61 protein-coding genes, 2 tRNA genes and 1 pseudogene (1 of these 64 running past the window's edge) are annotated in these 54,812 nt (G+C 62.8%); 40 read left to right on the plus strand and 24 right to left on the minus strand.

What is annotated here, in order from left to right:
* The coding region (locus tag QRN52_RS10185; protein WP_284752616.1) for a polysaccharide deacetylase family protein at positions 1-1,073 on the minus strand (1,073 nt) is incomplete at its 3' end.
* 161 nt (positions 1,074-1,234) lie between these two features.
* Entirely contained in the window at positions 1,235-2,005 is a 771-nt protein-coding gene (locus QRN52_RS10190) for an MBL fold metallo-hydrolase (RefSeq protein WP_284752617.1), read from the minus strand.
* Positions 2,006-2,222: 217 nt separating this feature from the next.
* On the opposite strand from QRN52_RS10190, the gene QRN52_RS10195 reads away from it, so the two are divergent.
* A tRNA-Asn gene (locus tag QRN52_RS10195) sits at positions 2,223-2,295 on the plus strand.
* Positions 2,296-2,390: 95 nt separating this feature from the next.
* Here the strand turns inward: QRN52_RS10195 and QRN52_RS10200 are convergent.
* From QRN52_RS10200 to QRN52_RS10210, 3 genes are read right to left on the minus strand one after another with little or no spacing between them, the layout of a single operon-like run.
* On the minus strand, positions 2,391-2,798 hold the full coding sequence (locus QRN52_RS10200) for a hypothetical protein (RefSeq protein ID WP_234750734.1): 408 nt from the start codon (positions 2,796-2,798) through the stop codon (positions 2,391-2,393).
* 60 nt (positions 2,799-2,858) lie between these two features.
* Complete coding sequence (locus QRN52_RS10205) at positions 2,859-3,038, minus strand: YMGG-like glycine zipper-containing protein (protein WP_284752618.1); 180 nt, start codon at positions 3,036-3,038, stop codon at positions 2,859-2,861.
* Positions 3,039-3,096: 58 nt separating this feature from the next.
* On the minus strand, positions 3,097-4,326 hold the full coding sequence (locus QRN52_RS10210; RefSeq protein WP_284752699.1) for a multidrug effflux MFS transporter: 1,230 nt from the start codon (positions 4,324-4,326) through the stop codon (positions 3,097-3,099).
* Between the two features lie 177 nt (positions 4,327-4,503).
* On the opposite strand from QRN52_RS10210, the gene QRN52_RS10215 reads away from it, so the two are divergent.
* From QRN52_RS10215 to QRN52_RS10235, 5 genes are all read left to right on the plus strand, one after another.
* Positions 4,504-5,352: a phage holin family protein gene (locus QRN52_RS10215; protein ID WP_284752619.1), complete on the plus strand. Its 849-nt coding sequence runs from the start codon at positions 4,504-4,506 to the stop codon at positions 5,350-5,352.
* A gap of 50 nt (positions 5,353-5,402) precedes the next feature.
* On the plus strand, positions 5,403-6,026 hold the full coding sequence (locus QRN52_RS10220; protein ID WP_284752620.1) for a CDP-alcohol phosphatidyltransferase family protein: 624 nt from the start codon (positions 5,403-5,405) through the stop codon (positions 6,024-6,026).
* Positions 6,026-6,931, plus strand: a complete 906-nt coding sequence (locus QRN52_RS10225) for a DMT family transporter (RefSeq protein WP_284752621.1) — start codon at positions 6,026-6,028, stop codon at positions 6,929-6,931. Before QRN52_RS10220 ends, QRN52_RS10225 begins: the two co-directional genes overlap by 1 nt.
* 111 nt (positions 6,932-7,042) lie before the next feature.
* Positions 7,043-8,239 carry a glycosyltransferase gene (locus QRN52_RS10230; protein WP_284752622.1) on the plus strand — a complete coding sequence of 399 codons (1,197 nt, stop codon included), beginning with the start codon at positions 7,043-7,045 and terminating at the stop codon, positions 8,237-8,239.
* Positions 8,240-8,343: 104 nt separating this feature from the next.
* Positions 8,344-8,417: transfer RNA gene (locus tag QRN52_RS10235), tRNA-Ile, on the plus strand.
* Positions 8,418-8,711: 294 nt separating this feature from the next.
* Here the strand turns inward: QRN52_RS10235 and QRN52_RS10240 are convergent.
* Positions 8,712-9,914 carry a tyrosine-type recombinase/integrase gene (locus QRN52_RS10240; protein WP_284752623.1) on the minus strand — a complete coding sequence of 401 codons (1,203 nt, stop codon included), beginning with the start codon at positions 9,912-9,914 and terminating at the stop codon, positions 8,712-8,714.
* The gene (locus QRN52_RS10245; protein WP_284752624.1) at positions 9,907-10,395 is read right to left on the minus strand and encodes a helix-turn-helix transcriptional regulator; all 489 of its coding nucleotides are present in this window, start codon (positions 10,393-10,395) and stop codon (positions 9,907-9,909) included. The genes QRN52_RS10240 and QRN52_RS10245 overlap by 8 nt, the downstream gene beginning before the upstream one ends.
* A 149-nt stretch (positions 10,396-10,544) precedes the next feature.
* Between QRN52_RS10245 and QRN52_RS10250 the strand changes: the two genes are divergently transcribed.
* From QRN52_RS10250 to QRN52_RS10305, 12 genes are all read left to right on the plus strand, one after another.
* Entirely contained in the window at positions 10,545-10,760 is a 216-nt protein-coding gene (locus tag QRN52_RS10250; RefSeq protein WP_284752625.1) for a helix-turn-helix domain-containing protein, read from the plus strand.
* A gap of 357 nt (positions 10,761-11,117) precedes the next feature.
* Complete coding sequence (locus QRN52_RS10255; RefSeq protein ID WP_284752626.1) at positions 11,118-11,618, plus strand: hypothetical protein; 501 nt, start codon at positions 11,118-11,120, stop codon at positions 11,616-11,618.
* A gap of 173 nt (positions 11,619-11,791) precedes the next feature.
* A complete protein-coding gene (locus QRN52_RS10260) occupies positions 11,792-12,610 on the plus strand; it encodes a phage replication protein O (RefSeq protein WP_284752627.1) in 819 nt (272 codons plus the stop codon).
* Positions 12,607-12,963, plus strand: a complete 357-nt coding sequence (locus QRN52_RS10265; protein WP_284752628.1) for a hypothetical protein — start codon at positions 12,607-12,609, stop codon at positions 12,961-12,963. The genes QRN52_RS10260 and QRN52_RS10265 overlap by 4 nt, the downstream gene beginning before the upstream one ends.
* Positions 12,963-13,253 carry a hypothetical protein gene (locus QRN52_RS10270; protein WP_284752629.1) on the plus strand — a complete coding sequence of 97 codons (291 nt, stop codon included), beginning with the start codon at positions 12,963-12,965 and terminating at the stop codon, positions 13,251-13,253. The genes QRN52_RS10265 and QRN52_RS10270 overlap by 1 nt, the downstream gene beginning before the upstream one ends.
* A 4-nt stretch (positions 13,254-13,257) precedes the next feature.
* Positions 13,258-13,854, plus strand: coding sequence for a hypothetical protein (locus QRN52_RS10275; protein ID WP_284752630.1), 597 nt, complete (start codon positions 13,258-13,260; stop codon positions 13,852-13,854).
* Positions 13,855-13,925: 71 nt separating this feature from the next.
* Positions 13,926-14,294 (plus strand): hypothetical protein, encoded by a 369-nt coding sequence (locus QRN52_RS10280; protein ID WP_284752631.1) that lies wholly within the window; start codon positions 13,926-13,928, stop codon positions 14,292-14,294.
* Positions 14,295-14,583: 289 nt separating this feature from the next.
* A complete protein-coding gene (locus QRN52_RS10285) occupies positions 14,584-15,165 on the plus strand; it encodes a hypothetical protein (protein ID WP_284752632.1) in 582 nt (193 codons plus the stop codon).
* 32 nt (positions 15,166-15,197) lie between these two features.
* Positions 15,198-15,872, plus strand: a complete 675-nt coding sequence (locus QRN52_RS10290; RefSeq protein ID WP_284752633.1) for a hypothetical protein — start codon at positions 15,198-15,200, stop codon at positions 15,870-15,872.
* Positions 15,869-16,180, plus strand: a complete 312-nt coding sequence (locus QRN52_RS10295) for a hypothetical protein (protein WP_284752634.1) — start codon at positions 15,869-15,871, stop codon at positions 16,178-16,180. The genes QRN52_RS10290 and QRN52_RS10295 overlap by 4 nt, the downstream gene beginning before the upstream one ends.
* An 813-nt stretch (positions 16,181-16,993) precedes the next feature.
* Positions 16,994-17,413, plus strand: a complete 420-nt coding sequence (locus QRN52_RS10300; protein WP_284752635.1) for a helix-turn-helix domain-containing protein — start codon at positions 16,994-16,996, stop codon at positions 17,411-17,413.
* 43 nt (positions 17,414-17,456) lie between these two features.
* Positions 17,457-17,897, plus strand: coding sequence for a hypothetical protein (locus QRN52_RS10305; protein WP_284752636.1), 441 nt, complete (start codon positions 17,457-17,459; stop codon positions 17,895-17,897).
* Positions 17,898-18,070: 173 nt separating this feature from the next.
* Here the strand turns inward: QRN52_RS10305 and QRN52_RS10310 are convergent, their stop codons facing one another.
* Positions 18,071-18,379, minus strand: coding sequence for a hypothetical protein (locus tag QRN52_RS10310; protein WP_284752637.1), 309 nt, complete (start codon positions 18,377-18,379; stop codon positions 18,071-18,073).
* 173 nt (positions 18,380-18,552) lie between these two features.
* Complete coding sequence (locus tag QRN52_RS10315; protein ID WP_284752638.1) at positions 18,553-19,020, minus strand: hypothetical protein; 468 nt, start codon at positions 19,018-19,020, stop codon at positions 18,553-18,555.
* Positions 19,021-19,151: 131 nt separating this feature from the next.
* On the opposite strand from QRN52_RS10315, the gene QRN52_RS10320 reads away from it, so the two are divergent.
* Positions 19,152-19,526, plus strand: a complete 375-nt coding sequence (locus QRN52_RS10320; protein ID WP_284752639.1) for an HK97-gp10 family putative phage morphogenesis protein — start codon at positions 19,152-19,154, stop codon at positions 19,524-19,526.
* Positions 19,523-22,612 carry a phage tail tape measure protein gene (locus tag QRN52_RS10325; RefSeq protein ID WP_284752640.1) on the plus strand — a complete coding sequence of 1,030 codons (3,090 nt, stop codon included), beginning with the start codon at positions 19,523-19,525 and terminating at the stop codon, positions 22,610-22,612. The genes QRN52_RS10320 and QRN52_RS10325 overlap by 4 nt, the downstream gene beginning before the upstream one ends.
* Positions 22,613-22,615: 3 nt before the next feature.
* Here QRN52_RS10325 and QRN52_RS10330 read toward each other — a convergent pair whose 3' ends face one another.
* From QRN52_RS10330 to QRN52_RS10350, 5 genes are all read right to left on the minus strand, one after another.
* Positions 22,616-22,816: a helix-turn-helix domain-containing protein gene (locus QRN52_RS10330; RefSeq protein WP_284752641.1), complete on the minus strand. Its 201-nt coding sequence runs from the start codon at positions 22,814-22,816 to the stop codon at positions 22,616-22,618.
* A gap of 308 nt (positions 22,817-23,124) precedes the next feature.
* On the minus strand, positions 23,125-23,973 hold the full coding sequence (locus tag QRN52_RS10335) for an esterase/lipase family protein (protein ID WP_284752642.1): 849 nt from the start codon (positions 23,971-23,973) through the stop codon (positions 23,125-23,127).
* A gap of 302 nt (positions 23,974-24,275) precedes the next feature.
* Positions 24,276-25,106 (minus strand): nuclease-related domain-containing protein, encoded by an 831-nt coding sequence (locus QRN52_RS10340; RefSeq protein WP_284752643.1) that lies wholly within the window; start codon positions 25,104-25,106, stop codon positions 24,276-24,278.
* The gene (locus QRN52_RS10345) at positions 25,103-25,495 is read right to left on the minus strand and encodes a DUF7793 family protein (protein ID WP_284752644.1); all 393 of its coding nucleotides are present in this window, start codon (positions 25,493-25,495) and stop codon (positions 25,103-25,105) included. Before QRN52_RS10345 ends, QRN52_RS10340 begins: the two co-directional genes overlap by 4 nt.
* Before the next feature lie 182 nt (positions 25,496-25,677).
* Positions 25,678-26,550, minus strand: coding sequence for an SGNH/GDSL hydrolase family protein (locus QRN52_RS10350; RefSeq protein WP_284752645.1), 873 nt, complete (start codon positions 26,548-26,550; stop codon positions 25,678-25,680).
* Positions 26,551-26,647: 97 nt separating this feature from the next.
* On the opposite strand from QRN52_RS10350, the gene QRN52_RS10355 reads away from it, so the two are divergent.
* From QRN52_RS10355 to QRN52_RS10370, 4 genes are all read left to right on the plus strand, one after another.
* Complete coding sequence (locus tag QRN52_RS10355) at positions 26,648-27,565, plus strand: alpha/beta hydrolase (protein WP_284752646.1); 918 nt, start codon at positions 26,648-26,650, stop codon at positions 27,563-27,565.
* A gap of 91 nt (positions 27,566-27,656) precedes the next feature.
* Positions 27,657-28,223, plus strand: a complete 567-nt coding sequence (locus QRN52_RS10360) for an RNA polymerase sigma factor (protein ID WP_284752647.1) — start codon at positions 27,657-27,659, stop codon at positions 28,221-28,223.
* Complete coding sequence (locus tag QRN52_RS10365) at positions 28,220-29,056, plus strand: hypothetical protein (protein WP_284752648.1); 837 nt, start codon at positions 28,220-28,222, stop codon at positions 29,054-29,056. Before QRN52_RS10360 ends, QRN52_RS10365 begins: the two co-directional genes overlap by 4 nt.
* A 116-nt stretch (positions 29,057-29,172) precedes the next feature.
* The gene (locus QRN52_RS10370; protein WP_284752649.1) at positions 29,173-30,363 is read left to right on the plus strand and encodes an acyl-CoA dehydrogenase family protein; all 1,191 of its coding nucleotides are present in this window, start codon (positions 29,173-29,175) and stop codon (positions 30,361-30,363) included.
* Between the two features lie 138 nt (positions 30,364-30,501).
* On the opposite strand, the pseudogene QRN52_RS10375 reads toward QRN52_RS10370, so the two are convergent.
* Positions 30,502-30,909, minus strand: a pseudogene (locus QRN52_RS10375) (peptidoglycan DD-metalloendopeptidase family protein); the annotation flags it as partial.
* A gap of 435 nt (positions 30,910-31,344) precedes the next feature.
* On the opposite strand from QRN52_RS10375, the gene rpsB reads away from it, so the two are divergent.
* The 6 genes from rpsB to QRN52_RS10405 all read left to right on the plus strand — a co-directional run bounded on the left by rpsB (position 31,345) and on the right by QRN52_RS10405 (position 36,239).
* The gene (rpsB, locus tag QRN52_RS10380) at positions 31,345-32,208 is read left to right on the plus strand and encodes a 30S ribosomal protein S2 (RefSeq protein ID WP_284752650.1); all 864 of its coding nucleotides are present in this window, start codon (positions 31,345-31,347) and stop codon (positions 32,206-32,208) included.
* A gap of 121 nt (positions 32,209-32,329) precedes the next feature.
* A complete protein-coding gene (tsf, locus tag QRN52_RS10385; RefSeq protein ID WP_184735951.1) occupies positions 32,330-33,166 on the plus strand; it encodes a translation elongation factor Ts in 837 nt (278 codons plus the stop codon).
* Between the two features lie 146 nt (positions 33,167-33,312).
* Positions 33,313-34,050 carry a UMP kinase gene (pyrH, locus tag QRN52_RS10390; RefSeq protein ID WP_284752651.1) on the plus strand — a complete coding sequence of 246 codons (738 nt, stop codon included), beginning with the start codon at positions 33,313-33,315 and terminating at the stop codon, positions 34,048-34,050.
* Positions 34,051-34,152: 102 nt separating this feature from the next.
* Complete coding sequence (gene frr, locus QRN52_RS10395; RefSeq protein WP_078105729.1) at positions 34,153-34,710, plus strand: ribosome recycling factor; 558 nt, start codon at positions 34,153-34,155, stop codon at positions 34,708-34,710.
* Positions 34,710-35,633, plus strand: coding sequence for a phosphatidate cytidylyltransferase (locus QRN52_RS10400; RefSeq protein ID WP_284752652.1), 924 nt, complete (start codon positions 34,710-34,712; stop codon positions 35,631-35,633). The genes frr and QRN52_RS10400 overlap by 1 nt, the downstream gene beginning before the upstream one ends.
* Positions 35,634-35,654: 21 nt before the next feature.
* Complete coding sequence (locus tag QRN52_RS10405; protein WP_284752653.1) at positions 35,655-36,239, plus strand: DivIVA domain-containing protein; 585 nt, start codon at positions 35,655-35,657, stop codon at positions 36,237-36,239.
* Between the two features lie 47 nt (positions 36,240-36,286).
* On the opposite strand, the gene QRN52_RS10410 is transcribed toward QRN52_RS10405, so the two are convergent.
* The 5 genes from QRN52_RS10410 to QRN52_RS10430 are packed head-to-tail and all read right to left on the minus strand — an operon-like array spanning position 36,287 to position 40,276.
* Entirely contained in the window at positions 36,287-37,759 is a 1,473-nt protein-coding gene (locus QRN52_RS10410) for a sodium/solute symporter (protein ID WP_284752654.1), read from the minus strand.
* On the minus strand, positions 37,756-38,118 hold the full coding sequence (locus tag QRN52_RS10415) for a DUF485 domain-containing protein (protein WP_284752655.1): 363 nt from the start codon (positions 38,116-38,118) through the stop codon (positions 37,756-37,758). The genes QRN52_RS10410 and QRN52_RS10415 overlap by 4 nt, the downstream gene beginning before the upstream one ends.
* A complete protein-coding gene (locus QRN52_RS10420; RefSeq protein WP_284752656.1) occupies positions 38,115-38,834 on the minus strand; it encodes a LytR/AlgR family response regulator transcription factor in 720 nt (239 codons plus the stop codon). The genes QRN52_RS10415 and QRN52_RS10420 overlap by 4 nt, the downstream gene beginning before the upstream one ends.
* A 15-nt stretch (positions 38,835-38,849) precedes the next feature.
* Complete coding sequence (locus QRN52_RS10425) at positions 38,850-40,016, minus strand: histidine kinase (protein ID WP_284752657.1); 1,167 nt, start codon at positions 40,014-40,016, stop codon at positions 38,850-38,852.
* A gap of 56 nt (positions 40,017-40,072) precedes the next feature.
* The gene (locus tag QRN52_RS10430; RefSeq protein WP_284752704.1) at positions 40,073-40,276 is read right to left on the minus strand and encodes a hypothetical protein; all 204 of its coding nucleotides are present in this window, start codon (positions 40,274-40,276) and stop codon (positions 40,073-40,075) included.
* Here QRN52_RS10430 and QRN52_RS10435 point away from each other — a divergent pair.
* Positions 40,181-40,558 (plus strand): DUF485 domain-containing protein, encoded by a 378-nt coding sequence (locus QRN52_RS10435; protein ID WP_284752658.1) that lies wholly within the window; start codon positions 40,181-40,183, stop codon positions 40,556-40,558. The genes QRN52_RS10430 and QRN52_RS10435 overlap by 96 nt on opposite strands.
* Positions 40,555-42,171, plus strand: a complete 1,617-nt coding sequence (locus QRN52_RS10440) for a monocarboxylic acid transporter (RefSeq protein ID WP_284752659.1) — start codon at positions 40,555-40,557, stop codon at positions 42,169-42,171. The genes QRN52_RS10435 and QRN52_RS10440 overlap by 4 nt, the downstream gene beginning before the upstream one ends.
* Positions 42,172-42,316: 145 nt before the next feature.
* Here the strand turns inward: QRN52_RS10440 and QRN52_RS10445 are convergent, their stop codons facing one another.
* The 3 genes from QRN52_RS10445 to QRN52_RS10455 all read right to left on the minus strand — a co-directional run bounded on the left by QRN52_RS10445 (position 42,317) and on the right by QRN52_RS10455 (position 43,947).
* Complete coding sequence (locus tag QRN52_RS10445; protein ID WP_284752660.1) at positions 42,317-42,880, minus strand: hypothetical protein; 564 nt, start codon at positions 42,878-42,880, stop codon at positions 42,317-42,319.
* Between the two features lie 30 nt (positions 42,881-42,910).
* Complete coding sequence (locus tag QRN52_RS10450; RefSeq protein ID WP_059387837.1) at positions 42,911-43,324, minus strand: DUF4383 domain-containing protein; 414 nt, start codon at positions 43,322-43,324, stop codon at positions 42,911-42,913.
* Positions 43,325-43,461: 137 nt separating this feature from the next.
* Complete coding sequence (locus QRN52_RS10455) at positions 43,462-43,947, minus strand: Lrp/AsnC family transcriptional regulator (RefSeq protein WP_078105724.1); 486 nt, start codon at positions 43,945-43,947, stop codon at positions 43,462-43,464.
* 195 nt (positions 43,948-44,142) lie between these two features.
* Between QRN52_RS10455 and pdhA the strand changes: the two genes are divergently transcribed.
* The 3 genes from pdhA to QRN52_RS10470 are packed head-to-tail and all read left to right on the plus strand — an operon-like array spanning position 44,143 to position 47,734.
* Complete coding sequence (gene pdhA / locus QRN52_RS10460) at positions 44,143-45,309, plus strand: pyruvate dehydrogenase (acetyl-transferring) E1 component subunit alpha (RefSeq protein WP_390282705.1); 1,167 nt, start codon at positions 44,143-44,145, stop codon at positions 45,307-45,309.
* On the plus strand, positions 45,309-46,319 hold the full coding sequence (locus QRN52_RS10465; protein ID WP_236816599.1) for an alpha-ketoacid dehydrogenase subunit beta: 1,011 nt from the start codon (positions 45,309-45,311) through the stop codon (positions 46,317-46,319). Before pdhA ends, QRN52_RS10465 begins: the two co-directional genes overlap by 1 nt.
* A complete protein-coding gene (locus QRN52_RS10470; protein WP_284752661.1) occupies positions 46,316-47,734 on the plus strand; it encodes a dihydrolipoamide acetyltransferase family protein in 1,419 nt (472 codons plus the stop codon). The genes QRN52_RS10465 and QRN52_RS10470 overlap by 4 nt, the downstream gene beginning before the upstream one ends.
* 111 nt (positions 47,735-47,845) lie before the next feature.
* Here the strand turns inward: QRN52_RS10470 and QRN52_RS10475 are convergent, their stop codons facing one another.
* Entirely contained in the window at positions 47,846-48,499 is a 654-nt protein-coding gene (locus tag QRN52_RS10475; RefSeq protein ID WP_284752662.1) for an SACE_7040 family transcriptional regulator, read from the minus strand.
* A 151-nt stretch (positions 48,500-48,650) separates the two neighbouring features.
* Between QRN52_RS10475 and QRN52_RS10480 the strand changes: the two genes are divergently transcribed.
* The 5 genes in view from QRN52_RS10480 to QRN52_RS10500 are tightly spaced (at most 19 nt apart) and all read left to right on the plus strand, a layout consistent with a single transcriptional unit that may run on beyond the window.
* On the plus strand, positions 48,651-50,258 hold the full coding sequence (locus QRN52_RS10480) for a carboxyl transferase domain-containing protein (protein WP_284752663.1): 1,608 nt from the start codon (positions 48,651-48,653) through the stop codon (positions 50,256-50,258).
* Positions 50,259-50,262: 4 nt separating this feature from the next.
* Positions 50,263-52,380 carry an acetyl/propionyl/methylcrotonyl-CoA carboxylase subunit alpha gene (locus QRN52_RS10485; RefSeq protein WP_284752664.1) on the plus strand — a complete coding sequence of 706 codons (2,118 nt, stop codon included), beginning with the start codon at positions 50,263-50,265 and terminating at the stop codon, positions 52,378-52,380.
* A 2-nt stretch (positions 52,381-52,382) separates the two neighbouring features.
* On the plus strand, positions 52,383-53,546 hold the full coding sequence (locus tag QRN52_RS10490; RefSeq protein ID WP_284752665.1) for an acyl-CoA dehydrogenase family protein: 1,164 nt from the start codon (positions 52,383-52,385) through the stop codon (positions 53,544-53,546).
* A gap of 19 nt (positions 53,547-53,565) precedes the next feature.
* Positions 53,566-54,333 carry a CoA transferase subunit A gene (locus QRN52_RS10495; protein ID WP_284752666.1) on the plus strand — a complete coding sequence of 256 codons (768 nt, stop codon included), beginning with the start codon at positions 53,566-53,568 and terminating at the stop codon, positions 54,331-54,333.
* Between the two features lie 2 nt (positions 54,334-54,335).
* Positions 54,336-54,812: the 5' portion of a CoA transferase subunit B gene (locus QRN52_RS10500; RefSeq protein ID WP_284752667.1), read on the plus strand. It continues 276 nt past the right edge of the window; the window shows 477 of its 753 coding nt (coding positions 1-477); it begins with the start codon at positions 54,336-54,338; its stop codon lies beyond the right edge, outside the window.

Genomic DNA, 54,812 nt, shown 5'->3' on the forward strand with positions numbered 1-54,812 from the left:
GTGACGGTCGCCGTCGTCGAGGGCGGATTTCCGGTAACCGTCACCGGAGCCAGGGACGCGGCCCCCGCATGCGGGGTCACGGCGTAAGAAGTGATCGCCGAGCCGCCGTTGGCCGGAGCCGTCCACGACACCACCGCCGAGGCGTTGCCCGCCGTCGCGGCCACCCCGGCCGGAGCCGCAGGCGCCGTCACGGTTGATGCGTTGCCCAGCGCCTGGGCGACCGTTTGAACGGATGTGGTTCCGTTGGCTGTTCTCCCCGCCAGCCAAGTGACAAAGGTCTTGAAGAGATTGGGGTCGATGGTCAAAGTGGGATCTGTCCCGACGGCGATGTGGTGGAAGGTCAGCTGGACCCAGCCCCCTCCCGGTTCCGCGTTGGTAACCAGGTTCTCGAGGTTCTGCAGCGTCCAGGTGCTGTCGACTTCGTCCGGAGCCGCTGTGTTGTATGGATTGGCCGGGGGAAGGGTTTCGGCGAAGGGGCAGCCCGAGCAACTGGCCGGCGAACGGATGTCCCCCAAATTGCGCGCACTAGCAAAACCGCAATTCTTCACGATTTGCTCGACGGAAGAGTTTTCGGCGGCGAAGGGATATGCGAAATCTGTGGCGTTGAACCCCCAGCTTGCAAGCGTGGTCCGTCCGCCGCAAACCTCGTTGGTGGCGGCCGAGGTGGACAACGTGGTGAGGTCCGGGTGGGTGATGGTGTGGCCACCGATCTCGTTGCCGTCCGCAGCGATGGTGTTCAAGTTGGCTCGCGTGAGCCATGACGGATTATCGATCCAACTGGTCGTAATGAAGAAGGTGCCGTGCAATCCGAGCGATTTCAGCAACTGTTCGGCAGGGAGCTGATCGGCGTTGCCATCGTCGAAGGTCAGGCTGATGATTGTTTTCGGCACTGCAGCCCGCGCAGGGGTCCCCGAGTAGACAACGGTGTAGCCGAGCAACAACAGCACGGACGCGGCCGTGGCGAAGCGGAACCATGCGTTCCGGATGCCTGGTGTCCTCCCATGCCAAGCGGAGGGGTGCCCAGCGGAAGAGCGCCCCGGGTGCCGCCGGAACAGTATGGTCAGGAGCCGCATCGGCTTCCCCTTTTTCTGAACAGACCGGGTCGGAATCCCCAGGTCCGGAGCCTATTGGCTATGCAAGGCAAGGTTAAGAGTGGGTGGTACCCGTTTTGGACCGCGTCCCCGCTCTCTTCACTCGGGCTCCGATACGCGTATCCGGCCGGGAGGCTGCCGACTCAAGCGAAGGGGGAGTACGTGCCGTCAGAGACTAGCTCGATTGTCCCGTCGAGTGAGCTCAACGCCGGCCCATGGCCCGGCAGGATGATCTCTGCGCCCAACTGCTTGAGGACTTCTACGCTGGCCAAGATTTCCGCCGGGCGGTGATGGAAGACGGCGGGCAACAGCTGAAGCCCGCAGACCGGACTGACCGCGTGGCCAGTGATGAGCGCGTCCCCGGTGACCACGGCCTTGGCTGAACGGACGAAGAACGATGCATGGCCGCTGGTGTGCCCGCCGGTGGCAATGATCCGGGGAGATCCCGGGAGCGCGTCCAGAATGTCCTGGGTCATCGCAGCGACGCCCGGGACGGCGACGTCGGACAAGCCCCCGGATCGGATGGCGTGTATGGCCCACGCGCCGACCCTGGGGCGGAGGATGCGCAATCCAAGATCCTTGACGGTGACTTGTTCGAGGACCTCGCGGCGAATGTTTGGCAACTCCGCATGAGACGCAAATACCGGAATGCCCATTGCCGATATTCTCGCTGCATTGCCGATGTGATCCGAGTGACCATGCGTCAGGAGAACTCCGGCGGCATTTTCCATGGCCAGTCCCAGGAAATTGATGCTCGATTGGAGCAATGGCCAGTTACCGGGATAGCCCGTGTCAATGAGGGTGAATTCTTCGTCCCGCTTGAGGATCGTCCAGTTGACAGCGGGGCCTTGGACGAAAAAGACGTCCTCGGCAACTTCCTTCACGTTGTCCTCAGCAGACCAGTTCTTCGACATGCTTCCCCTGTCCACATGGGCCTAGGAGGCGCCCCGTATGGGCCTCGGAGGTGCCTCGTGCGCGCCTCGTGCGCGCCGGACCATCTTATCCTCGGTGAGGGCGCGGGCTCCGCAGTGCTGGCGATACCCGGGAGGGGTATTGTGCCGTCCCTCCCGCAGTGCCCGAGGCTCGATTTCACTTGAGGCAAAACCTTTGCTAAAGTCATAACCGCTTCATTCCTCCGTAGCTCAATTGGCAGAGCATTCGACTGTTAATCGAAGGGTTACTGGTTCAAGTCCAGTCGGAGGAGCGCAAAGGCCCCGCACCGGTTTTCCAGGTGCGGGGCCTTATTTTTTGCCTGATTTTGTTCCATCATTCGAACGGCAGAATCCCGCCGCCACGTCTTTAGACGAAATCCATCTCCACTTGCAGGAACCTTGCTGCTTCGGCCACGGCGGACTGGAAGGCGTCATCCTCGGTGGGCGGCGTCCTCGGTTCCCTCGGATGCCATTCGTGGGCGGCGGAATGGACTCGGGTGAATCCGCCACCCGGTGGTGCGTAGAAGATTCCGAAGCGTTGGACGGGCCATTCAGGAGAGGTCTCCGGAGCCACGAGCAGTGCCGCGCCATTTGTCGGATTGAACCATTGCGCAATCGGGCGGCGGCGGTCCTCCGTGAAGAGTCCGGCCGCATAGAGGGCCGCGGATTGCGGGCTTGTCACCGTGCATAGACGATCCCACCACAGCGGCAGGATGCCATCATCCCTGCGCTGCCATGGGGCTGGAATGGGTTGCAGTTCCTGCCAACGGGGCACACCTCAACTTTATCGCCGGGCCATGACCGGCAACAGGCCTCGAACCAAGGGGAGGCCTGCCTAGTCCCGTTTCCAGGGCCCGGGATTGATCCGGTAGAGGATTGCGGAACCGACGACGGCGCCCAGCAGGGCTCCGAATACAGGGTTTCCGGCCCCGCGGCCAAGGAAGAAGCCGACGACGGCGCCAAGCATCGCTCCGAGGAAAAGTCCCCTGCCGTTGCGGTGCGGTTTGCGCGTCATGGCTTGAGCCTACTTGCCGGCGCACAGGTCCGGGCCTCGAACATCAGTGGACTGTGCATCAGTGGATGGAGGGCACGGACCGCGGCCGCACGACGAGCCAGAGGGCGGCCACGGCGCCTGCGAGGCACACGGCCTGGACGGCACCCATGGGAACGGCAGAGCCGACGCCAAGCCAGCCAACCACGGGCGGGATGATTCCGGCCATCAGGAAGTTCGAGGCACCCAGCAGGGAAGCCGCGGTTCCGGCCTGCGCGCCATGGTTGGCCAGGGCAATCACCTGGACACAGGGGAACATGAACCCGGTGGCTAGGATGTAGAACCACAGCGGGACCATGACGCCCCACAGACCGAAGCCGAGCAGATCGAACACCACGATCAGCACCGCCATCAGGAACATCCAGACCGTGGCGAACGCCATGATCCACTGGGGTGCCACTCGCCTGATGACCCTGGAGCTGATTTGGACGCCGGCTACGATGCCCAGGGAGTTGACACCGAACAGCAGACCGTATTCCTGCGGGGAGAAGTTGTAGACCTGTTGGAACAGGAAAGTGGACGCGGAAAGGTAGGCAAACAGTCCGCCGAAGTTGAACCCGCCCACGAGCAGCATCCCGACGAAAATCCGGTCGGCGAAGACGGCCTTGTAGCGTTGGCCCGCCGTCGACGTCGTCTGCCGGCGGAGTTCGGCAGGATACGTTTCCCGGATGAGGAACACTGCGGCAATGATCACCAGGATTCCGTAGCTGGCCAGGAAGTAGAAGATCCCGGGCCATGGCATTATCAACAGCAGTTGTGAACCGATGATCGGAGCCAGAATAGGCGCGAGGCCGTTCACCAGCGACATGCGGGAGAACATCCGCACCATGGCGTAGCCCGCGAAGAGGTCCCGGACCATGGCCATTGCCACCACGCCACCGCCGGCTGCACCGACGCCCATCAGGACACGGAACAGGGCAAGGGTGCTGATGTCCGTGGACAGTGCGGCGCCGAGGGAGGACCCGATGTGCAGGGCCGTCGCCAGGATCAAGGGCATGCGGCGTCCGAATTTGTCGCTGAACGGCCCCACCACCAATTGGCCAATGGCGAAGCCAACTGTTGTGCCAGTCAGTGTGAGTTGGATCGCAGCCGCAGACACGTCGAAATGATGCTCCAGCGCGGGAAACGCCGGCAAATAGAGATCCACTGTAAATGGACCCAAGGCGGTCAATGCGCCAAGTAGCAGGATATAGAGGAGTTTTTCGCGTCGACTGAGGGAATCGCCCGGTACAGGGGGAGTGTTCACGATTATCAATCCTATGTGCGACAGATCATATTTATCGGCGATGGCGGAGGCGCGCCGCAGGACCGTCCGGAAGTTGAGGCTGAAGCTGAATGGTAGTTTTGTGGACAGGTGCGCGTGGGCGGTTGTATTCGTCTCCGTGCCGGAGCCGGGTACGAGCAAGAAGGAAGCAGTGAGGCGGAACCTATGAGTGGACGTCACAGCGGCCGGGCTGGCCAACGCCCGGGCATTTCGGCGTTGCCGAACACCCTGAAACTTGCGGCCAGGCTCGCGCCGCGGCAGCTCAATGACGAAATCAGCCTTGCCAAGCTTGAACTCAAGGGCAAAGGAAAACAGCTGGGTATCGCCGGTGCTTTCGTTGGCGTTGCGCTGATCTTTCTCTCTTTGCTCGTCATCGCCTTGGTTGTAGCGGCCATCTTGGGTTTGGCCACCGTCATGCCTCCGTGGCTGGCTGCGCTCGTGGTCGCGGCAGCGTTCCTATTGATCATCCTCATCGGAGCCCTCGTCGCCTTCCGCGCGTTCAAGGGGGCCATGCCGTTTGTACCTGAGAAGACCATCCGAGGCATCAAGCACGATCTCGGCATAGTCAAGGAAGGCACGTCCTTCGACGCCAGCATCCTTGACCCGTCGTCGGAAGCCTACAAAGCGGCGGAAGCAGCGAAAACGGCCGCCGCCGAGAAGGCCAAGGCCGAAAAGGCCGCCAAGGCAGAAGCACACAAGGCCGAGCAGCCCCCCGCCCCGAGCGAAGCTGAGCTGCTCCGCCGTCTGGAGCAGCGGCGCGAGCACCTCGCCGACGTTCGCGATCAGCTGGGCGTCGAGCTCGACGTCAAGACCCAGGGAAAGGTCCTGCGCGACGTTGCAGGGCAAAAGCTCGACGACGGACTCCGGCTTGCTGCCGACAAGCTCGCAGATTTCAGTGAGAAGGTTCCAGCCGGGCTGCCGGAGCGGCTCGCCGCGCGCTGGAAAGAGCTCTTTCTCTTCGCCGCTTCCGCCACGGTGGCCGCAGTAGGACTGCGGAAGCTGTTCAAGAAGTAATCGGGACGGCAAGCAGCAGCGCCAGCTGCGGACTACGGAAAGGGGGACAGGTGAAGTTCATCGGTGCAGGCGCACGCCCGGGCCAGCCACAGATTGACCACGATCTCATCTTCACCGTCCCCAATTTCCTGACTGTGTTGCGCTTCATGGGTGTCCCGCTGTTCGTGTGGCTGGTGCTGTGGCAAAGGGAATACGGTTTCGCTGTGCTCGTGCTAGCGGTCATGGGCGGCACAGACTGGGTGGACGGCTACGTCGCGCGGCGTTTCAACCAAACCTCCAAACTGGGCCGCATCCTCGATCCCGTCGCGGACCGTCTGGCCCTCATCACCGTCGCTGTGACTCTCGCCATCGCCGGGGTGGTGGATTGGTGGTACTTGGCCGCCCTGGTGGTGCCCGACGTCGTTCTTGCCACCGCTTCGCTGTTCTATTTCCATAGCCACCCCGACCTCCCGGTGAGCCGGATCGGCAAGATCCGGACGGCGTTCCTGCTCCTCGGCACGCCTCTTCTGGTCCTCTCGAAGCTTTCGATTCCCTACACCAACGTCTACTTCGTGATCGCCTGGGTCTGCCTGGGCTTGGGTCTGGCAGGGCACTGGGTGGCGGCCTACAACTACTTCTGGGCAATCCTCCGCAAGGGCAAAGAACTCAAAGCCCACGACGGCGGCCGCAGCTGATGGCCTGGTTCGCAGTCCTTCTTGCGGTGCTTGGCGCTTTCTGCCTCGCCATTGGCGCCCAGCGCCAGGGCAGCGCGGTCAAGGCCGATACCGGTGGCCTCGCCCTCAGTTCGCAGGGTTTCCTGAGGCTTCTCCGAAATCCGCGGTGGGTGCTCGGCCTGCTGTTGCTTGCCTTGGGCATGTGCATGAACGCCATTGCCTTGGTGTCGGCACCCCTGACGGTGGTGCAGCCCATCGGGGCCATCGCCTTGGTCATCACCACGGTGGTCAACGCCAAGGACCAGGGACTCAGTATCAACCGCGGCACGGTGGTGGCGATCTCGGCTTGCGTGACCGGATCGGCGATGTTCGTCCTACTGGCCGTCAACGCCACCCAGGAGAACCATCACGTCAGCGGCGAGGACGAAATTACCATCGTTCTCCTGCTGGCACTCGCCGTCGGGCTTTTTGGAACGTTGGCGGTCATGTTCCGGCACCGCATGAGCGCCTTTGTGTACATCCTGGGTGCCGGCGTGTTGTTCGGCTTCGTAGCGGTCCTGACACGCATCATCGGCCGGCACCTGCTGGACCCCAATGGGCACTTCCTGCTCAATGTGCAGTGGTATACCGTGGTTGCCATTGCCGCTGCCGGCGGTCTCGGTTCTTGGTTCGTGCAGAGTGCCTATTCGGGCGGGCCGCCGGACCTGGTGATCGCTGGGTTGACTGTGATCGACCCCATTGTCGGAATTGCCATCGGGATCGCAATTTTGGGTGAGCTTCGTCCCGATGTGCACGCCGTGCTGGCAATCGCCATGGCTGTGGCCGCTTCCCTTGCTATCGTGGGGGTTATTGCCCTGAGCCGGCACCATCCCGAGGTCACCAAGCGAAAACGTGACGCGAAGGCGGCAGCAAGCCGGAAGGCCTAGGGCAAAAGTTCGACAACCGTGCCCCGCACACCCGCGGCAGGCAACCGGCGAAGACACCGCAGGGCCAGGCGTTTTGCGATGTTCGCACCGTGACCATCAGGAGTTCTCCACGTGACCGTTCCCGAAACCAACAAACCCCTCACCATCCTGATCGCGGCGGAGACCTACCGCCCGAACGTCAACGGTGCTGCTCAGTTCGGGTACCGGCTTGCCAAAGGCATGAAGGCGCGGGGGCACAACGTCCACGTGCTGGCCTGCCGGGCGGACAACGGCAAGAGCTTCACCGAATTCGGGGATGAAGGCACCGTGCATCGCTTGAAGTCCCACGGCGTCTTTACACACGAGTACTTTCGCATTTGCTACCCCTGGGAAATCAAGAACGACATTCGGCTGCTCTTCGACAAGGTGCAGCCCGACGTCGTTCACATCCAAAGCCATTACATGATCGGCGAGCACGTTCTCTACGAGGCCAAGAAGCGTGGCATCCGGATCATAGCCACCAACCACTTCATGCCTGAAAACCTGAACCCGTTCTTGCCGTTCCCGCAGTGGTTCAAGGACATCATCGGGCGGGTCTCGTGGAAGGACATGGGCAAGGTCATGGGCCTGGCCGACGTCGTAACCACTCCCACGCCGCTTGCCGCGAAAGCCATGCATCAGCACGCTTTCCTTCGCAAGGTCCTGCCTCTGTCCAACGGTATTGACGCGGCCGCTTATGAACTGGGGCCGGGCGAAGAGATCGAGCCGCATGCCAACCCCACCGTCCTCTTTGTCGGCCGCCTTGCCGAAGAAAAGCATGTAGACGTCCTGATCGACGCCGTCTCCAAGACACCCGCCGAACTCAACGTGCATCTTGAAATCGTCGGCGGCGGCGAGGTCCGTGCCTCACTGGAGGCCCAAGCCAAGCGCCTGGGCCTGGGGGAGCGGGTCAGGTTCCTGGGCCTCGCGAGCGATGAGGACCTGAGGAAGGCGTACATTCGCGCTGACCTGTTCTGCATGCCCGGAACCGCCGAACTGCAGTCCCTCGTGACGCTCGAGGCGATGTCGGCGTCGACACCGGTTCTGCTCGCCAACGCGATGGCCCTGCCGCACCTCGTGCGCGAAGGCGAGAACGGGCATCTGTTCACGCCTGGGGACAGCAGCGAGCTGGCAGCCCGGATCACCGAGCTCTTCCGCCTGCCGGCGGACGAACTCGAAGCCATGGGCAAGGCGAGCCGCGCCATGGTGGAGCCGCACAGCATCCAAGGCACGCTGCAGACGTTCGAGGACCTCTACCGCGGGGCGAGCTATGAGGACAAGGTCATCTAGTCACCTGGACACGGCGTAGACCCCCGGTTGGCGTTGGTACCCGAATTGTTTTGCTAGAGTGTTTTGGCCGGGAGGACGCCGACAAAGCGGCCCCGGGCCGACTCGGGGCTATAGCTCAGCTGGTTAGAGCGCGGGACTCATAATCCTAAGGTCCTCGGTTCAAGTCCGAGTAGCCCTACCCGAAAAGAGCCCCTGAGCTGCTGAAACGCAAGTCAGGGGCTCTCTCGCTTTGAGGTTCGAATGCAATCATCCACCGTTTACCCACCGGAATCGCTAGGGAGCGCGGTGTTCGCCGCTACCTTCTTGAGTTTTTTCGGCTTGGCTGGCGCCCTGCATTTAGATTTCGACGTCTTGAAGGATGTCACCTCGTAGAGTCTTCCCACCCCTTGATGTCCCCCAACACGGCCGCGAGGGCCGTAGCCGCCGTCGGAAGAACCTTGCCGATCATCTCCCAATCGAGTTGTAAATCCACCTAGTCTGCTTTCTCTACGGTCAGTTCACCGAACACTTCCAGAAACACAGTATTGTCGGGGGCCTGATGCGTTTTTTGGACGTAATGCTTCCTCGTCACGTTCTCGCTCGAGTGCCCGAGCTGCGCCGAAGCAACGGCCATTCCTGATGACGCCTCCAATAAGGTCCCGACCGTCTTTCGGAAGGTGTGGGGAGTGACCCATTGGAAACCGAGCTCGTCACGCGCTGAGCGCCATTGCTTTCGGAAATTATTCGGGTCCCTAAGCGAACCGACCGCCGACGGGAACACGACGTCCCACGGGTTGGCCTCCAGCTGCCCGATTTGCCGTCTCAAGAGCATTTCAATGGCGAAGGCGGGTAGGAAGTACCTTTGGCGGGAATGGGCGCTCTTAGGGTGGTCCTGGATGGTTAGTCCCTGCTTCGGAATGTAGACGATTGTCCCGTTGACTGTGACGGTCGGCTTAGCGGACTTCAGGTCGATGTCCTTCCAACGGACTGCAAGGGCTTCGCCTATCCGGGCGCCGGTGGCGAGCATAATGTCGACGACGTCGAGCATGTCTACGGTGGGGTAGCGACCAGCCTGTTTCTTGTTGGCCTCCCATTGCCTGAGTCCTGCGCGCAGCGCCCCAACCTCGGCCACGGTCAGGGCGCGGACTTCCTTGTGATTCGTTGGGATGGTTGCCACGTCTCGAAGGGGGTTTCCATCCAGGGCGCCGTGGCGAGCGGCGAGACCTAGCATTCCGGACAGGACAGTTTTGCATAGCTTTGCCGTAGCGTTTCCGTGCTTGGTGCGAATGGTCTTGAGGAAGCGGTCCAGGGTGGAGACCGTCGCTTCCCGAATCCTGAGGCCGCCGACGCCGGGGCAGACGTAGTTGTCCAGGATGTCCCTGTACCTGCGGCGTGTGTTGAGGGCCCGGTCAGCGTCCTCAAATTCAGTCCACCAAATCAGAGCGAGCTTGGTGATCCGAGTATCCGAGGTGATGTCCTCGCCCGCGGGCATCGCCCTGTCCGTGAGGGCAGCGATTAGGAGCCGTTCAGCCTTGCCGCCCTTGTCTTTTTTTGACGTGGCCGAGGCCCTGGCCTCCACTTTCCTGGTAACTCCGTCGAAGTCCCGGAAGCGGGCCATGGCTCTCCAAACGCCGGGAGTGACTTCGTCCCGGCTGATCTTCCCCCAGGTTCCGATCTGAAGCGGCGGCCTAGGCATCGGGGGCGTCCTCTACGTCGTCGTCGGTGTCCTTGAGCTCCAGCAGGTAGGTTGCATGTCCCGTGATGTCCTCCAGTTTCTTCAAATCCTCCCTAAGGGTCGCCGTAAGGGCCGGCAGTCCTGTGAGTGTCAGCCGAAGCTTGGAGTAGACCCTGCGGAGCCGCTCATCGTCGACGCCGCTCGCGTCTAGCTTGGCTGCGAAGTCTGGCGCGAAGGTGAATGCGTCGCTAATGCGGATGGATGAGGAGTCTTGAGGTTCAAAGAGGTACTGCACGCGGCAGCCGAGGACGTTCGCGAGAACGAGGAGTTCGGCGGCGATGAATTGGCGCTTTCCCCGCTCGGCGGCTGACACGGTCTGCGGTACCCATTTGCTGCCGAGAAGCCCTCCAACCTCTTCGCCAAGTTCCACCTGGGACATTCCGCGTTGTTCCCGGAGTCGTTTCACGTTTTCGCCCACGACCTGCTCGATTGTCTTTGCCACGGTTCTCCTAGGGATCGATTAGTCAATCTGTAGCTTTACTAAGTATCGAGCAAAAGATGAGGCTTGACAAGCAGCGAAAAAGCCGGGAAGCTAAAGCCACAAGTTGATTTACCAGCGCAAACAAGCTGGACAGTTATCTAGGAGGCGTCGTGAACTCAGCGAAAGTACAGGCAGACCGCCCGACCGAATGGCTTTCTCCGGCTCAGTTGGCTGACGAGCTGCAGATCCCGCTGGCCACCATCTACATCTGGAGGTCCCGCCACAAGGGACCCCGCGGCCACAAGATCGGCACACACGTAAGGTACTCCCGCGCAGACGTCGCAGCATGGCTGGAGACCCTCGCGGATCCCAAGGATGCGGCATGACTCGCCCCTTGCCGTTCGAAAACTTGTCTTGGCGGGAGGAAGCCGAAGCCGCACTTGCCGCGGAGGCCGCAAGTGGCCGTTTGTTCGACGCCTACGACCTTCAAGAACGCCACGGACTGACAAGCCCGTCAGGGCCGAATGAATGGGGACCTCTCTTTTCGCACGCCGCTGCACGGGGGCTCATCACGTCAGTTGGATTCCATCAGTCCCGCAGACCGAGCCGGTCAGGAGGCATCTGCCGGATCTGGCAGGGCACCGGGCCAACCCAAAAGAAAAGCGGTTCGGGAGACATCCGCCAAGACACAGCCCGAACCGCCAACAACAACCCATCCCAAAACTAGAGCTAGGACAGCCGTCATGCATCACCATACCCACACCCCGTCCAATGCTGCTACCGAATCCCGAAATCAGGCGCCAGATTCCCTGCGCTACTTCGGAATTGCGACGGTCTGCAGCGACCATGCAAACCACGACCATGCCCTTCCTGAGCATGTCGAGTGGCTTACGGACGTTGTCTCACTGACAACCAATCGTAGTGTCCGGGTCACTCAGGAAGAGGCAGGCTTGGTCCGCTGGTTCGGTGTCCTGAACTACCACATGGACAACGAGCGGATTCATATCAGCGCCGCTGAAGATGCAACTGACGAGGAGTTGGACTGCCTCGTGCAGACAGCCCTCACTCCCTGGGATGACTTCCGACCGGAGCGCTGGCCGGCCCACCCATGCGTACCTGGGCGGAAGCGGATCGCCGTGTGCCGCTACATTGACGATGCCTACGTGGACGAGACCATCGCGGCCATGACCGTCCAAGGATTGTCCCTCGAGCTTCATGACTGTGCCACAGAGCGCACCGCGTGATCCGTTCCCACCGAATCCCTTGTGGATGGACAGGATTTAGCCGATCCACCATCTAAAACCTTGAACGGAGGCACCGAGCATTGGGTGCACAAAACGTCAGCAAAGCGTTCACGTTGTGGCGTTCACTGACTGACCAGCCGTTTCGGGCGCTCACCTACATGGCTCTCGTCAGCATGGATAGCGACGACCCTCCCACTTACTGGGGCGGCAGGGAAGCCTTGGCCCACGCCCTGGGGCACACCTTGCCCCCTGCAGACGCACCGGACCCGGTGGCCGCAGAGCAATCCCGGGAAAAGGCATACAGGGCCGTAAAGAGGGCTCTGAAGTCCCTTCATCAGGCAGGTGCTGTCAAGACCGTCACGCCTGCGTCATTTCGACGGCACGCCGTCTACGAAATCATGCTCCAAACGGGCGCGGAGGGCTCCGCTAAGGGTACCGAAAAAGCGACCCCTAAAGGTACTGCTGAAAGGCCCCCTAAAGGTACCGATGAATCGCCCATAGGGTACGAAAAAAGCGATCAAAGGGTACGGGTCAGAGGCCCCCATAGGAGTACTAGGAACAAGGAGGAACAATCCTTAGACGACTCAACCGTCAGGCCGAGAGAGCTCATCGACCAGACCGCTCTGACCCGACCGGAGATCACGGAGCTCTGCGACAAACTCGCAGACCTCATTCAAGGAAATGGATCCAAGCGCCCAGCCATCACGAAGGCTTGGCTCACTAGTGCACGGCTTCTCATCGAGAACGACAAACGAGAACTCCGAGAAGCGCACCATGTCATCGAATGGTGTCAGCAAGACTCCTTCTGGAAATCCAACATCCTCTCCATGCCCAAGCTCAGGGAAAAGTACGACCAACTCAGGCTCAAAGCCGGAACAGCCAACCATGCGGCCACACAGGGACCGTGGGATCCGAACTTCCATACCCTGTCGCACGTCCCGCCCCAATACGCCTGGGCCAACCAGCCCAAGAACCAGGAGTCCACACAATGAACGCCCAACATGCCGAACCCACCTACTTCACCGTCATCGGCACAGACAACGCCCCCGCACAAGCAACCGACCCCCACTACGAATACGCAGGGCACCTCGCGGCCGACATCACCGCCGCATCCAAAGACGTCGAACAAACAAAAGCCATCATCTGGAACCGGGTGAAAGCCATGGCCGACCACGGGATCGACGCGCCCAACATCATCGGCACACTCTCAGCAGCCCTCGCAATCTTCGCCATCGAAATATTCAACCCAGCCGTCGACATCCTGGAAGAACTCAACCCCCGCTTCGACTACCGCAAAGCCGTCAGCCGGGCCACCACCCCGGACCGCACGAAGGAGACCAACTGATGCCCAGGCCCACGCTGCGTCAATTCCTCGCGTCCCGCGTCAACAAAGGCCCCGGCGTGATCACCCACACCGAACTGCGCGAAGTCCTCGCCGCCAACCCGGACCCGAGCCTGTACGACGCGCTGGAGCACCTCGCGGGATGGCTTGACGCAGCATCGAGCCCAGACGAACCCCTGAGCGCCGTAACAGGCAAAGTCTCCGCCTCTGTCCTCGCCCGGCGCATCCGCGAGATTCTGGTCGGACACCCGGAGCGCCATGCGCAGCCCATGGAAGACTGGCGGAAGGGCTGACCTCATGGACGACTCGAGGCGATGCCGCGCCACTTCAAAACAGTCCGGAAACCGATGCAGGAAGCCGGCCATCATTGGCGGCACGGTATGCAAGATCCACGGTGGCGGAAGCCTCGCGGTAAAGGCTGCGGCGGCCCGCAGGGCTCAGGAAGACGAGGCTCGACGTCAGCTGGCTACGTTGGGCCAGCCGGAGGCCATTGACCCGGCTGAGGCGCTTCTGCAGCTGATCGGGTGGAAATACGGGGAGGTGAAATGGCTGCGCGCTCGTGTGCAGGATCTCCCTGATGGCGATCTGACCTGGGGTTTGGCGCAGACAGATGTCGGGCTCGGGCCTGAGGGGCCGATCGATAAGGTCACAGAGAAGTCGTCACCGTCAGTGTGGTGGGTTCTCTTACGGGAAGCTGAGGACCAACTGGCCGACTACGCCGCGAGGGCGTTACGGGCCGGCGTGGATGAGCGAAAGGTGCGCATGGCTGAGCATCAAGGCCTCATGGTTCACGCAGTGATGATGGCGGTCTTCAATCGTCTGGCGTTGACCCCTGAGCAGTGGGTGATGGCGAGAGCCGCGGCCCCGGAAGAGTTGAGGAGGCTCGCGGGTTGAGCGGGTACAGCCCGCGCCGGCCAATGTTGGGCGCATTCATCAATGGCCCCAGTGCGCAAATCTTGACGGCGATGCTCAAACGTGAGGAGGTGGTCCGGCGCTCGCAGGGTCTGCCCCCGGATCTGAGAAGCAAGCTCCTGGATGATTGGGACGCCATGGCGGAAGCTGCCAGGGTTTACCGCGAGCGGTGCGAGGAGCACCGCGGCGAATGGCCGGCGGAGCGTCCGGCCGTGAGTGATCCTGGGCCGGATGGTGTCCACGCGGTGCTCTGGCCCGTGAGGATGGTGGCTATGGTGATTGGCCGGACTGAGAGCCGAGTCCGGCAGATGCTTCGCTGGGGTGATCTCGAAGGTGTCAAGGTTGATGGCCGGTGGATGGTCAGTGAGGACAGCGTGGGTGACTACGGGATGAAGCAGCTTCTCGCCCGTCAAGCGGCCTGATAAGAGGCCATTCGCGGGCCGCGAGCCGCAGGAATCGCTAGATCGTAAGGAATGGGACGTCCTAAACAGGGCGTCCCATTCTTGCATCCACCGATTACCCACCCACTATCGGCGGTGTTTCCGCTTACGGAAACGCGGAAACGATATAGGGACGGGAAGGCTGAGACTGTTCACGGATGGTTCCTCACGGAATCCCCAGCCGGGAATCGGTGTCCGGCCCCGCCCGTGGAAGGCGGCGCCGGACACCACCCGTCGGCATACGTTCTTGACAGCCCAAGGAGCACCTGCAATGACCACCAACGATGATGTCCTGGCCGCCCTACGCGGTGAGCGCCCGACTGAGCGAGCAGCGCGTGAAAGCGTTCACCGGGCGTTCACAGGTGAACTTGTCGGCGACCTTGAGCGCCACACAAATGAATCGGTGGCACGGGCATTCGGCCGCGAACCTGAGCGTCAGGTGACCGAGAACGAATTGCCCGTCCAGACGCGAGACTTCAGCGCCGTCGCGGTTTGGGCGGCAAGGGAAGCGGCCGCCACCGCGACCCGCGCACTGAGCCAGGCCATCATGCGGGCGGACGGAAGCAAAGGTATCTACGCCGCTGAGGCGGAGGCTCAGGCAATCGCGGAAGAATCGTACGCCCTGGCGGCCAGGCGCAGCCCCTATGAGGACGTCCGGCAGGAGTCTGTGGCACGGACCCTGACGAAGCTTGCAGACACCTGTGAACGCCGTGCGCAGAAGAGTGCCAGACCACCCGTCAGGGCAGCCCGCATAGTGGCCCCTCGACAGCACCAGGAGTCACTCAGTCAGCTCGAGCGCGTAGAGACGAAATCCGGCGTCGACGGCGCACCCATCATTTCCTACCGCAAGTAGCGCCCCCAACTTCCCCAAGGAGCAAGCAGAACATGGCAATCTTCAGCAAGAGCGTAGAAGCAGCGCATACCGCGGTGTCCAAAGCCGAGGACCTTCTCTCGGAATGGGAACGCAAGGCCACCAATGCGCGTGCAGAGGCCGAACGGCTGGACAGCGAGTCGGGCGCCGCTATCCTCGCCGACGAGTCAGCTGCCGAGAGCATCACGCTCAAAATTCACTCCTGGGAGCGCAAGGCCCGAGCCTTCGATCAGGCGGCGGAAGAAGCACGCCGGAAGCTCGCAGCGGCTCGTCGTGATGCCCTTGAAGCCGAAGCGCGGGAAGAGGACAAGGAAGGCTCCGCCGGCCGCAGGAAGGCAGAAGCGCACAGCGCCAAGGTTGCCGCTCTGGTTCACCAGCTCGAGGTGCTCGACGAATGCGATTGGGGCCGTTCCCCGGCAAAAGACCCAATTACCGGGGAGCTGGTTGGTTCACAGCGAGGACTCGGTTACCGACTGACCGTGGAAGCTGAAAGGCACGAAATACGTGCTGCATCCATCCGGTACTTCCTCGCCACCGGCCGGATCCCAGACAGCTACTTCGAGATCAATGAAGTACTGGGCACCACGTTCAATGCCATCGCCCGGATCCTCAACGAGGGCGACAACATCCCAGCTTCCCTGTACGTGGCCCGCGACGCCGGACTAACCGGCACGGCGGAGCAGGCATGAGTGTTCCAAAGCTGGACGAAGTGCTCCACGACGCGGCTCTGAAATTGGAGGAGGACGTCGACCAGAATGCTGATCTGAGCGAGAGCGGTAAAGCGTTCCTCTCGGGCATCGCCGGAGCCTGGAAGCTGTCCTCTGGGACAGAAAGCGGTGGGTTTCCGGTGGATGGCGCTACATCGGGAACAAACTCCCGAACCGGTACCCCTGAAAATCAAGGGTCCACCGGCCATCGGCCTGAGAACTTTGGCTTAGCAGACAGGAAACCGTTCCCGGGCAATATCAAGGAGGACGGCTACAAAGACCGGGCGTAAACGTCACCGGGCGCCGGTCGTCTCCGGTGCGAGAACACAAGTCGGTACCCGGAACCATGGCACAGGGGTGTTGTCCTTTCCGCCCCGGCCAACGCTCAGAGAAGCAATGCCCGCCGTTGTATGGTCTCCACGGCGGGCATTGCTTTGCGAATCGTGGTTCCCATTTTGGGGTCAAGCTTGATCCGTTGCCACGTATTTGCAACTATTAGCGAACTCAGCTTGGGGTGATAGTGCTCCAAGACTGGGCCAAAGTTGCCACAATATGGGGGAAGAGTTGTTCTCAGCAGCACAGCCGATCGGATGCCGTTGTACTTGCAATATCGGATCGGAGCGTGACTCTGATGACGTCAACTGCTGGGATCTCTCTCAACACGATTTGGCCCAGGAGATGGAAGCGTTCCACGGTAACCACCTCGATCCCCAACTGTCCGAAACGGAACACCGCGACGCCTTCGCCAGACTGAAAAGCCTGATCATAAAGGCCAGGCAAGGTCGGCTTGAGTTTTCGGGAGCGTCGCCGGATGCCAAGGTCATGGAGCGCGCTCAGTTTGTGATCGAACTCCGGCCAATGCCAGAAAGAACCATGAGGTTCGGGCAGCCACACCTCCCTGCGCGTTTGGTTAGGCTCTACTGCGCAGAGCCACGGATCGTAGAGAACACGATTCTCGGGCTACACTTGGGAACGAAACCCAATGCAGGAGACTTGCTTCGCGAGCAAAACGCATCTATTGATACTGCCGCCCAAAGGGCACATGATTGGGAAATGTCGCAGTACACGCAACAAACGAGCCGAGAAACTGGGGGGAATGACGTATGAGCCGCACAGCAAATCCTGTCCATGACTGGCAATCGGATGATGACGCCGCCCAGTCGCTTGCGGATGTCAATCTGGGTGCCCAGGAACATTTATGGGAAGCGCTGTCAGCGGCTCGCGTGGATTCAGGCCTCACCCATGAGCAAGTCGCTACCCGTCTCGGCGTAACTGCTGAGTTGGCGAAGGCAATTGGCGAGGGTCGAATTGATGTGACCCTTGGTGACCTTCGCGAGTTCGCCTTTGCGGTAGACGCCGTCGTCGCATACAAGGTCAGCCCGCGTTATTCAACCACCTTCGACGCCTTCCGGCGTTCTCTGGGAGAACTCCCTTGGTACAGCCCCACCCACAGCGGGCACGGGCACGATGAAGAGAATGTCCTCCACCGGGCCGAAATGCTTACCGGTGGACATGGACACTGAGGTCGAGGTTTCCACAGAGGTCCAAGGTCGAATAATCAGTCCCATGTCGTATGAAGTCTTCATCGACAGGATGGAACTGGTCCGTCACTATGGCGATGTCGACAAGGAAAAGCTTGCCTGGGACGTCTACCTTTATTCGTTCCCTCCCAAGTCGACGAAGCTAGCTGACGCCGCTCCAAACTTTATGCTCGTCGGGCACCTTTTTCGAGCGAATGCCCAGGGTCACGGCCAAGTTCGCGCCAACGCACTTATCAGAGCATTCGATCTTGATGGCAATCCCATGGCCCCGGAGTTCGTGCGCGATCAGATCGCTTACGGTTACGTTGAAGCAACGTATGACACCTGTAGACGCTCCCTACAGGCGCAAGCTGCTGTTATGGACGTGGACCTAGAACTTCCGAAACTGTCCCCGTCTACAAAGATTCAGCTTGACGACCCGTCGAACACTCGACCTAAACAAAAGAAGCGCCCGGGGACCAAGTAGCGTCATTTAGCGGTGCGTGCCCAGCAGAAACTACAGGCCGGGCAGAATCCGGCCCGTGACGTTGGCCATGGTGACCCAGATTCCCTTGCTTGTGGCTCGCCAGAGAGCAGTCCGCAGAAAGTCCGCAAGAGGTCAGCTTTGGGCTTTCGTATTAACGCACCCGCGGGTCGAAGTCATGTAGAGGGCCAGATCTTCTCAAAGATGAGGGTCTTCACGTCTCCGCTTGCAGTGTTATTTGTTTCGTTGGCCAACCGATAGCCCCGCGCCTTAGCACCCAAGACTACGGTCTCGTACCTGGGTGACTCCTGGTTGATCTTGAACACAACGTCGTCGCCGACGAATGCTTTGTCCAGAATGGCCGGCGCGTTGGCTTCGGCCCTTTTCTGACTTCGATCCCCGGCGATGAAGAGCGCGAATCCCAGCCAGCCCGCTAGACAAAACATCAGGACGAAAAAGACCACGATTGTAATAAGTATCCCCATGGGGGAAGCATATGCGGCTTGCCTGAATTTGAGAATCAAAGGGTTCGGAGGATCCAAATGGGTGGGTAAACGGTGGATGCAGTGGACCTGCTGGAACCAACAGTGGCAGATCGCCTGCAATCGGGCGTCAAGTGTCGGATGCGACCTGAGAATGGATGGTTAGCAACCCCGACTTAGTGGGGAACCTGTTCGGGCACTACATAATTCGACCCCATGGCGTGAACGCGCCACTCGCCGAATTCCGGGCGCCACGCCAACGTGACGATTCCGGCTGCTTGCACGATCTGCTCGTCAAGGACCTGATAGCTGTCAGTGACACCGGACAAGACCTTGAAGTAGGCGACGTCATCCGCGCCGACGGCTCGCTGCGCCATCGAGCCGTAACCGGCATCAGGTATCGACGCCAGAAAATTGGCTGCGTCGCTGAAGTCTCCCCATGCCGCGACGGATTCTGGGGTCACGATGCGACGCAGGGCAACCTGAAAATGGCGGTACTGCCCCAACGCGTTGCAGAACATCTGGCCAACAGCGACTGGGTCTTGAAGCGAGGGCTCGGGTAGGGCGGCCGCCGCTTCTTCGTCCGACGCCATGCGGCGCCAGTATTCGGGTGAGCGGTCATCGGGACGCAAATTATGTGTCATTCGGACAGCGTACTTGGCACCTGGGACCAGGACGATCCCTTTCCGCTAACGGAAACGCGGAAACCCAAACCTGCAGCCGCCCCATAGTCTTCCGTCAAAACCTTGGAACGTTTTTCGTCCAAGGGAGAGCTATGACCAGCTTCGAGATAGACAGCAGCGAATTCAACCTGCTGGCCGACAGACTAGAGCGCGCCGCTGAGGGTGCAGCGTTCCTCATCCGAGGTGCGGTCAGGAAAACCACCCTTGACATTGCGAAAGACGCAAAAGCGTTGGTCCCGGTGGATACGGGTTTCCTTCGGAACAGCATCCAAACATCTTCCGCCGGATCCAACGCAAACCTCGCGCAGGGCATCGTCCAGGCGCGGGCGAGCTATTCGAAATACGTGGAGTTCGGGACAAGTCGCACGGCGCCGCGGGCGTTCATGGGACCCGCCGCCGACCGTAACGAGGCCGCGCTTCAACAGGCGCTGGGACAGATCGCTGGGACGTTGGGGGGCGCCCTGTGAGCGACAAGTTCTTGACGGTTCGGATCCGGGCGGAAATCGCTGATTTCAGGGCCCAGATGGCCGAAGTGTCGAAGCTGACCCGTGATGCAGGTAAAGCGGCCGAGGAGACGTCGGCGAAGTCCACGACGGCCATGGGCCAGATGGTCCAGTCGGCCAGCCGTCACGAGAAAGCTTGGGATCAGTCCGGGAAGGCACTCCTGGGGTTCGGTGCGGCTGTCTCTATCGGTGTCGGGCTGGCCCTCAAGTCCTATGCCGAATTCGACAAGGCAATGTCCGAGGTTCAGGCAGCAACACACGCCAGTTCCGGAGACATGGAGCTCCTGCGTGGCGCTGCCATCAAAGCTGGAGCGGATACCGCCTACTCAGCCAAAGAGGCCGCGGACGCGATCACCGAGCTGTCCAAGGCTGGTGTGTCCACGAAGGACATTCTCAGCGGTGGCCTCGACGGTGCTCTGTCTCTTGCCGCGGCTGGGTCCCTTCAGGTCGCAGACGCTGCTGAGCTGGCCGCCACCGCCATGGTGCAGTTCAAGCTCAAGGGTGACCAGATCCCGCACCTCGCGGATCTCCTGTCCGCCGGGGCGGGCAAGGCTCAGGGCTCCGTGGAGGACCTTGGCATGGCCCTCAAGCAGGGCGGCCTGGTTGCTGCCTCGACAGGGCTGTCCATCGAGGAAACCACGGGCGGTCTGGCTGCCTTCGCCTCAGCCGGTCTGATCGGCTCGGACGCTGGCACCTCCTTCAAGACCATGCTGATGTCCCTCACGCCGAACTCGGCAGCGGCGGCATCGGAAATGCACAAGCTTGGCATCTCCGCGTACGACCAGCAGGGCAAGTTTATTGGTCTGTCCAAGTTCGCCGGGGTCCTTCAGGACTCCATGAAGGGCCTCACCGACGAGCAGCGCGCGGCGTCGATGAAGATCATCTTCGGATCCGACGCCGTGCGTGCAGCGAACGTCCTGTACGAGCAGGGCGCCAAGGGCATCTCCGACTGGACCGACAAGGTCAACGATGCCGGCTACGCAGCCGCCACCGCAGCGATCAAGCAGGACAACCTTTCCGGCGATATCGAAAAGGTCGGCGGTTCGCTCGATTCCGTGTTCCTTAAATCAGGTTCCGGAGCGAACGAAGTCCTCCGCTCCCTCGCCCAGTCCGCGAACAATCTCCTCGACATGGTCGGCGAGATCCCCGGCCCGCTGCTGCAGACAGGTCTCGGACTGGCGGCCGTCACCGGCGCTGGCGCGCTGCTGGGTGGGACGTTCCTGACGACCTTCCCCAAGATCATCGAAACGAAGAAGGCCTTCGACGAACTTGCCAGCTCATCCCCTGGACTGGCTAGCGGGCTCGGCAAGGTCGGCAAAGCTGCAGGTATCGCGGCCGTCGGGCTCGCCGCGCTTCAGGTTGCCGGCGTGCTGTTCAATGAGAAGCACACCAAGTCAGCAGAAGACTATGCGCAGGCTATTCTTGCCGTCAGCAAAGCCTCGAGCGGCGCCAGGTCAAGTGAGCTCGACAAGGTATTCCAAGGCTGGGACACCTTTGCTGGGAACGGTCCCCAAATCAAGGATCTTTCCGGCGCCGTGAAGGAAATAGTCAACCCGCACATCCCTGCCGGCGTCCAGGACACACTGGACACCCTGTTCTCTTGGACTGGAAGCGCAAAGAACGACCTCGGCCAGGTTCGGGACCGACTCGCGGGTCTCGGTGACGCTATGGGCGACTTGGTCAGGAACGGCGGGGCCCAGACGGCGGCCAAGTCATTCGCTGCCCTGTCCTCTGAGTTCGAGAAACAAGGCAAGTCCGCTCAGGACGCGCTGGACACCCTGCCCGGATACAAGGCGGCGCTTCTTGGCCAAGCGAACGCTGCCGGCGTGACTCTCGACAAGTACCAGCTGATGGACCTTGCTCTGGGTGTGATCCCGCCGGCATTGAAGGACGCCGCCAAGGCAACCGAGATGTACACGGACTCAACCGGCAAGTCACTTCCGGTCACGGACGAAATGAAGAAGAAGCTGGCGGATGTCGGCCTGAACGCTGACGGTACGACAGAGTCTCTCTCCAAGCTCCTTGATGCGATGTTCGCGACCGGCCTGGCTACCATGTCAGCCCGGGACGCAGAGTCCAAATATCAGGAGAACCTTGACGGTTTGGATAAGAAGATCAAGGACGTCATGGCTACCCAGAAGGCTGGGAACATGGTCCTCGATCAAACGACTGGAAGCTTCGACCTCACCACGGTCTCCGGACGTGCAGCGAACTCTGTTTTCAGCGACCTACAGCAGAGCGCAATCAACACGACGAAGGCCATGGCCAACGCCGGTGCGACACAGCCCGAACTTCAAGCCAAACTCGGGGACACCTACAACTCGCTCTACAACGCGGCCCGCGGCTTCGGTATGTCCGAAACGAAGGCTGACGATCTCGCACGCTCAGCGTTGTCCATTCCGAAGAACGTGGACATCAACACGGCGATCAGCAATTACGCGGACACCTTGGCGAAGGCCAACGGTCTGAAGCAAGCCGTGGACAGCATCCCAACGTTCAAGCAGCTCAGCATCAACGTGCAGTACACGGAGTCTGGGACGGCGATCCGGGACCGCGCCTCGGATGCTGGCTGGGCTGGGACGTCGGTCCAGATCCGCAACGGTGGTGGCCTCGTTGGTTTCGCCGGCGGCGGGAAAGTTCCCGGGATCCCGCCTCGTGACCCGCGCGTCGACAACGTGCGGGCACGTACCCAGAACGGTTCCGCGTATGCGATCCGGTCGGGTGAGTGGATCATCAACGAGCCCCAGTCCAAACGGAACGACAAGTGGTTGCGGGCCATCAACAACGGACTGAACCTGGACACCGTGTTCAGTGCGCACGAGGCGCCGTCGAAGTCCATGGCCGGCAACTATGGCCAGTTCGCTGCCGTGTCCGGGCCGTTCCCTGCTTCCGGTGGGTGGGGGTCCAGCCGTTCCGAGGTGAACCACACGATGAGCATCGGCCAGGTGATTGTGAAGGACGTGGACGAGATGGCGAACAAGTTGGAAACCAAGCGCCGTGACGCCCTCACTTTGGCGCGTCTGCGGCAGGCCGAGGTCAAGTCCAGATGAGCCCTAGCTTGGGGGCTGTTGTTCCAGCCATTCGTCCAGGTCGTTGACCCGGTAGAGGAGTTTCCCGGCGATGATCCGGGCCTTGGGTCCCTTGCCTCGGTCGCGGAGGTCCCGCAGCGTCTGCGGTGACATGCGTAGGGCGGCTGCGGCTTCATCGAGCAGCAGGGGAGGGTTGGGGATCGGGATGTGTGGGAATTCTTTCATGGGCCACAGTCTGCCCGGTTCGCCCAAGTCCTGCAGCCTCGCAGTACTAGACTCAATTCGCCCACCGCTTACCCACCGGAAACACTGAAAGACGGTGATTAACCGCGAGAGGATGCCAGCTGCATTTGGACGCCTCTGGCCCCGGAATCTAGGCATTGTCGACTATTCGCGAAAGTTGCTGAAAAAGGCCAACTCATAATCCTAAGGTCCTCGGTTCAAGTCCGAGTAGCCCTACCCGAAAAGAGCCCCTGAGCTGCGGAAACGCAGATCAGGGGCTCTTTTACGTATTGCCGACGCACTCCGGGTTGCTAGACGCACTCCGGGCGATACGTCGGATCTGCGGGGCCGCTCTGGAGAAGCGCGTTGGAGACAAGGGACCACACGTTTGGATCGTTGGGAGATTGATCGTGTTCGAAGGTGTCGAGGGGGCAGTAGTCCTGAAGCACGAGGTTGGACACTTGCTTCACCGGCCCAACAAGAGCCTGGCTCGCATAAGGGGTAACGACCTCGTCGTATCGGGTCGAAATCACGGTGTAGGACGGGCCGGGTACGGCGTCGCCGATCGAGTTGAGCTCGGCCATGAACGCCGACCCGGCATACTGGTCCGTGCAGGCCTGGCACAGGGTGCTCGTTGCGGTCGTGTCGAGAATCATCCCCGCGGGAGACGGCGCGATGAGGCCTTGTGTGCCGTGGTTCGACGGAGCAATGCCAACGAGGTGGTGCACGTACTTGGCGCCACCGAGGAAGCCGATGTAGTAGCGCGGCATCATCCCGCCTTGGCTGTGCCCGACGAGGTCGACCTGCTTCGCGCCCGTCGCGCCGAGAACTGATTTCACGAACGTCGCAAGCTCAGCTGCGGAGTTGCGGATTGCCCCGCTGGCGGGGACGCCATTGACCACGCCGTAGTTGAGCGAAAAGACGCAGTACCCCTGGTCCTTGAGCACCGGTGAAAGCAGCGCCCAGTTCTTGAACATCGTCTCGAACGTTCCCGGGACGAGGACCACCGGGTACGGATGTACGCTCGACGGCTTGCACGTCCAATCGTTTGCTCCGGGCGGGTCCGGCGAGATCGAGTCGGCCTGAGCCGCGGGTGCGGCAAAGAGTCCAATCGTGAGCGCTGCAGCGGCGAGCACGGCGGTGAGTCGGAATCGGCGCATGGCCTTGCCTTTCTCTTGGCCGCGAACCCCTATGTCCGCGGCATCCCTAGTTACCTTGCGGTAACTTACCGGTGGGTTGCAATAGCGTGCGGAGATCTTGAGAAAACGTGCACCTGCCCGTCGGGCCAGGAGAGGGCCGAATGCGACACCAGTCACAAGAGTGGCCACAGGTCTCATAGGACCAAGGCTAAATTCACTCGGGAGTCCAAAGCACGCACATCCTTCCAGCGATAGGCAGCCTGCCGAGAACAGCGCGCGTTACAAGGCCGCCTTCGTCATCGGGCGATTGGGGCAGATTGAAATCAGAAGAATCGCGTGAGATTGGCCAGGACAACCAGGGCGAGGATAGACAGGGCAAGCATCCATCCCGCCCGCCGGAGCCGCGCCCGGTCAACGAGAGTACGAAGCGCGGCGAATTCATGCTGGAGAGATGCAGCGTCAGCACCGGCCGGCGGGTTCCGGTGCCAGGTCCCCGCCCGGACGGCCGCCGCTGCAACCAGGGCTTTCTGCGTTGGCGTGATTACGGTCGGGCGGCCGTTGAGCCAGCGCAGGAGCTGCCGGTCCGTGACCACCGCGACGCCGGAGGGACGTTCCCTGACCGTCATGCTCTTGGGGGCAACGATGACGACAACGCCGGTGACATCCACGGCCTGGTTCGCTCCGCTTGTCAGAAGCTTCGCCGCGCGGGCGGCTTCATAGCCGGCGTTGTGGAGGTGGCGCTGCTTCTTGCCGGCGACCATCAGTGTCCGCCCGGCCACCCAGACGGACTGACCCGTGTGGTTCTTGGTATTGAGGGTGAAGACCCCTGACGGACCTATCAAAACGTGATCGATATCCGATGTGCCGGCGCCGACCGGGACGGCGTGCAGGACCGTCCATTCCGGTCCTAGACGTTCAAGGATCCTCCCAACCGCTATTTCGCCGAGGGCGCCCTTGTACCAGGGGTGGTTGTCCGGGGTCAGCGGGTCAGCACCGAAAATACGGCCGAGAAAGGACCGCGAGGACGCACCTGTCCTGTCGGCGAGCAACTTCTCGATGACCGACTGTCCCGGGATCCGGTCACTCAGCCCGCCACGCTCCAGATTGCCACCGGGCCGTAGCGGAAAGTCCTGTGATGCAGGTTCAGATCTCACGAGGTTCCCTCTATCCCTTGTCCCGTCGGAACGAAGTGCCCGCCGGACTGGTCCAGCCATGCCATCGCCTCGTTCCTGGACGTGAAAAAGCGGCTCGGACACGGCGGCTTGTGGACGCCGAGGAAAAGGCTGGCAATGACCCGATCCACCGGGCTGGACCCAAGCAACGCAATCCGCGAGGCGGCGCAAGTGGAGAAGATGGAGCGGGCATCACGGCTGAGACCCTCCGTCATTGAGATGTCGACCAGCAACGGATACTGGGACCCCCGGCAGGTTTCCTCGACGGCCGCCATTGCCGCATGCGCATGGGAGGCCTCGATGGTCCCCTTCGGTTTCCAGATCATGTGGACGACACCATCGGTCCGCAGTTCCAGCTCGAGCATCCGCATGACTCCCGTGTCATGCCTTGCTGGTCCGGCGTCGGACATCTTCCTCAACTTCTCCCGTGTCGGTGGCCCCATCCCACTGGAGCGGCCCGAATCGTCGTCCCCAGACAATGCTCACAGGTAGGACGGCCAAGAGTAGCGTTCCCGGGGAAATCCTTGGGAAATCCTGTGGGGAGAGACTGCAATCAGCTTGGTGGATCGTTTCCCAGGAAGGTCCCTGGTGGCATCCAGGCGCCAAAGACCGGGCCCGGATCGGGCCGCTTTGCGTGCCGCCCGTCGTCGGAGATTCCTTGTTTGAGACGGTGCAGGACCCATGGGAACAAGTGCTCGCGTGCCCAGATAATGTCATCGGTCCTTGCTTCGCGCCAGGTGCGCCCGGGTAGGTCTTTCGGTGTCATCGGTTCCAAGGTGTGGGAGACGTTGAGGGTATCGAGCACCATGATGGCGATGGTGTGCTGGCCCAGGGGGGAGAAGTGCAGGCGGTCCGGATCCCACATTCGTGGATGGGTAAGTTGGCGCAGGGCCCAGAGGTCGGCGATTATCGCGTCGTGGCGCGCGGCGATGGTCCGCAGGTTCTCGTTGAAGATGGCTACCTTGGCGCGGGTGCGGCGCAGCACGGGCGTAGCACCCCAGTCCGGGCCGGCGAACAAAACAATCGTTGCGCCGGTCGAGGCAAGAAGTTGCACGCCGGCGTCCATCCGGACGGCGAGTTTGTCGGGATCGCTTCTGCGGAAGATCAGGTCATTGCCCCCGGCATTGAGAGTGATCAGATCCGGTTGCAGCGCTAGCGCGGGGCCCACCTGCTCGTCCAGTATTTGATGGAGCAACCGTCCACGGACCGCCAGATTCGCGTAAGCGAAATCTTCGTGTCCGGTGCTCAGTTCTTCCGCGACCCGGTCCGCCCACCCCCGCAGGCCTCCCGGGCTGCGCGGCTCCGGATCTCCCACCCCTTCGGTGAACGAATCACCTAAGGCCACATAACGGCTCCACGGGTGCAGGCGAGCCCCGGAACCAACGGAGCTACCCTGCGCCGGACTTTCGGCGCTGGGAGCGTTCATCCCTCCATACTGCTCCTACCGGGCCGAACCCGCCACGGCAGGCTGCGGTCAATAGCTACTGAACTCACGAGCCGGATGCGCATCCTAGAGTTATCCTGTGAACGTCGAATTGCCCTCGCTGATCGATCCTGACCTGTGGACATTCGTCGATGAGTCCCGCGCCTTCTACGCCCGCAGGCCGTCTGGCCGTGGTCCGGGCAGCCGGGAAGAGCTGCTCGCATTCCGAGCGGCCATGGCAGCACCCGCAGAGTGTGATCCACGGCCAATCGCAGAGCTGGCTAGCGCACTTGGCCGAAGCGTTCCGGTGCGGATCCACCTGCCGGTCGGCAAGCCGGTGGCGGGCGTGTTCCTGGAAATCCACGGCGGCGGCTTCTACATGGGCTCGGCCGCCGGAAGCGACCTTCGCAACAGGCGGCTCGCGGACGCGCTCGGCATTGCAGTGGTCAGCGTGGATTACCGGCTCGCTCCCGAGCACCCGTGGCCGTCCGCCCCCGACGACTGCGAGACAGCGGCGCTGTGGCTGGTGGAGCACGCCGAAGGCCGTTTTGGCACAGCGAAACTCGCTATCGGTGGCTTCTCTGCCGGTGCGACGCTGGCGATGGCTACGCTTGTCCGGTTGCGCGACCGCGGGGTCACCGCGTTTAGCGGCGGCGTGCTGCAGTTCGGCACCTATGACCTCTCCGCGACGACGCCGGCCGGACGCCTCATCGCCGACGAGTATTTTCTTGACGCCTATGCCGGGAACACGCCGGATCGCACACACCCCGACCTCTCACCACTCTTCGCCGAGCTCGCCGGCCTGCCGCCGATCATGATCGTGATCGGCAGCGAGGACATCCTCCTGGAAGACAATCTCGCCATGGCCGGACGGATTTCGGACGCCGGTGTCGGGGTCGATCTGCGTATCTATCCCGCCTCCCCTCACGGCTTCACCGGACACGGGACGGGGATGGGCCGGGCCGCCGTCGGCCACATCGACGCGTGGCTCCGAGCCCGGCTTGGCCCCGAAGCCTGAATGGCTTGACCGGGATGGCCACGAGGGTCGGTTCCCGGCATCAGTTCCCTGGGCGCGACACACTTGGTCGGGTGGCAGACAGGTATAGAGCATGAGGCAACCTTCCAAAGCTCCTGACCGGGAGCGCACCTTCAGATTGTTGTATGAGTTGGTCCACCCGGAGCTCATGAGATTTGTTCAGCGCCGCGCCCACCCGGACCACGCCGAAGACGTCGTCGCCGACGCATTCCTTGTCGTGTGGCGACGCCTCGATGAGTTGCCGAGCCGCCATGACGACGCGAGAGCATGGATCTTCGGCATCACGCGCAACATTCTTCTAAACACCCACCGGGGCGAACGGCGTCGCCTGGCGCTTGGTGTCCGTCTCGCAGATGCCGCGGCTCTCGCCTACCTGGACGAGGACGCAGACCCGATCGTGAATCGCATTGACCTGGGCAAAGCATGGTGCGCGCTTTCCGAGACCCATCAGGAGGCACTGGGCCTTGTTGTCTTCGAAGACCTCAACGCACCACAGGCAGCTGCTGTACTCGGCATCTCACCGGTTGCCTTCCGTCTTCGACTGAGCCGTGCCCGCCGAGCGCTTCGCCTCCTTCTCGAACACCTACCCCGGCACTCCCGTATACCTGCGGCTTCGTTCGAAAGGACAACCACGCCATGACCCGCAATCAAGAGATCGACACTTTACTTCGATCATTGGACGTCGCGGACCACAAGGCCCCCGTCGACAATGAACGGGCCCGTGCCGATCTTCTCCGCATCTTGTCCACCGACCCGGTGCAGGCGCCATCCCCGGGCCCGTCGACGAAAACCGCTGCCGGCAAGGGTCGTCGTCTTGGAGGTACCGGATGGACGGCCCGCAGGGTCGCCGTGGTGGGAGGAATGGTGGCGGTAGTCACCGCAGGCCTGGTTGTCCTGCCGTCCTTGTCAGGCGGGGACCCGGCGTTTGCCAGCTGGACCCCCGCTCCTGCCGGCATGACTGAGACTGAACGTAACAGTGCAGCCGCCGAGTGCCGTGCGTCCAAGAAGAATGTGGGGGGTGGAATGTACGCGGACGACGTCGACTCGGCTGCGGTGGCGATTGCCGAGCGGCGCGGCGTGTGGACCACGGTGGTGCTCACGGGTGAGGACGGGTTCTCGGCCCTGTGTATTACTGATGACGCCGTCAGTCTTTTCGGTAAGGGAATGATCGGCTCGGTAGGAAAGTCAACCGCTCACCCGGTTCCGGGCCCTCGCGGGTTAACGGCCACGGCTCTGGGGACGGGAACGATGAGCGCAGGCGACATTTCCATCGCGGCCGGCGACGCGGGCTCTGACATTCTCGCAGTCGTCTACAGGAGCCGGACCCGTGGGGACGTGACAGCGACCGTGTCCCGGGGACACTTCGCTCTGTGGTTGCCAGGAGACGAACTGCGGAACGCGTCGAGCGACGGCGTCGAGGTCGAAGTGAGCTATGAGGACGGCACCACGGGAACGAGTCGTCTAACCCTTTGAAACAACAAGACACAGGGGGCTGCCTTGCGCACAAGGAGCCCGGGATGCCTGGTTGCTTGTCTGGAGGTCCGCGGTTACTGTAAGTTACTCATCAGTAACTTATGCGAAGGAGCGCCATGTCCAAGGCAGCAATCGATCTTGAGAATCTCCCATACGCCGACGGTGACTTCTACGGCTTTGAGCAATTGCTCACGGGCAAGGAGCAAGACCGGCTGGCTGAGATCCGGGCCTTCCTTTCCCGTGAGGTCAAGCCGATTGCCGTCGATTGCTGGAACCGCGGGGAATTCCCCATGGACCTGATTCCCAAACTGGCTGAGATTGACCTGGTCAGTCCGGTAAGCCGGCAAGGCTATTCCAACGTGTTCGCCGGCCTTGTCCACGCAGAGGCAACCCGCGCCGATGCCTCAATTGCCACGTTCATGGGCGTTCACGACGGCTTGTTCACCGGTTCCATCGAGGCGTTGGCATCCCAAGAGCAACAGGATGCCTGGCTGCCGGACATTTACTCCCTCAAGAAAATCGGCGCCTTTGGACTTACGGAACCATTGGGCGGCTCGGACGTCGCAGGCGGCACCAGGACCACGGCGCGCCGCGAAGGCGGCAACTGGATCCTCAACGGGGCCAAGCGCTGGATCGGCAATGCCACCTTCTCGGACTGGGTTGCGATCTTCGCCCGCGACCTCGGCGACGACCAGGTCAAGGGCTTCCTGGTGGACACAAGCCTCCCTGGATTCAAGGCAAGCAAGATCGAAAACAAGATCTCGCTGCGGACCGTCCAGAATGCCGACATCACCCTCGAAAACGTGGTGGTCCCGGACTTCTTCAAACTGGCCAATGCCAACAGCTTCAGGGATACCAACAAGGTCCTCAAAGTCACGCGGCTTTCGGTTGCGTGGCAGGCTGTAGGCCAGCAGCTCGCAGCGTTTGACGTCGCCCGCCGCTATGCGGTTGAACGGATGCAGTTCGGGAGGCCCCTGGCATCGTTCCAGTTGGTGCAGCAGCAACTCGTGCAGATCCTGGGCAACACCGTCAGCTCCATGGGCATGATGGTGCGTCTCGCGCAGCTTGAGGACGCGGGGGTGGCCAAGGACGAGCAATCCGCGCTGGCGAAAGCATTCACCACGGCCCGCATGCGAGAAAGCGTTGCCCTGGGCCGCGGCATCCTGGGCGGCAACGGCATTGTCACGGACTACGAGATGGCCAAGATCTTCGCCGACGCCGAGGCCATCTACTCCTACGAAGGCACCCACGAAATCAACACCCTTGTCACCGGGCGGGCCATCACGGGGATTTCCGCCATCGTCTAGCGCCAGCACATCGTCTAGGGGCAACACATCGTCCAGGGGCAGCAATACGGATGGCCGGAGATCCGTGACGAAGGCAAGCGGGTTGACATACTCATCCCCGTGCCGGACTCCCCAGTGAAGGCACGGTGATCCCGCGCAGTGGCCGACCCTCACTGCGCCGACGGCTTGTCCTTTGTTCACCGTGGCCCCCTCTGCGAGGTCGCTGTCCACTGGCTCAAAGCTGCTCCGCAGTCCGCCCCCGTGGTCGATGGTGATCACCGGCCGGTCCACCACGACGCCTACGAAGCTCACGGTGCCGTCGGCGGGCGCGGCGACCGTGACGCCGTCGTCGGCTGCTTGCAGATCCACGCCGCGGTGCCCACTCAGCCACGGCTTGTCCGGAGGGGCGAAACCGCGCAGGACGGCGGGCTTGGGGGAGAGCGGCCACGCCCAGTCCGGGCGGATGCCGGGCGGGTTGGGTGCGCCCGGAGGCGGCGATGCCACGGCAGGCGGCGCGCCCAGGGCAACGAGCAATAGAACGTTGGCCAGGAGATGTGCGGTTCTCATGGAACCAGCCTTCGTTGGCGCTGCAGATCCCGAAAGCCTCCAGTGCGGCTATGTGGAAAACGATGCGGGAAACCTGCCGAAGGCGAGAGGCTGAACCCGGGGCTTAAGCGGTCATGAGGTCGAAGGCGCTGTAGTACACTTGGTGGAGCAGTTTGCTGTGCCCTCAGGCTTGTTCAGAAGCGCTTCTCATTCAGTTGCGCGGGGGCTCCAGGCTGACTACGCGTATCCAACCCTCCAATTGCGAATCCTCGTGGATTCAGTGCTGCGGAGGATTGTGCCTCTTGCGGTCCGGCGAGTCATTGGCCGGATGAGAAGTGCAATGGATGCCAGGAGCCAAGGCCCGTTCGGGTCCGGCTAATTAACCGTCAACTATTGGCAGGGTAAGAGCGGCCCGTGTGGCTCTCTCATGAATGACCTGCCGGAAGGAGCGTCGGCATGCCCGTCGTAACTATGCGCCAGCTGCTTGACAGCGGCGTCCACTTTGGACACCAGACCCGTCGTTGGAACCCGAAGATGAAGCGATTTATCTTCACGGAGCGCAACGGCATCTACATCATTGACCTTCAGCAGTCGCTGTCCTACATCGACCGCGCTTTCGAGTTCGTCAAGGCCACTGTCGCCCACGGCGGCACCGTCCTGTTCGTCGGCACCAAGAAGCAGGCTCAGGAAGCAATCGCTGAGCAGGCTACCCGTGTTGGCCAGCCGTACGTCAACCAGCGTTGGTTGGGCGGTATGCTCACCAACTTCCAGACCGTCGCCAAGCGCATCCAGCGCATGAAGGAACTCGAAGAGATCAACTTCGAGGACGTCGCAGGCTCGGGCTACACCAAGAAGGAGCTCCTGCTCCTCAAGCGTGAACTCACCAAGCTGGAAACCAACCTCGGTGGTATCCGCAACCTGACCAAGGCTCCTTCCGTTCTGTGGGTTGTTGACACGAAGAAGGAACACCTGGCTGTTGACGAAGCCAAGAAGCTGAACATCCCGGTTGTTGCCATCCTGGACACCAACTGCGACCCCGACGAAGTTGACTTCCCGATCCCGGGTAACGACGACGCCATCCGCTCCGTAAACCTGCTGACCCGCGTGGTTGCCGACGCCGTTGCTGAGGGCCTCATCGCCCGTAACCAGCGCGCAACCGGTGCTGCAGAGGCCCCGGAAGAGCCGCTGGCTGAGTGGGAGCGCGAGCTCCTCGAGGGTAGCAAGGCCGAAGCTGCTGAAGCTCCGGCTGCAGAAGCTGTCGAAGCCCCGGCCGCCGAGGCCACGGAAGCTGCTGCCGGCGAAGCCGAAGCAGACAAGTAAATCCGGACCTTTCCTGCGCCGGATTTCGGCGCGGGGAGCTACTGACAGGATGGCGGCCCACTCGGTGGGCTGCCGTCCTGTCAGTCCGTAAACACATAAATTTCTAGACAGAGGGGTTCACATGGCGAACTACACTGCTGCTGACATCAAGGCCCTGCGCGAGCGCACCGGCGCCGGCATGATGGACGTCAAGAAGGCTCTTGACGAGGCCAACGGCGACGCCGAGAAGGCCATCGAGATCATCCGCATCAAGGGCCTCAAGGGCGCTACCAAGCGCGAAGGCCGCTCCACCGCCGAGGGCCTGGTTGCAGCCAAGGTCACCGACGGCGTGGGCGTAATGATCGAGGTCAACTGCGAGACCGACTTCGTCGCCAAGGCTGACAAGTTCATCCAGCTGGCAGACAAGGTCCTGGCCGTCGCCGTCGAGTCCGGCGCTGCCGACCTCGAGACCCTGCTGGCCATCGACGTCGACGGCAAGCCCCTTTCCGAGGTTGTCGTCGAAGAAGGTGCCGTTCTCGGCGAAAAGGTTGTTGTCCGCCGCATCGCCCGCATTGAAGGCGGCACGGTTGACGCTTACCTGCACAAGACCTCCAAGGACCTCCCGGCCCAGGTCGGCGTCCTGTTCGCCGTTGAGGGCGAGGGCGACGCCGCTGCTACCGCAGCCCACGACGTTGCCGTCCACGTTGCAGCCATGGCCCCGAACTACCTGAGCCGCGAAGACGTCCCGGCCGAACTGGTCGAGTCCGAGCGCCGCATCGCCGAAGAGACCGCCAAGGCCGAAGGCAAGCCGGAAGCCGCTCTCACCAAGATCGTCGAAGGCCGCGTCACGGGCTTCTACAAGGGCGAAGTTCTCCTTGACCAGGCATTCGCCAAGGACTCCAAGAAGACCGTTGCACAGGTTCTCGAAGAGGCCGGCGTCAAGGCAACCGCAGTTGCCCGTTTCCGCGTCGGAAACTAGTTAGACATACAAAAGGGGTGGTCACTTCGGTGGCCGCCCCTTTTGCATGCAACGGCAGGCCCGCAACGAGCGCATCTACAGCCGGCAGCTTTCTGCCCGGCCCCCAGCAAGATAATCTAGCCAGAGTCCATAAACGGGAAGGCACCATGGAAACCGAGAACACTGCAATCCATCCGGAGAAGACCCGTCGTCGTGTGCTGCTGAAGCTGTCCGGCGAGGTCATCGGCGGCGGAAAGCTTGGTGTGGACCCGGAAACCGTCCGCGCCATCGCCAAGCAGATCGCCGCTGCGGTTTCCGAGGTCGAGGTGGCAATCGTCGTCGGCGGCGGTAACTTCTTCCGCGGCGCCGAACTGTCCCAGAGCGGCATGGACCGCTCCCGCGCCGACTACATGGGAATGCTCGGCACTGTCATGAACTGCCTGGCCCTGCAGGACTTCCTGGAGCAAGCGGGCGTCGAGACCCGCGTCCAGAGCGCCATCACCATGGGACAGGTAGCCGAGGCCTACATTCCGCGCCGTGCCATCCGCCACATGGAAAAGGGCCGCGTTGTCATCTTCGGCGCAGGCGCAGGCCTTCCGTACTTCTCCACCGACACCGTGGCCGCCCAGCGCGCACTCGAAGTGCATGCCGACGTCGTGCTCATGGCAAAGAGCGGTGTGGACGGCGTCTACACCGCGGACCCCAAGAAGGATCCCACGGCTGAGAAGCTCGAAAAGCTCAGCTACGACGAAGCCCTGCGCCGTGACATCCGCGTCATGGACCAGACCGCCATGACCATGTGCAAGGACAACGATTTGTCCATGGTTGTCTTCGGCATGGAAGGCGAAGGGAACGTCACCCGGGCCATCCTCGGCGAAAAGCTGGGCACCCTGGTCACCCCCTAGCAAGGGCTAGGATATTTCTAGGACTCTTCCGCCCGCAGGGGCGGAAATTTATTGTGCATTGCGGCCCGTGGACCGGGGCGCGACTATTTCTGAGGAGAAACCGTGATCGAAGAAACCTTGCTCGAAGCCGGGGAAAAGATGGACAAGGCGGTCGAGGTAGCCAAGGAGGATTTCGCGTCGATCCGTACCGGTCGCGCGAACCCCGGACTCTACAACAAGGTGATCGTGGAATACTACGGCACCCCCACACCGCTGCAGCAGCTGGCTTCCTTCGCTATTCCGGACGCCAGGACCATCCTCATCACGCCCTTTGACAAGACCTCAATGCGCGACATCGAAAGGGCCCTGAGCGACTCCGAGGTTGGCGCCAATCCGTCCAACGACGGCAACGTCATCCGGATCACCATCCCGGAGCTCACCCAGGAACGCCGCAAGGAATACGTCAAGATCGTCAAGGGCAAGGGTGAGGACGCAAAGGTTTCCATCCGAAGCATCCGACGCAAGGCCAAGGACGCCCTGGACAAGCTCGTCAAGGACGGCGAAGCCGGCGAAGACGAGGGTGCCCGTGGCGAAAAGGAACTCGACGCCATCACCAAGGCACACGTCGACGGTATCGACGAGCTCCTCAAGCGCAAGGAAGCCGAGCTGCTCGAGGTCTGATGAGCGAGGCTGAGCCGGCGCCCGCGCAGGGGATTCCCACACGCGCCAGACGCCAACGCGGCAACCCGACGCCCAACGCAGGCCGGAATCTTCCGGCCGCCATCGGCGTCGGGCTCGCCATGCTCTTCGCCGTCCTCGGCGGCCTGCTGTTCCTGCCGTTGGGGTTCGTTCTCCTGACCACCGCGTTTGCGGTCCTCGGCGTGTGGGAAATTTTCCGTGCTCTCGAAGGCCAGGGCACCAGGATGCCGATCATTCCCGTGCTGACCGGTACCGTGGCGATGCCGCTCGCGGCCTACTTCGGTGGCACCGAAAGCCTGCTCTTCGCGATGGTGCTCAGCAGCACGGCCGTCCTGCTTTGGCGCTCCCTTGAAAGCGCTGCCGGAGCTCCGCGCAGCGTCTTTTCCGGAATTTTCACGCTTGCCTGGGTGCCTTTCCTGATCAGCTTTGCCATCCTGCCCCTCCATGCAGGCGGGGGAGCGACGACGGCGGGTCCCTGGCCCGCCGGGCAGGTTCCGGCGGGTGCCTGGCAGATCGCCGTCATGCTGTTGCTGGTAGTGTCCAACGATACTTTCGGGTACCTCGTGGGGGCACTCTTCGGGAAGCATCCGATGGCTCCCAAAATCAGCCCCAAAAAGACCTGGGAAGGGTTCGCTGGCTCGGTGGCAGGTGCCATGGTCATCGGGATCCTCGCCAGCATTTTCGTGCTGGATAGGCCGTGGTGGGTCGGCGTGGTGCTCGCCGTGGGCATGGTGGCCGCGGCTACCGCAGGTGACCTCGCGGAATCCATGGTGAAGCGGGAACTCGGCGTGAAAGACATGAGCAGCATCCTGCCCGGACACGGCGGGGTCATGGACCGCCTCGACTCGATCGTCTTCGCGGCGCCGGCAGCATTTATTCTTTACGCGCTGTTGAGCGGCGCCTGACAACCACCCAGAAGGAAAGCAGTGGCAGTGGACATTCGTCGCCAGATCCCCGCAGCATTTGAGCGCGTGGCGCACAGCAGGTACGGCTACAACGCAAAGCAAGTCGACCAGTTCTTCCAGCGCGCCCGGTTGTCGTTTGAAAACAGGGCCGAGGCAGCCGAGAAAATCGGCAGCACCGATGTCCGCGCGGTTTCGTTTGATCCTGTCAAGGGCGGCTACGACGCCAACGCTGTGGACGCAGCATTGGACCGCCTCGAAGATGCCTTCGCCCGACGTGAACGTGACGAGCTGATAGCGGCCGAAGGCGAGGAAGCCTGGTTGCTGAAGATCGGCAAACTCTCCGGGGTGTTGCGCGGCCGTTTGCACCGGCCCGATGGCGAACGTTTCCGGCGGCCCGACAAGAAGCGTGCGCGCAGCTACAACATCGCCGAGGTCGATGCCTTGTGCGTCTCCCTGATCGGTTACCTGGAAAACGACAAACCGCTGAGCGTCGACAACGTCCGCCGAGCGGCTTTCTCCGAGGCCCGCGGGCGCGACGGCTACGAAGAGGCGCAGGTTGATGCCTTCCTCGACCGGGTCGTCGAACTCATGGCGGCGATCGACTAGCAGAACCGACAAGGTCCGGGCGCCGGCTCCGCCGCGCTCCGCGGACCTCAGCGGAGCTGGCGTTCCGTGGCCACCGGCCGTTCCGGGACGTGAAGCCTGGTCATCAGGCGGGTCACGGTCCCGGGGACCCGGTGTTTCGTTGCCCGTGAGACGAGCACCATCACGGCAAACGCGGCCGGCACGGTCCAAGCCGCGGGCTGGGCAAGCCATCCGGGCGCAGCGGAACCGATGATAGTGCCCGATACCAGCGCACCGCCGCAAAGGACGGCTCCCGTCAGCATGCCTGCAATCGCGCCTGTGTCGCTCAGGCCACGCCACCAGATGCCCAAAAGCAGGACGGGACAAATGGTGGACGCCGTGAAAGCGAACACCAGCCCTACGCTGCCGGCCAAGGCCATCGAATCCGTGGTGAACGCAAAAACCAGGGGGACGACGGCGGCAAGGAGGGCGGCCACCCGGAATCCGCGCACGCTCCCGCCAAGAAGGTCCTGGCTGATGACGCCGGCCAGCGAAACCACCAATCCCGAGGTTGTCGAGAGGAACGCCGCAAACGCACCCGCAACCACCAATGCCGACAGGAGATCGCCGGGCACCCCACCCAGCAGCTTTCCAGGCAACAGCAGGACCAAGGCGTCGGGCCGTCCGTTGCTTGCGAGCTCAGGCGCGAAGACCCGCCCGAGCAGGCCGAACGCCGTCGGGAACAAATAGAAGACCGACAGCAGGCCCAACACGATGAGGGTGGTTCGGCGCGCCGATTGGCCGTCCGGGTTGGTGTAAAAGCGGACAAGGACGTGGGGGAGTCCCAGCGTTCCGAAAAGGAGCGCCACCAAGAGCGAGACAGTCTGGTAGAGCCCTGCCGCCTGAAGGCCCGTGGGATTGCTGGACGCCTCCGCCAGGACCGCTGAGCCGCCGCCCGTCTGGTTCAGCAGCAGGAACACCACAGGCACCGCCAAAGCCGTCAGCTTGAGCCAGTATTGGAAAGCCTGGACGAAGGTGATGGAACGCATGCCACCAGCCACTACCGTCATGCAGACCACCGCCACGACGGCGATGGAGCCCACCCACGAAGGCAATCCCGTGCTGATCCGGATGGTGAGCCCGGCGCCCTGCAACTGCGGCACGATATAGAGCCACCCGACGGCAACCACCACAAGGCTCGTGACGCGGCGGACGGCTTTCGACTCGAGCCTGGCCTCCGTGAAATCCGGGATCGTGTAGGCACCCGACCGGCGCAAGGGGGCGGCCACGAAGAGCAAGAGCATCAGGTAGCCGGCCGTGTAGCCCACGGGGAACCAGAGAGCGTCCGTTCCCGTCAGCAGGATCAGCCCCGCGACCCCCAGGAAGCTCGCGGCCGACAAGTATTCGCCGCCGATCGCCGAGGCATTCCACCATGGCCGGACAGTGCGCGATGCCACGTAAAAGTCGCCAGTGGTACGCGAAATGCGCAGGCCGTAGAAGCCGATTCCCGCCGTCGCGAGCGCCACGCCCAGAAATGCGGCGAGCCCGACGGCGGGATTCACTTCTCCTCCACAAGATCGCGGTAGCGGGCTTCGTTCCTTGCCGCGGAGCGGTTGTACAGCCATGCGCTCAGGCCGATCACCGGATAGAGCGCCACTCCGAGGATGATCCAATTTACGGGGATGCCGAGAATCCGCATCTGCGCGAGCTGAGGGACCAGTGCCACCATGGAGCCATAGGCGGCCAGCACGAGCAGGAACCCGGAAGCCACCACCACAGCTAGGCGCAATTGCGAACGGATGAGTGACCGGACGAAGACCTGCCCGACGTCGGAGTCCTCGGCAGCTTCCCGCGAATGGTACGGACGTTTGGGGGCTACCCTGGCAATTGATTGCGGGGCCGTGACCCTGACCCGGGTCATCCTTGTGGCCGGATCCGGGTGGCCTCGAGCTTGTCCCGCACGGACGGAAGGTGCCTGCGGCTGATCGGCAGTTCGGCTCCGGCCACAGTGACGCTGGGGCGTGCGGCGGCCAGTTTCATGTGCCCCACATGGTTCAGTGACATCAAATAGGAACGGTGGATGCGGATGAATCCGGCGTCCGCCCACTGCTGTTCGAGATCGCTCAGGGGTACCCGGATCAGGTAGCTCGCCTCCGCGGTGTGCAGCCGGGCGTAGTCGCCCTGGGCCTGGACGTAGCTGACATCGTCCCTCCGGATCATCCGGGTTGTTCCGCCTTGGTCAACCGTGATCATCTCGGGCACCTTGCTGCCGTCCTTCATGAGCTCGCTGATGCGGCTGATGGACCGCGCCAGGCGCTCGGCACGCACCGGCTTGAGCAGGTAGTCGACGGCGGCCAGTTCGAACGCCTCGAGCGCACAGTCTTCGTCGGCGGTGACGAAGACGACGGCGGGAGGGCGGGGGCTGCGCGCGATGGCGCGGGCGATGTCCAGACCGGAAAGCGCGGGCATGTGGATGTCCAGGAAGACCGCGTCCACAGATTCCGTTTCGAGGGCGCTGAGGGCTTCGGCACCCGAGGCTGCGCGGTGGATGGCACCGATGCGCTCGTCCCGGCCCAGCAGGAAGGCGAGCTCTTCAACGGCGGGGAGCTCGTCGTCGGCGACGAGTACGTTGATCATGGTTATAGATTAGCCTCAGGCATCATGGCTCGGCTGGGACTTCGGGACGCGGATAGTGATCAAGGTGCCCTCTCCCGGCGCGGTCTCGATGACGAGGCCGTGTTCGTCTCCGTAGACCTGCCGAAGGCGGGCATCGACGTTTCGCAGTCCAACATGGTCGCCGTCTGCGTGCCCCGCCAGGACCGAGCGCAGGTGTTCCGGATCAATGCCTACGCCGTCGTCTTCGATGGTGACCTCCGCGAAGGCCCCGGAGTCGTTTGCGCAGATGGTGATGTGGCCCGGTCCTTCCTTCGCTTCAAGCCCATGGCGCACGGCGTTTTCCACGAGCGGTTGCAGGCTCAGGAAGGGAATCACCGTGCTCAGGACTTCGGGCGCGATCCTGAGGCTCACTTGTACGCGGTCTCCGAAGCGTGCCTTCTCCAACAGCAGGTAGCGGTCGATGCTCCGGAGTTCCTCCGCCAAGGTGGTGAAATCCCCGTGGCGGCGGAAGGAGTACCGGGTGAAATCCGCGAACTCGACCACCAACTCCCTGGCCCTGGCGGGATCGGTGTTGATGAACGAGGCAATGGCGTTGAGCGAGTTGTAGATGAAATGGGGGCTGATCTGTGCACGCAGGGCCCGGACTTCGGCCTCCATGAGCAAGGTGCGGGAAGCGTCGAGTTCGGCCAATTCCACTTGCACAGCCACCCAGTCGGCCAGCTCGCTTGTCGCCCGGACCAGCCCGGCGCCGGCTTGCGGGGCGAAGGCCGCGACCGCCCCCACCACGCGGTTTCCGGCCCTGATCGGCGCCACGACGGCGTTCAGTGCGTGCGACGCCGGGACAACCACGGTCCGTCCGTCGGCGAGAACTCCCGAGGCGAGCTCCATCAGGGCGGCTTTGAGTTCTTCCGCCGCGCCATCCCACGCGAGAACGGACTCGGTGTCCGTAATGGCGAGGGCGTCGCAGCCAAGCAGGGAACGCAATTGCTTGCTCGCCTTGCCCGCTCCCGCCGCGTGGAGCCCGGTGCGCAGGTACTGTCCCGCGCGCGACGCCGCATGCAGGGTTTGGTACGTGGCCCTCTCGGCGTCGGTTCCCAGCTCGCGGAAGGAACGGATCACCTTGAGGCCCACCCCGACCACGACCGCCACAGCGAGCACGATGACCGCAATGGCGGCGGCGGTGACGAGAGGGGAATCCGGCATGGAGCAAGACTAGCGAACCCGCCGTTCGGCGCAGCAACGTGTCCGCTGGGCGACGCCTATGCCGGTGAATCTGGAAGTGGTGCAGTTGCCCGGCGGATAGTGATTCCAGTCACATCGGCCAGGAGTGTGTGGTCGATGGAGACACCCACAACCAGGAGGAAGCCATGGGTAACGAGGCCCAGACACCGGACGCAGCGGCGTCCGCTGATTTCCAGGAAGTCCAGCAAACGGGGCAGTTTCAGGAGCTCCGCAAGCGCCACCGTAGTTTTGTTTTTCCAATGGCCATTGCATTCCTGCTTTGGTACTTCGCCTACGTCCTGCTGGCTGACTACGCGGTGGGCTTCATGTCCACCAAGCTGTGGGGCAACATCAATGTCGGCCTGGTCCTGGGCCTGCTGCAATTCGTCTCAACTTTCGGAATTACGGCTTGGTACGTTCACTACTCAAACCGGAAGCTGGACCCGATCGCCGCGGAAATCCGGAATGAGATCGAGGGCCACGAGTTCGACAAGGGCAGCACAGTGAGAGGGGCAGCAAAATGAGCGCCATGGTCCCGATGGTCAACGTTGCCGCTCTAAAGGACACCACTCTGTTGAACATGGGCATCTTCGCCCTGTTCGTCTTGGTCACCATGGTGATCGTTTTCCGGGCCAGCCGGAACAACAAAACGGCTGCCGACTACTATGCCGCCGGGCGCTCGTTCACCGGTTCGCAGAACGGCACCGCCATCGCCGGAGACTACCTCTCCGCCGCCTCCTTCCTCGGAATCACTGGAGCAATCGCCGTCAACGGCTACGACGGCTTCCTCTACTCCATCGGGTTCCTCGTGGCGTGGCTTGTGGCGTTGCTGCTTGTCGCCGAACTGCTGCGCAACACGGGCAAGTTCACCATGGCCGATGTGCTTTCGTTCCGGCTGCGCCAGCGCCCGGTGCGGATCGCCGCGGCCCTCTCCACCCTGGCCGTCTGCTTTTTCTACCTGCTGGCGCAGATGGCCGGCGCCGGAAGCCTCATCTCCTTGCTGCTGGGCATCAGCGACTGGGGCGGACAAGCCCTGGTGATCGTCGTCGTCGGCGCCCTCATGATCATGTACGTGCTGATCGGCGGAATGAAGGGCACCACCTGGGTCCAGATCATCAAGGCCGTGCTGCTCATCTGCGGTGCGGCCGTCATGACGCTGTGGGTGCTGTCCATCTACGGCTTCAACCTGTCCAACCTGTTGGGTGCTGCGGCGGATACCGCAAAGAACCCCAACGTGCTCAATCCCGGCCTGCAGTACGGCAAGTCCGACACTTCCAAGCTCGACTTCCTGTCCCTTGGGATGGCGCTCGTCCTCGGCACGGCCGCACTGCCACACGTGCTGATGCGCTTCTACACGGTGCCCACGGCCAAAGAAGCCCGCAAATCGGTGGTCTGGTCCATCTGGCTGATCGGGTTGTTCTACTTGTTTACCCTGGTCCTCGGCTACGGCGCGGCAGCACTCGTCGGAGCCGACACCATCAAGTCGGCCCCCGGCGGTGTGAACTCCGCTGCACCGCTCCTCGCGTTCCACTTGGGCGGGCCGTTGCTGCTGGGCTTCATCTCGGCCGTAGCGTTCGCCACCATCCTCGCGGTGGTGGCCGGCTTGACCATCACGGCAGCGGCGTCGTTCGCCCACGATATCTATGCGAACGTTATTTCGAAGGGCAACGCCGACGCCGGGACCGAGGTCAAGGTGGCCCGGCGGACTGTGGTGGTCATCGGGATCCTTGCGATCCTCGGCGGTATTTTCGCCAATGGCCAGAACGTAGCCTTCCTCGTGGCGCTCGCCTTCGCCGTGGCGGCATCGGCCAATTTGCCGACCATCGTCTACTCCCTGTTCTGGAAGAAGTTCACCACCCAGGGCGCCACCTGGAGCATGTACGGCGGACTCTCTGCGGCCATTATCCTGATTGCCTTGTCGCCGGTTGTTTCCGGTGCCAAGACGTCCATGATCCCGGGTGCCAACTTCGCGGTCTTCCCGTTGAGCAATCCCGGAATCGTATCCATTCCGCTTGCCTTCCTGCTTGGCTGGCTCGGAACCGTGGTGGACAAGCGGCGCGAAGACAGTGCGAAGCAGGCCGAGATGGAAGTCCGTTCCCTGACCGGCGTCGGAGCCGAGAAAGCGGTGAACCACTAGGAGTACCGGTCCGACGCTCGCTCACATATCGGGCCGTTCGGCGTGACGCTCGCTCACAAACAAGGCCAAATGGCGGATCCCTCCTGCAGAAAGATCTGCAGGAGGGATCGGCATTTTTCAACCAAAGGTGAGCGAGCATCAGGGCTTAGTGGTTGTGGCCGCCCGGCAGGGAATGTTCTCCGTGCGGGACGGCGTGCGCTCCGGCCACCGAGGCGGCGAGTCCCGGCGTCGTAATTGCTGCGACGACGACGGCGGCGGCGAAGGCAGCGCCCAAAAGCGCGCCGGCCCTTGGGGAAGCCTGCGTTACTCCGCCGACGTCGTCGCTGAACCTTCGGGCGAGCCAGGCAGAGGATCCCAGCGCCATCAGGACGAGGAAAAGAGCTGCCAGATGCCCGCCGTCGAGCACTCTTTGGGCCATGCCGGCGACCAGGAATCCGACGTGGACCAGCACGGCCGCGAGGAGGCCTATGGTTGTTGGCTTACGGATCCGGAGCCGCCCGCGTTGGAGGCTGGCAATCGAGCTGGCGAGCAGCGCCAGGCCCCAGACCGCGAAGATGCCGCCCGCCCACATGAGCGGTCCCCGGCCCGAAATGTAGCTCGAGGCGATGGAAAGCTCCACGAGGCCGGCCCCCATTCCCGCGAAACACGAAAACAACGTGAGGGATGCCCCGGCGGTGGGTCCTACGGACGTCGCTGCTTGAGCTGACACGGACGGCTCCTTCCGGGTTTGCGGCTTTTTCTAGACGTGGGCCCTGGCGGTGGTGGCCGGAACCTTGTCCTGCGAGAGGCCGATGCCGAGGAGCACCACAGCGCTTGCCAAGTGCAGGACGTTGTCTGCGCCGTTAAGGGCAATGATGTTCAGTGCGGAGCCCACGAGGAACAGTCCGAGGATGCCGACAAGCAGGTAGACCGCGCCGACCGTGGTGTTGATGGTCTTGGACAGCACGGTGCTGTTCATGCCCGCGTAGAGCAGGGCGGCGCCAATGGCGAGGTGGATGATGTTGTGCAGGGGGTTTACCGCAAAGATGATCAGATTGGCACCCTCGGTGGCGAAGAATCCAATTCCCGAGGTGACGAAGAATCCAACGACACCCACGAGCAGGTAGACGGCTCCAAAGATGGTGGCGATCAGGCGGTTGGGCGAAGTGCGCATGGTCCAAACCTTCCGGTATGGCCGGTTTTGTATCCGGCCTGTGTTCGAAACCCCGGACGGGGCTCTCAACCAGAGATTCGGACCACCCGGCGCAATGGATGGGTGGGATGGGACGAATTTTTTCGAGGTTACCGGGCTCAGCCGGTGCGGAGCGCCTTCTTGGTGTTCCGGTTCAGCAACGGCTGCACCCGGAAAGGAATCAATTCGCCCATGGACATGGCGGTGTCCGTTCGTTCCACTCCGTCGCACGCAAGGATCTTGCCGTTGATCCGGAACAGATCCTCGGCGTCGAGCGCCACCACCCGCAACAGCAGATCGGCCGAACCGGTCAGGCCGTATCCCTCCAGGATTTCCGGTATTTCGGCGAGGTCCAAGGCGAGCTGTCCAAGCTTTTGCTGCTGCACATGCACTGAGATGAAGGCCATGAGGGGGTAGCCAAGGGCGGCGGGGTTGATGCGCCGTTCGAAGGAGAGGAACGCATGCTTCTTTTCCAGTTGGGCCATCCGTGCCTGGACCGTATTCCGCGATAGTCCCAGCTTCTGTGCCAAGGCGACAACGGTGCCGCGGGGGTCCTTCGCCATGGCCGAAAGCAGGCGTGTGTCGGTGCCATCTAAAGCTTGCATAATGCGCAACGTTAGCACGGTGGCCACCGCCCAGATAGGGCAGAATGCGCAAAATTTTCAACGGTGGTTGTACCCAATGAGCATTGTGAGTAGGGTCACAATTAATCCAGGCGACGACGCCCGGATGCTGGCCCGCGGCTGGATCACAAGTCCTCCAAAAGGCCTGCGAGCACGAGCTGAAAGGTGCGATCAACTGTGTTGACGGACGAACCCGGCCAGGACGCCTACAAGGCTCCGAATCCCGGAATCAGTGCAGCAAGCCCGCGTCGGACCGGCGGGGACCTGGTCCAACTGATTTCCCCGGAAGGGGAACGCATCAGCCACCCGGAGTTCGATCTCTGGGTCAGCGATGTCACGGACGAGCAACTGTGCTCGCTGTATGAAGACATGATGGTCATCCGCCGCATCGACGCCGAGGCCACCGCCTTGCAACGTCAAGGCGAGCTGGCTCTGTGGCCGCCGCTGCTAGGCCAGGAAGCATCGCAGATCGGTGCGGGCCGGGCCCTCAGGGACGACGACTTTGTCTTCCCCAGCTACCGGGACAACGGCGTGGCCTACTGCCGCGGTGTGGAGCCCACCGACTTGGTCCGTGCCTGGCGCGGCAATGCCTCCTCCGGCTGGGACCCGTACCGCCACAACATCGCCACCCAACAGATCATCATCGGCTCGCAATCGCTGCACGCAACCGGCTACGCCATGGGTATCCAGCACGACGGCGCCGACTCGGTAGCGGTTGCGCTCTTCGGCGATGGCGCCACGAGCGAAGGCGATGTCAACGAGGCAATGGTCTTCGCGGCGAGCTTCCAAGTGCCCGTGGTCTTCATCTGCCAGAACAACCACTGGGCGATCTCCGAACCCGTCCGGATTCAGTCCCACATCCAGATCGCCGATCGTGCCTCGGGCTTCGGAATCCCCAGCATGCGGGTCGACGGGAACGACGTCCTGGCTGTTTTGGCCGTCACGCGCATTGCGCTGGACCGGGCCCGCAAGGGCGGCGGACCGACGTTCATCGAAGCGGTGACCTATCGCATGGGCCCGCACACGACGGCGGACGATCCCACCCGCTACCGCGACGCCAATGAGCTTGAGGACTGGGCAGCCAAGGACCCGATTGCCCGGCTCAAGGCGCTGCTTCGCACCAAGGGCCTCCTGACGGAAGAGGTCGAAGCCAAGACCCAGGCCAAAGCGGATGAGGTGGCAAGGAACTTGCGCGCAGGAGTCATCAACATGCCCGATCCCGCGCCGCTGGACCTCTTCAAGCACGTTTACAGCACGCCCAACTCCTGGATCGAACGCCAGAAGGACCACTACTCCCGCTATTTGGAAAGCTTCAGCGGATCAACCCAGGAAGGTGCACTCTGATGAGCAAGCTGACCTTCGCCCGCGCCATCAACGCCGGCCTGCGCAAGTCCCTCGAAAACGATCCCAAAGTTGTCCTGATGGGTGAGGACATCGGTGCGCTCGGCGGGGTTTTCCGGGTCACCGACGGCCTCCAGAAAGACTTCGGCAAACACCGGGTGGTCGACACCCCCTTGGCTGAGTCCGCGATCATCGGCACCGCCGTCGGACTGGCCTACCGCGGCTACCGCCCGGTCTGCGAAATCCAATTCGATGGCTTCATCTACCCGGCATTCGACCAGATCGTCAGCCAGGTAGCCAAGATGCACTACCGGACCCAGGGCCGCGTCAAGATGCCCATCACCATCCGCGTTCCTTTCGGCGGCGGAATCGGTTCACCCGAGCACCACTCCGAGTCCCCAGAGGCCTACTTCACCCACACCTCGGGCCTTCGCGTCATCAGCGTCTCCAACCCGCAGGATGCCTACACCATGATCCAACAGGCCATCGCCTCGGACGATCCGGTGCTGTACTTCGAACCCAAGCGCCGCTACCACGACAAGGGCGAAGTGGATGAGACCGCAGATCTTTCCACGGCACTGTCCATGGAGAAGGCGAGGGTGGTCACCCCAGGAAGTGACGTCACCTTGGTAACATACGGACCGCTCGTGAAAACCGCGAACGACGCCGCCATGGCCGCCGCCGACGAAGGAGTCTCCGTGGAGGTTATCGACCTGCGCTCGCTGGCTCCGATCGACTTCCAGGCAGTGGAGGCGTCCGTCCGCAAGACCGGCAGGCTCGTCATCACCCACGAGGCTGCGCAGTCCGGCGGGCTCGGCGCCGAGATTGCCGCCAGTATCACCGAGCGCTGCTTCAACTACCTTGAATCTGCGCCGGTCCGGATCACGGGATTCGACATCCCGTACCCGTACTCAAAGCTCGAGATGCACCATCTGCCTGATCTGGACAGGATTCTTGACGGTGTGGACCGTGCACTCGGCCGCGGCAACTCCCTGAGCGGGCTGGAAGGATGAGCGCCACCATGATCAAGGAATTCAGGCTGCCCGACCTCGGCGAAGGACTCACTGAGTCGGAAATTCTCAGCTGGAAGGTCGCGGTGGGGGACACCGTGACCTTGAACCAGGTCATTGCCGAGGTCGAGACGGCCAAGGCCGTGGTTGAGTTGCCATCGCCCTTCGCCGGAACCGTGGCCGCCTTGCACGAACAGGCCGGTTCGGTTGTCGAGGTCGGCAAGCCGATCGTCTCCTTTGAAGTCGACGACGCCGGAGCCTCGCCTTCCGCTGTTGCCGGTCCCGGTGCGGGCGCATCCGTGGAAAGCCCCGCGGAGACCGCGGCGAAGCGCGAGCCGAACCTCGTAGGCTATGGCGCCGTCGTCGAAAAATCCGGACGGCCGGCCCGCCGCCAGCGGTCCTATGACGGAAGCACCGGCGAACGCGAGGCCGCCCGGGAACCGGTTCCCGCCGTCGAGCCCGTTCCCGCGGTTGAACAGCCCGCACGGCTCGCGATGCCCGCCGAGCCGACGGTGGAGCATGAGCGTCCACGGTCTACCCCGCCGGTCCGCAAGTTCGCGAGGGATCTCGGAATCGACCTCGAGTTGGTCAGGGGAACCGGGCCGGGAGGCCTGATCACCCGTTCGGATGTCCAGGACTTCGCGGCCGGATCCCAGGCGGAGGTTTCGGCTCCCGAGGTCGCTCCGGCCTCCGCGCCCGCCGTCGGGGTTTCCGCTGGACGCGAGACCCGCACCCCTATTAAGGGAGTCCGGAAGTTCACCGCCGCTGCCATGGTGCAAAGTGCCTTCACGGCGCCGCATGTGACGGAGTTCCTGACCGTTGACGTCACGCCCACCATGGAACTGCTGACGCGGCTCAAGTCCAGTCGCGAATTTGCCGGGTACAAGCTCACTCCGTTGACCATCGCGGCCAAGGCAGTCCTGATTGCCCTGCGCAGGAACCCGACCCTGAACTCCCGCTGGGACGAAGGCGCACAGGAGATCGTTCAGTTCAACTATGTGAACCTGGGTATCGCCGCCGCCACGCCGCGGGGACTGACTGTTCCCAACATCAAAGACGCGGACAAGATGACGCTGCTGGAACTGTCTACGGCTTTGTCCGAACTCACGGACACGGCACGTTCAGGCAAGACTTCCCCGACAGATCTGACGGGCGGAACCATTTCGATCACGAACATCGGTGTGTTCGGGATCGACGCCGGAACCCCCATCTTGAACCCGGGCGAGGCTGCCATCGTCGCGCTGGGATCGGTGCGCAAGGCCCCGTGGGTGCACAACGACGAACTCGCGGTGCGCCAGGTGATGTCACTGAGCCTGTCCTTCGACCACCGGCTGGTGGACGGCGAACAAGGCTCGAAATTCCTGGCCGACCTGGGCGCTATCCTGTCCGATCCTGCAACAGTCATGACGATGATCTAGCAGCGCGTTCATCCAGCCGCGCGTCCAGGCCCAACTAGCTCGCAGTAAGTGTCGTTTTGAAGGCTCATAACGACAACAACTGCGAGCTAGTTGGGCCTAGCAAGCGGGAGGCTAGCGCACCATCAGCGCTGCGAGGGCCATGCGTTCGAGGATGGGCCGGGCGCTTTTGACCGCCATGCGGCGTCCGTGGTGCCGGACAGAGTGGGGAGTCGAGTTGATGAGGCCGAAGGCTGCGTGGGCGCGGACCCGTAGCTCGGCAGGATCCGTGTCGGGATGCAGTTCCCCGAGCACCCCCACCCACAGTTCCACGTAGTTGCGCTGCAGGGTGCGTACTTCGGCTTGGTCGGAGTCGCTGAGGTTGCTGAAGTCGCGGTCCTGGACCCGGATGACATCGGGATTGCTGAGGGCGAAGTCCACATGGAATTCCACCAGTCCGCGCAACGCAGCTTCGGCGTCGGAGGCCTCGGACGCCACGGTGCGGCCGCCGTCGAGCAGATTCCGGCTCACGCTCAGCAGGAGCTCGGCGAGCACGGCTTGTTTTCCCGGGAAATGCCGGTACACCGCAGGGCCGCTGACTCCTGCCGCAGCCCCGAGGTCCTCAAGGGACACGCGGTTGAAACCGTCGGCCGCGAACAACCCGGCCGCGGCGGTCAGGAGGGCCTTGCGCCGTGTTTCCTTGGCTTGGCTCCGCTGGGTCGGGCTGTCTTGCTTGGGGCTCCGCGGGGTTGGGCCGTCCTGCTGCGGGCTCCGCTGGAAGGTGACCACAATTCCTCCTTTTGCACGCGTCCACTTCAGTGCCGGTACCGGGACGGGCCCAGTGCAGGGGTGATGGACAACACAGTTAATAGAGACTAACCTAAATTCCAGTTATGCGGTACTAACTGAGATGGCCATTGGCCGGGATGGGACACAGTCGATGGAGACACTCGCCAGCCAGCTGGATACCAACGGCGACCAGTTCGCGGCCAACGCGGAAGCGCAGCTGTCCCTGGTGCGCGAGCTGAAGAAGCGCCTTGCCGTGGCCGCGCTCGGTGGGCCGGAGAAGTCGCGTGAGCGGCACATCTCCAGGGGCAAGCTGCTGCCGCGCGAGCGCATCAATTACTTGCTGGACGAGGGAAGCCCGTTCCTGGAGATCGCCCCGTTGGCGGCCAACGGGATGTACAACGATGATTCGCCGGGCGCCGGAGTGATCGCGGGGATCGGGCTGGTCCATGGCCGCCAGGTGATGGTGGTGTCCAACGACGCCACGGTCAAGGGCGGGACCTATTACCCGATGACGGTGAAGAAGCACCTCCGGGCCCAGGAAATCGCGCTGGAGAACATGCTGCCGTGCGTCTACCTCGTGGATTCCGGGGGAGCGTTCCTGCCCAAGCAGGATGAGGTGTTCCCGGACAAAGAGCACTTTGGCCGGATCTTCTTCAACCAGGCGAAGATGTCAGCGGCGAAGATCCCGCAGATCGCCTCGGTCATGGGGTCCTGCACGGCCGGTGGCGCCTACGTGCCCGCCATGAGTGACGAAACAGTCATTGTCCGTAACCAGGGCACCATTTTCCTGGGCGGGCCGCCCCTCGTGAAGGCCGCCATCGGTGAGATCGTGACGGCCGAGGAACTCGGCGGCGGGGACGTCCACTCGCGGATTTCGGGCGTGACGGACCACCTCGCCGAAAACGACGAGCATGCCCTGCAGATCGTCCGGGACATCGTCTCCACCCTGCCCAAGCCGGCAGCCCCGGCGTGGGACGTGGACGCCGTCGTCGAGCCGGTGGCGGACCCGGGTGAGATCTATGGTGCGGTTCCTACGGACGTCAATGCCCAGTACGACGTCCGCGAAGTCATCGCCCGGCTCGTGGACGGCTCGAGGTTCCACGAGTTCAAGAAGAACTACGGCACCACCCTGGTGACGGGATTCGCGCACCTGCACGGGCACCCCGTGGGGATCGTGGCGAACAACGGGGTGCTGTTCAGCGAATCCGCGCTCAAGGGCGCGCACTTCATCGAGCTGTGCGACCAGCGCGGCATCCCCTTGGTCTTCCTGCAGAACCTCTCCGGCTTCATGGTAGGCAAGGACTACGAGCACGGCGGCATCGCCAAGAACGGCGCCAAGATGGTCACCGCCGTCGCCACCGCCCGCGTGCCGAAGCTGACCGTGGTGATCGGCGGCTCCTTTGGTGCCGGAAACTACTCGATGTGCGGCCGGGCCTACTCGCCGCGCTTCCTGTGGATGTGGCCGGCGTCCCGGATCTCGGTGATGGGCGGGAACCAGGCCTCCAGCGTGCTGGCCACCGTCAAACGGGACCAATACGAGGCCCGCGGCGAGGAATGGTCCGCCGAGGACGAGGAAGCCTTCAAGGCCCCCATCAAGCAGCAATACGAGGACCAAGGCAGCCCGTACTACTCCACCGCCCGGCTCTGGGACGACGGCATCATCGACCCCGCAGATACCCGGCGCGTCCTGGGCATGGCCCTGGATACAGTCTCCCGCCAACCACTGCCGGAAACCTCCTTCGGCCTCTTCCGGATGTGACCCCATGACAATCACTTCTTTCGACACCGTCCTTGTCGCTAACCGCGGCGAGATCGCCTGCCGCGTGATCCGCACCCTGAGGGCGATGGGCATCCGTTCCGTGGCGGTCTACTCAGACGCCGACGCCGGGGCCCGCCACGTGCGCGAAGCAGACACCGCCGTCCGCATCGGCACAGCTGCGGCAGCGGACAGCTACCTCCGGATCGACGCGATCATCGAGGCCTGCCTGCAAAGCGGCGCCCAAGCTGTCCACCCCGGCTACGGATTCCTGGCCGAAAACGTGGAGTTCGCCAAGGCCCTGGACGCGGCAGGCATCGCATTCATCGGCCCGGGCATTGATGCCATCGAGATCATGGGCGACAAGATCCGCTCCAAGAACCACGTCATGTCTTACGGCGTCCCCTGTGTCCCGGGCATCGCCGAACCTGGTTTGAGGGACGAAGCGCTGATCGAGGCGGCGCCCGGCGTCGGCTTCCCCCTGCTCATCAAGCCCTCGGCCGGGGGCGGTGGCAAGGGCATGCACATCGTGGAGCGGCCCGAGGATATGGCGGCAACGCTGCTCACGGCCCGACGCGTGGCGGCGAGCGCCTTCGGTGACGACACCCTGTTCCTGGAGCGGCTCATCCAGGCGCCCCGGCACATAGAGGTTCAGGTCCTCGCCGACAACCACGGCAACGTGATCCACCTCGGCGAGCGCGAATGTTCGCTCCAGCGCCGCCACCAAAAAGTCATCGAGGAAGCACCGTCCCCCTTGCTGGAGTCCCTCGCGAACGGGGCCGAGGTCCGGGCGCGGATCGGTGAGGCCGCCTGCCAGGCTGCCCGAAGCGTCAAGTACAGCGGTGCCGGCACGGTGGAATTCCTCGTCTCGGACCAGGATCCGGAGCACTTCTTCTTCATGGAGATGAACACCCGCCTCCAGGTGGAGCACCCTGTCACGGAACTGGTGACGGGCGTCGATCTGGTCGAATGGCAAGTGCGCATCGCCGCGGGTGAGGTCCTCACGGTGGCGCAGCCCGACGTCGTGCTTGACGGTCACGCGGTAGAGTCGCGCGTCTACGCGGAGGTGCCCGAACGCGGTTTCATGCCATCCATCGGCGAGATCGTGACGCTCCGGGAACGGGCAAGCAACGATCCGCACGTCCGCGTCGACTCCGCCATGCTGCCGGGACTGTCCGTCACCGGCGACTACGATCCCATGCTCGCGAAGGTCATTGCGTGGGGCCCGGACCGCAAAGCAGCACTGGACACCCTGGACCACGCGCTCGGGGACTACACCCTCTTGGGTGTGCACACCAACGTCGAGTACCTGCGGCTCCTGATCAACGACGACGACGTCCGCGCCGGCCGCCTCGACACCGGCTTGATTGAGCGCAAGCTGGAGGGAATGGAGTTCCGCCAAGTGACCGACGTCGAGCTGGTCGCCGCGGCGATACTGAGCCGTCAGGTCTTGGCTCCGGCCGGAACGGCAGCACCCTGGAACGCCGCCGACGGCTGGCGCGTCGGCGCGCCCGCACCGTGGAAGACCACGGTCGGACGTCCCGACGGCGGACTGGCCACCGTGGGATTGACGGTGAACGGGCCGGGCTTCACCGCCCGCGTGGAAAGCGGCGTCGAGCACTCTGCCGTCATGCGGCCGGGACCCTCGGGACATGCCGTGCTGGTGCTCGACGGCGTCGAGCACCATTTCGCGCACGGCTCACCATCTCCGGGGCCAGGGACACGCGAACTCTGGCTCGGCAGCGACGGCTGGTCCTGCCGGCTGGAGATCCTGGACCGCGAGGCCCGGCTCCAACGCATCCTCGCTGGCATCCAGCGCGAAGAAGGCGCCGCGGATCCCGAAGTCCGGTCTCCCATGCCGGGAACCGTGGTCTCCGTTTCGGTGCACAACGGCGACCACGTGGAAGCAGGCCAGGTCCTCCTTGCCGTGGAGGCGATGAAGATGGAACACCAATTGGTGGCGTCGGTGTCCGGCACCGTGCACCTCAGCAGCAAGACCGGGGACCTCGTCAAGGCCGACCAGGTCCTCGCCACGATCCACGTTGCGGCGGAACCCACCCCCGAGGCCACAGCGGAACCCGCCCTTGAAGTTACAGCAGAGAACCAGAAAGACGAGGAAGTCTAGCCATGGCAAGTTTTGAACTCACCGAGGAATACCAGGACCTGAGCGACTCCGTCCGGGAATTCGCCGACGAGGTAGTGGCACCGGTGTCCACCAAGCACGACGAGGAACACAGCTTCCCGTACGAGGTAGTCAAGCAGATGGGCGAGATGGGCCTTTTCGGCCTGCCCTTCCCTGAAGAGTTCGGCGGCATGGGCGGAGACTACTTCGCGCTCGCCCTCGCGCTGGAACAGCTGGGCCGGGTTGACCAGTCCGTGGCGATCACCCTCGAAGCAGGCGTCTCGCTGGGCGCCATGCCGGTGTACCGCTTCGGCACGCAGGAGCAGAAAGAACACTGGCTGCCCCAGCTGACCTCGGCCGAAGCGCTCGCGGGCTTCGGCCTGACCGAGCCGGAAGCTGGCTCGGACGCCGGAGGGACCAAAACGAACGCCCACCTCGAGGACGGCCGCTGGGTCATCAACGGCAACAAGGAGTTCATCACCAACTCCGGGACTGACATCACGCGCCTCGTCACCGTCACCGCCGTCACCGGGCAGCACGAACGCAAGGACGGGAGCATCAAGAAGGAAATCTCCACCATCCTGGTTCCCACCGACACGCCCGGTTTCACCGCGGAAAAGGCCTACAACAAGGTGGGCTGGAACGCCTCCGACACGCACCCGCTCACACTGAACAACGTCCGGGTGCCCGAGGAGAACCTGCTTGGTGTCCGGGGACGTGGTTACGCCAACTTCCTGTCCATCCTGGACGAAGGCCGTATCGCCATCGCCGCGCTCGCCACCGGTGCGGCACAGGGCTGCGTCGACTTGTCCGTGAAGTACGCCAAGGAACGTGTGGCCTTCGGCCAGAACATCGGCAAGTACCAGGCCATCCAGTTCAAGATCGCCCGCATGCAGGCACGGGCCCACACGGCACGCCTGGCCTACTACGATGCGGCCGCGAGGATGCTGGCCGGCAAGCGGTTCAAGACCGAAGCGGCCATCGCTAAGATGGTCGCAGGCGAGGCAGCCATGGACAACGCACGGGACGCCACCCAGGTGTTCGGTGGCTATGGCTTCATCAACGAATTCACGGTGGCACGGCACTACCGCGACTCCAAGATCCTGGAAGTCGGGGAAGGCACCACCGAGGTCCAGTTGATGCTCATCGCCCGCGAGCTGGGCCTTTAACCGTCAGGGAAGGTAAACGATGATCGACAAAGTTGTTGCCAGCGCCGCGGAAGCGGTGAAAGACATCCACGACGGTGCCTCTCTCGCCGTCGGTGGGTTCGGCTTGTGCGGTATCCCGGTGGCGCTGATCGATGCGCTCCACCATCAAGGCACCAAGGACCTTGAAACAGTCAGCAACAACTGCGGCGTGGACGACTGGGGCCTGGGCATCCTGCTGAAGGACGGACGGATCCGCCGGACCATCAGTTCCTATGTTGGTGAGAACAAGGAGTTCGCGCGGCAGTACCTCGCCGGTGAACTCGAGGTGGTCCTCACACCGCAAGGCACCCTCGCCGAGAAACTGCGTGCCGGCGGGGCCGGAATCCCCGCGTTCTTCACGGCGGCCGGCGTCGGGACGCAGGTTTCGGAAGGCGGTCTGCCGCAAAAGTACGACGCCGACGGCAACGTGGCGATCGCATCCTCACCTAAGGAAGTGCGCACCTTCAACGGGGCGGACTATGTCCTGGAGGAATCCCTGACACCCGATTTCGGACTGGTCCACGCCTGGAAGGGGGACCGCCACGGGAACCTCGTCTTCCACGCGACGGCTATGAACTTCAATCCACTGTGCGCCATGGCGGCCCGGATCACCATCGCCGAGGTCGAAGAGCTTGTGGAACCCGGCGAACTCGATCCGCAACATATCCACACCCCGGGCATCTTCGTCCAGCGGGTCGTGGTTGCACCGGACACGGAGAAACGCATCGAAAAGCGGACCGTCGCGTTGACCGGGAAGACAGGAGCGTAGCCATGGAATCGAACATCACCCAGGATGTGCCGCCGCGTCCCGAGGCAGTCAGGCACGAGTACCGCCGCGCCGGCGCCGAACACCACGAGGGCAAAGGCTGGACGCGGAACGAACTGGCCGCCCGCGTAGCGCGCGAACTCAGCAACGGGCAGTACGTCAACCTCGGGATCGGCATGCCCACCCTGATTCCCAACTACATCCCTGACGGGGTCGAGGTGATCCTGCATTCCGAGAACGGGATCCTGGGCGTCGGCCCTTACCCGGCCGAGGACGCCGTGGACCCCGACCTGATCAATGCCGGCAAGGAAACGGTTACCGTCAACGCGGGCGCCGCGTTCTTTGACTCGGCCACCTCGTTCGGCATGATCCGTGGCGGCCATGTGGACGTCGCCGTGCTGGGCGCCATGGAGGTCGCGGCCAACGGGGACCTGGCCAATTGGATGATCCCGGGCAAAATGGTCAAGGGCATGGGCGGCGCC

It is taken from the genome of Arthrobacter sp. efr-133-R2A-120 (genome assembly GCF_030209835.1).
Taxonomy (GTDB): Bacteria; Actinomycetota; Actinomycetes; order Actinomycetales; family Micrococcaceae; genus Arthrobacter.

Bases quoted from the DNA above. Each gene is read 5' to 3' on its own strand.
- QRN52_RS10190 (WP_284752617.1), bottom strand. From the start codon at position 2,005: ATGTCGAAGAACTGGTCTGCTGAGGACAACGTGAAGGAAGTTGCCGAG.
- QRN52_RS10205 (WP_284752618.1), bottom strand. From the start codon at position 3,038: ATGACGCGCAAACCGCACCGCAACGGCAGGGGACTTTTCCTCGGAGCG.
- QRN52_RS10215 (WP_284752619.1), top strand. From the start codon at position 4,504: ATGAGTGGACGTCACAGCGGCCGGGCTGGCCAACGCCCGGGCATTTCG.
- QRN52_RS10225 (WP_284752621.1), top strand. From the start codon at position 6,026: ATGGCCTGGTTCGCAGTCCTTCTTGCGGTGCTTGGCGCTTTCTGCCTC.
- QRN52_RS10240 (WP_284752623.1), bottom strand. From the start codon at position 9,914: ATGCCTAGGCCGCCGCTTCAGATCGGAACCTGGGGGAAGATCAGCCGG.
- QRN52_RS10255 (WP_284752626.1), top strand. From the start codon at position 11,118: ATGCATCACCATACCCACACCCCGTCCAATGCTGCTACCGAATCCCGA.
- QRN52_RS10260 (WP_284752627.1), top strand. From the start codon at position 11,792: ATGGATAGCGACGACCCTCCCACTTACTGGGGCGGCAGGGAAGCCTTG.
- QRN52_RS10265 (WP_284752628.1), top strand. From the start codon at position 12,607: ATGAACGCCCAACATGCCGAACCCACCTACTTCACCGTCATCGGCACA.
- QRN52_RS10270 (WP_284752629.1), top strand. From the start codon at position 12,963: ATGCCCAGGCCCACGCTGCGTCAATTCCTCGCGTCCCGCGTCAACAAA.
- QRN52_RS10275 (WP_284752630.1), top strand. From the start codon at position 13,258: ATGGACGACTCGAGGCGATGCCGCGCCACTTCAAAACAGTCCGGAAAC.
- QRN52_RS10280 (WP_284752631.1), top strand. From the start codon at position 13,926: ATGCTCAAACGTGAGGAGGTGGTCCGGCGCTCGCAGGGTCTGCCCCCG.
- QRN52_RS10285 (WP_284752632.1), top strand. From the start codon at position 14,584: ATGACCACCAACGATGATGTCCTGGCCGCCCTACGCGGTGAGCGCCCG.
- QRN52_RS10290 (WP_284752633.1), top strand. From the start codon at position 15,198: ATGGCAATCTTCAGCAAGAGCGTAGAAGCAGCGCATACCGCGGTGTCC.
- QRN52_RS10295 (WP_284752634.1), top strand. From the start codon at position 15,869: ATGAGTGTTCCAAAGCTGGACGAAGTGCTCCACGACGCGGCTCTGAAA.
- QRN52_RS10300 (WP_284752635.1), top strand. From the start codon at position 16,994: ATGAGCCGCACAGCAAATCCTGTCCATGACTGGCAATCGGATGATGAC.
- QRN52_RS10305 (WP_284752636.1), top strand. From the start codon at position 17,457: ATGTCGTATGAAGTCTTCATCGACAGGATGGAACTGGTCCGTCACTAT.
- QRN52_RS10310 (WP_284752637.1), bottom strand. From the start codon at position 18,379: ATGGGGATACTTATTACAATCGTGGTCTTTTTCGTCCTGATGTTTTGT.
- QRN52_RS10315 (WP_284752638.1), bottom strand. From the start codon at position 19,020: ATGACACATAATTTGCGTCCCGATGACCGCTCACCCGAATACTGGCGC.
- QRN52_RS10320 (WP_284752639.1), top strand. From the start codon at position 19,152: ATGACCAGCTTCGAGATAGACAGCAGCGAATTCAACCTGCTGGCCGAC.
- QRN52_RS10330 (WP_284752641.1), bottom strand. From the start codon at position 22,816: ATGAAAGAATTCCCACACATCCCGATCCCCAACCCTCCCCTGCTGCTC.
- QRN52_RS10335 (WP_284752642.1), bottom strand. From the start codon at position 23,973: ATGCGCCGATTCCGACTCACCGCCGTGCTCGCCGCTGCAGCGCTCACG.
- QRN52_RS10345 (WP_284752644.1), bottom strand. From the start codon at position 25,495: ATGCGGATGCTCGAGCTGGAACTGCGGACCGATGGTGTCGTCCACATG.
- QRN52_RS10350 (WP_284752645.1), bottom strand. From the start codon at position 26,550: ATGAACGCTCCCAGCGCCGAAAGTCCGGCGCAGGGTAGCTCCGTTGGT.
- QRN52_RS10360 (WP_284752647.1), top strand. From the start codon at position 27,657: ATGAGGCAACCTTCCAAAGCTCCTGACCGGGAGCGCACCTTCAGATTG.
- QRN52_RS10365 (WP_284752648.1), top strand. From the start codon at position 28,220: ATGACCCGCAATCAAGAGATCGACACTTTACTTCGATCATTGGACGTC.
- QRN52_RS10370 (WP_284752649.1), top strand. From the start codon at position 29,173: ATGTCCAAGGCAGCAATCGATCTTGAGAATCTCCCATACGCCGACGGT.
- rpsB (WP_284752650.1), top strand. From the start codon at position 31,345: ATGCCCGTCGTAACTATGCGCCAGCTGCTTGACAGCGGCGTCCACTTT.
- tsf (WP_184735951.1), top strand. From the start codon at position 32,330: ATGGCGAACTACACTGCTGCTGACATCAAGGCCCTGCGCGAGCGCACC.
- pyrH (WP_284752651.1), top strand. From the start codon at position 33,313: ATGGAAACCGAGAACACTGCAATCCATCCGGAGAAGACCCGTCGTCGT.
- QRN52_RS10400 (WP_284752652.1), top strand. From the start codon at position 34,710: ATGAGCGAGGCTGAGCCGGCGCCCGCGCAGGGGATTCCCACACGCGCC.
- QRN52_RS10415 (WP_284752655.1), bottom strand. From the start codon at position 38,118: ATGACCCGGGTCAGGGTCACGGCCCCGCAATCAATTGCCAGGGTAGCC.
- QRN52_RS10420 (WP_284752656.1), bottom strand. From the start codon at position 38,834: ATGATCAACGTACTCGTCGCCGACGACGAGCTCCCCGCCGTTGAAGAG.
- QRN52_RS10425 (WP_284752657.1), bottom strand. From the start codon at position 40,016: ATGCCGGATTCCCCTCTCGTCACCGCCGCCGCCATTGCGGTCATCGTG.
- QRN52_RS10435 (WP_284752658.1), top strand. From the start codon at position 40,181: ATGGGTAACGAGGCCCAGACACCGGACGCAGCGGCGTCCGCTGATTTC.
- QRN52_RS10440 (WP_284752659.1), top strand. From the start codon at position 40,555: ATGAGCGCCATGGTCCCGATGGTCAACGTTGCCGCTCTAAAGGACACC.
- QRN52_RS10450 (WP_059387837.1), bottom strand. From the start codon at position 43,324: ATGCGCACTTCGCCCAACCGCCTGATCGCCACCATCTTTGGAGCCGTC.
- QRN52_RS10455 (WP_078105724.1), bottom strand. From the start codon at position 43,947: ATGCAAGCTTTAGATGGCACCGACACACGCCTGCTTTCGGCCATGGCG.
- QRN52_RS10465 (WP_236816599.1), top strand. From the start codon at position 45,309: ATGAGCAAGCTGACCTTCGCCCGCGCCATCAACGCCGGCCTGCGCAAG.
- QRN52_RS10470 (WP_284752661.1), top strand. From the start codon at position 46,316: ATGAGCGCCACCATGATCAAGGAATTCAGGCTGCCCGACCTCGGCGAA.
- QRN52_RS10480 (WP_284752663.1), top strand. From the start codon at position 48,651: ATGGAGACACTCGCCAGCCAGCTGGATACCAACGGCGACCAGTTCGCG.
- QRN52_RS10485 (WP_284752664.1), top strand. From the start codon at position 50,263: ATGACAATCACTTCTTTCGACACCGTCCTTGTCGCTAACCGCGGCGAG.
- QRN52_RS10490 (WP_284752665.1), top strand. From the start codon at position 52,383: ATGGCAAGTTTTGAACTCACCGAGGAATACCAGGACCTGAGCGACTCC.
- QRN52_RS10495 (WP_284752666.1), top strand. From the start codon at position 53,566: ATGATCGACAAAGTTGTTGCCAGCGCCGCGGAAGCGGTGAAAGACATC.